This window comes from Bifidobacterium sp. SO1, assembly GCF_018555335.1.
Classification (GTDB): domain Bacteria; phylum Actinomycetota; class Actinomycetes; order Actinomycetales; family Bifidobacteriaceae; genus Bifidobacterium; species Bifidobacterium simiiventris.
In genome coordinates, this window is record NZ_JAFEJR010000006.1 from 57672 (window position 1) to 115342 (window position 57671).

General features: G+C 64.0%; 33 protein-coding genes (2 of these 33 cut by a window edge). 5 read left to right on the plus strand and 28 right to left on the minus strand.

Translation table 11 applies throughout. From position 1 onward, the window contains the following. The 4 genes from JS541_RS06710 to JS541_RS06725 all read right to left on the minus strand — a co-directional run. Positions 1 to 391: the 5' end (the start) of an MFS transporter gene (locus JS541_RS06710; RefSeq protein WP_338023609.1), read on the minus strand. 905 nt of this gene lie to the left of the window's left edge; only the first 391 of its 1296 coding nucleotides appear in the window; the start codon lies at positions 389 to 391; its stop codon lies off the left edge, out of view. After that, positions 388 to 1038, minus strand: a complete 651-nt coding sequence (locus JS541_RS06715; protein WP_236036884.1) for a GNAT family N-acetyltransferase — start codon at positions 1036 to 1038, stop codon at positions 388 to 390. Before JS541_RS06715 ends, JS541_RS06710 begins: the two co-directional genes overlap by 4 nt. A 146-nt stretch (positions 1039 to 1184) precedes the next feature. Continuing rightward, positions 1185 to 5384: an ATP-dependent DNA helicase gene (locus JS541_RS06720; RefSeq protein ID WP_214373690.1), complete on the minus strand. Its 4200-nt coding sequence runs from the start codon at positions 5382 to 5384 to the stop codon at positions 1185 to 1187. Then, positions 5381 to 9493 carry a PD-(D/E)XK nuclease family protein gene (locus JS541_RS06725; protein ID WP_214373691.1) on the minus strand — a complete coding sequence of 1371 codons (4113 nt, stop codon included), beginning with the start codon at positions 9491 to 9493 and terminating at the stop codon, positions 5381 to 5383. Before JS541_RS06725 ends, JS541_RS06720 begins: the two co-directional genes overlap by 4 nt. 357 nt (positions 9494 to 9850) lie before the next feature. Between JS541_RS06725 and JS541_RS06730 the strand changes: the two genes are divergently transcribed. The 4 genes from JS541_RS06730 (at position 9851) to JS541_RS06745 (ending at position 22052) form a co-directional block, all read left to right on the plus strand. Beyond that, positions 9851 to 11083 carry a serine/threonine-protein kinase gene (locus JS541_RS06730; RefSeq protein ID WP_214373692.1) on the plus strand — a complete coding sequence of 411 codons (1233 nt, stop codon included), beginning with the start codon at positions 9851 to 9853 and terminating at the stop codon, positions 11081 to 11083. Beyond that, positions 11080 to 17994, plus strand: coding sequence for an AAA family ATPase (locus JS541_RS06735; RefSeq protein WP_214373693.1), 6915 nt, complete (start codon positions 11080 to 11082; stop codon positions 17992 to 17994). The genes JS541_RS06730 and JS541_RS06735 overlap by 4 nt, the downstream gene beginning before the upstream one ends. 336 nt (positions 17995 to 18330) lie before the next feature. Then, positions 18331 to 19443: a DUF58 domain-containing protein gene (locus JS541_RS06740; RefSeq protein ID WP_214373694.1), complete on the plus strand. Its 1113-nt coding sequence runs from the start codon at positions 18331 to 18333 to the stop codon at positions 19441 to 19443. Beyond that, positions 19440 to 22052, plus strand: coding sequence for a transglutaminase-like domain-containing protein (locus JS541_RS06745; RefSeq protein ID WP_214373695.1), 2613 nt, complete (start codon positions 19440 to 19442; stop codon positions 22050 to 22052). The genes JS541_RS06740 and JS541_RS06745 overlap by 4 nt, the downstream gene beginning before the upstream one ends. Before the next feature lie 107 nt (positions 22053 to 22159). Here JS541_RS06745 and JS541_RS06750 read toward each other — a convergent pair whose 3' ends face one another. The 14 genes from JS541_RS06750 to JS541_RS06815 all read right to left on the minus strand — a co-directional run bounded on the left by JS541_RS06750 (position 22160) and on the right by JS541_RS06815 (position 43483). Continuing rightward, positions 22160 to 26170 (minus strand): DNA-directed RNA polymerase subunit beta', encoded by a 4011-nt coding sequence (locus tag JS541_RS06750; protein WP_214373696.1) that lies wholly within the window; start codon positions 26168 to 26170, stop codon positions 22160 to 22162. A 168-nt stretch (positions 26171 to 26338) separates the two neighbouring features. After that, complete coding sequence (rpoB, locus tag JS541_RS06755; protein ID WP_214373753.1) at positions 26339 to 29869, minus strand: DNA-directed RNA polymerase subunit beta; 3531 nt, start codon at positions 29867 to 29869, stop codon at positions 26339 to 26341. Positions 29870 to 30255: 386 nt separating this feature from the next. Next, on the minus strand, positions 30256 to 31158 hold the full coding sequence (gene rfbA, locus JS541_RS06760; protein ID WP_214373697.1) for a glucose-1-phosphate thymidylyltransferase RfbA: 903 nt from the start codon (positions 31156 to 31158) through the stop codon (positions 30256 to 30258). Positions 31159 to 31168: 10 nt separating this feature from the next. Next, a complete protein-coding gene (locus JS541_RS06765) occupies positions 31169 to 32617 on the minus strand; it encodes a bifunctional dTDP-4-dehydrorhamnose 3,5-epimerase family protein/NAD(P)-dependent oxidoreductase (protein WP_214373698.1) in 1449 nt (482 codons plus the stop codon). Positions 32618 to 32720: 103 nt separating this feature from the next. Continuing rightward, positions 32721 to 33743, minus strand: coding sequence for a dTDP-glucose 4,6-dehydratase (rfbB, locus tag JS541_RS06770; protein ID WP_214373699.1), 1023 nt, complete (start codon positions 33741 to 33743; stop codon positions 32721 to 32723). 176 nt (positions 33744 to 33919) lie between these two features. Beyond that, complete coding sequence (locus JS541_RS06775) at positions 33920 to 34579, minus strand: hypothetical protein (RefSeq protein ID WP_214373700.1); 660 nt, start codon at positions 34577 to 34579, stop codon at positions 33920 to 33922. A 144-nt stretch (positions 34580 to 34723) separates the two neighbouring features. Next, positions 34724 to 35623 (minus strand): A/G-specific adenine glycosylase, encoded by a 900-nt coding sequence (locus tag JS541_RS06780; RefSeq protein WP_214373701.1) that lies wholly within the window; start codon positions 35621 to 35623, stop codon positions 34724 to 34726. A 33-nt stretch (positions 35624 to 35656) separates the two neighbouring features. After that, the gene (locus JS541_RS06785) at positions 35657 to 36307 is read right to left on the minus strand and encodes a tRNA (cytidine(34)-2'-O)-methyltransferase (RefSeq protein ID WP_214373702.1); all 651 of its coding nucleotides are present in this window, start codon (positions 36305 to 36307) and stop codon (positions 35657 to 35659) included. Between the two features lie 105 nt (positions 36308 to 36412). Next, complete coding sequence (locus tag JS541_RS06790; RefSeq protein ID WP_214373703.1) at positions 36413 to 37777, minus strand: PFL family protein; 1365 nt, start codon at positions 37775 to 37777, stop codon at positions 36413 to 36415. 32 nt (positions 37778 to 37809) lie between these two features. Next, the gene (locus JS541_RS06795; protein ID WP_214373704.1) at positions 37810 to 38082 is read right to left on the minus strand and encodes an ACT domain-containing protein; all 273 of its coding nucleotides are present in this window, start codon (positions 38080 to 38082) and stop codon (positions 37810 to 37812) included. A 139-nt stretch (positions 38083 to 38221) separates the two neighbouring features. Further along, positions 38222 to 39700: an MFS transporter gene (locus JS541_RS06800; protein ID WP_338023614.1), complete on the minus strand. Its 1479-nt coding sequence runs from the start codon at positions 39698 to 39700 to the stop codon at positions 38222 to 38224. Positions 39701 to 40131: 431 nt separating this feature from the next. Further along, positions 40132 to 41382: a galactokinase gene (gene galK / locus JS541_RS06805; RefSeq protein ID WP_214373705.1), complete on the minus strand. Its 1251-nt coding sequence runs from the start codon at positions 41380 to 41382 to the stop codon at positions 40132 to 40134. A 41-nt stretch (positions 41383 to 41423) separates the two neighbouring features. Further along, complete coding sequence (galT, locus tag JS541_RS06810) at positions 41424 to 42674, minus strand: galactose-1-phosphate uridylyltransferase (protein ID WP_214373706.1); 1251 nt, start codon at positions 42672 to 42674, stop codon at positions 41424 to 41426. A gap of 5 nt (positions 42675 to 42679) precedes the next feature. Continuing rightward, positions 42680 to 43483, minus strand: a complete 804-nt coding sequence (locus JS541_RS06815; protein ID WP_214373707.1) for a DeoR/GlpR family DNA-binding transcription regulator — start codon at positions 43481 to 43483, stop codon at positions 42680 to 42682. Between the two features lie 157 nt (positions 43484 to 43640). Between JS541_RS06815 and JS541_RS06820 the strand changes: the two genes are divergently transcribed. After that, complete coding sequence (locus JS541_RS06820; RefSeq protein ID WP_214373708.1) at positions 43641 to 44789, plus strand: quinone-dependent dihydroorotate dehydrogenase; 1149 nt, start codon at positions 43641 to 43643, stop codon at positions 44787 to 44789. A 163-nt stretch (positions 44790 to 44952) separates the two neighbouring features. Here JS541_RS06820 and JS541_RS06825 read toward each other — a convergent pair whose 3' ends face one another. From JS541_RS06825 to JS541_RS06870, 10 genes are all read right to left on the minus strand, one after another. Further along, positions 44953 to 46086, minus strand: coding sequence for an NADH:flavin oxidoreductase/NADH oxidase (locus JS541_RS06825; RefSeq protein WP_236036886.1), 1134 nt, complete (start codon positions 46084 to 46086; stop codon positions 44953 to 44955). Between the two features lie 122 nt (positions 46087 to 46208). After that, the gene (locus JS541_RS06830) at positions 46209 to 48569 is read right to left on the minus strand and encodes a transglycosylase domain-containing protein (protein ID WP_214373710.1); all 2361 of its coding nucleotides are present in this window, start codon (positions 48567 to 48569) and stop codon (positions 46209 to 46211) included. Between the two features lie 123 nt (positions 48570 to 48692). Then, entirely contained in the window at positions 48693 to 49412 is a 720-nt protein-coding gene (locus JS541_RS06835) for a Crp/Fnr family transcriptional regulator (protein WP_214373755.1), read from the minus strand. Positions 49413 to 49537: 125 nt separating this feature from the next. After that, on the minus strand, positions 49538 to 50698 hold the full coding sequence (locus JS541_RS06840; protein WP_214373711.1) for a lipoate--protein ligase family protein: 1161 nt from the start codon (positions 50696 to 50698) through the stop codon (positions 49538 to 49540). Between the two features lie 60 nt (positions 50699 to 50758). Next, positions 50759 to 51790: a 3-isopropylmalate dehydrogenase gene (locus tag JS541_RS06845; protein ID WP_214373712.1), complete on the minus strand. Its 1032-nt coding sequence runs from the start codon at positions 51788 to 51790 to the stop codon at positions 50759 to 50761. 66 nt (positions 51791 to 51856) lie between these two features. After that, a complete protein-coding gene (locus JS541_RS06850) occupies positions 51857 to 54418 on the minus strand; it encodes a S9 family peptidase (RefSeq protein ID WP_214373713.1) in 2562 nt (853 codons plus the stop codon). Positions 54419 to 54480: 62 nt separating this feature from the next. Continuing rightward, positions 54481 to 55653, minus strand: a complete 1173-nt coding sequence (locus JS541_RS06855) for a phosphatase domain-containing protein (RefSeq protein ID WP_214373756.1) — start codon at positions 55651 to 55653, stop codon at positions 54481 to 54483. A gap of 159 nt (positions 55654 to 55812) precedes the next feature. Beyond that, entirely contained in the window at positions 55813 to 56223 is a 411-nt protein-coding gene (gene gcvH / locus JS541_RS06860; protein WP_214373714.1) for a glycine cleavage system protein GcvH, read from the minus strand. A 99-nt stretch (positions 56224 to 56322) separates the two neighbouring features. Then, positions 56323 to 57318: an NAD(P)H-dependent glycerol-3-phosphate dehydrogenase gene (locus JS541_RS06865; RefSeq protein ID WP_214373715.1), complete on the minus strand. Its 996-nt coding sequence runs from the start codon at positions 57316 to 57318 to the stop codon at positions 56323 to 56325. Between the two features lie 172 nt (positions 57319 to 57490). After that, a protein-coding gene (locus tag JS541_RS06870) for a lysophospholipid acyltransferase family protein (protein WP_214373716.1) crosses the window boundary here: on the minus strand, positions 57491 to 57671 show its end. Its footprint extends 713 nt past the window's final position; 181 of the gene's 894 nt are visible here — the last part of the coding sequence; the start codon falls outside the window, past its right edge; its stop codon occupies positions 57491 to 57493.

Genomic DNA, 57671 nt, shown 5'->3' on the forward strand with positions numbered 1-57671 from the left:
CGAACGAGAACTGGGTGAATCCCATGACGACGGCCAGCGCGAACAGGACGGGGATCGGCACGCGGCCCAGCGCGGCGAACGCGAAGCCGAGCATGGCGATCACCTGGATGCTCAGCGCCACCGAGCCGACCTTGCGCTGGCCGAACCGGTCGAACATGCGCGCGTAGAACGGGGTGACGACGGCCACCGCGAGAATGTACGCGGCGCTCATCGACCCGGCGACCGTCCAGTTGTCGTACAGGTGGTTGAGCGCGAGCACGATGCCGAGGCTCATCATGGAGATCGGCAGTCTCGCGACGGCGCCGCACACGCAAAACGCCTTGGTTCCGGGGATGCGAAACAGCTTCGCATACGGCGATTGCGCGACTTTCGTTCCGACTGTCGAGGTCACGCGTTCACCTCCCCCGCGTAGATGAAGATGTCGTCCATGTCGTCGCCGTATTGCGGGTGGTCGGCCGCACGCCACGAGACCAGACAATCCAGTCCCTTGTGGGCGTAGAAGCTCACGTCGCAACTGGAGTCGGTGTGCAGGTAATAGCGGCTTACGCCCGATGCCGCGAAACGGCTCATGGCATCGCGCCACAGCGTACCGCCGACGCCGTGGCCACGGGCCGCGCCGGATACCAGGAACAGCTCGATCTCGGCCTGCGTCGTCTCGTTGACGTGGACCTCATCTTCCAGATCGGTTTCCAGAGCATGCCATTGCAGGGTCTCCCGCAGCGCATCCGCGCCATGCGGATCCTGTTCCAGCCAACGATCCACGGCGGCAAGCTCCCGCCCGGCTTCGGGGAACATGACCGGCATGCCGGCGATGCGGGAGATCAGCACGCCCATGAACCTGCCGTCTTGTTCGGCGATGGTCGCATGTGTGGCCGGTTCCAGATAGTGCATTACGAAATGGCGTGACAGTTCCATGGAGGCCGGGGTGCCGGCCGCACTGGACCAGTCGCCCCACGTGTTGTCGAATTCGCGGACGATGGCGTCACGGTCATCCCAGACCATGCGCCGGTAGATGACGGTTGCGTTCGTCGCAGCCATGTGATTCCTGCTCCTTATATTGTTGCTGCTGTCCTGCACGTGTGCCCGCCCACACATGCCGGCCAAGGGTCGCAGCATTCCTCCGTTCACGACGCTCGCGGTGCGTTTTTCTCCCGCGGGCAACACGCGACGTTCTCGTCGCGGCGTCAGTCGTTGTCGGATTGTTCCGGAATGCCGGAGCTCAACTCGGCAAGGATCTCCTGTTCAGTTTTCGCGCGGGCGTGAAGCTCGCGCCGTCCCTCATCGGGCTCACTCAGATAGTAGAGGGTGGCGTCGATACTGTCCAGCGGAAGGTTTTCTATCCGCGCCAGCAGCAGCCGATACCAGTCGAGCTGGATGAGTTTCGTGTCGATGTCGTCCGGTCTGACCGGCCTGGAACCGGTTTTCCAGTCGACGATCGTGAACCGTTTCGTCGTATCCGTCTCGTCGAGTCCTCCGTGGAACACCGCGTCGAGCTTGCCGTTGACGATGCCGCCTCCCAGTTGCGGTATGGACACGACGATCTGCCGTTCGGCATAGGCCGGGCTGCGCCGCGCCCATGTCGAGTCTGCGAGACGGCGTTCCCAGACGGCCAGATGGCGTTCCTTGGCACTGGTGCCGGACTCGTTTCGCATCGCCGTTTCCCGTTCCGCCAGTTCCTCAAGCATGAGATCGCGTGATGGCGGAGCCGGTGTCGTCGCGAAGACGGTGTCGCCCGCGGTATCGGATTGCGATCCGATGGAGGCATCATCGATTGCGTTCTCGCCGTCATCGTATGCGGTGGTGAACTGCTCCGCCCACGCGTGGAACAGGGTTCCCGCTTCGGCGGCCGGGGACGCGACGCGGGGAACGGGCCGGATAATGCCACGCCACAGGCCGCTCATCTGTTTCTTGCCCAGATGCCCGGCTCTCGTCTGCAGCGCGGTGACCGATTGGCGGCTCTGCGCCAGCAGATGTGCGGCCTGCAGACGCACCCGCTCGTCCAGTTCGGCGTCATTCTCATATGCATGTGGCATGAGATCGGGGTCCGCGACCAACATTGCCGCTCGCGACAGCAAAGTGCCGCCGCGAGCGGCAAGAAGTTCGTCGTTTACGCCCGAACCGGTTTCCATGTTTCGGCGAGCCCGGTCCTTATCCAGCGCCTCTTCCAATTCCCCGACGCCGGAGCGCAATCGCGCCAACGTCTCATCCGACAGGGACGCCGGCCATGGCAGGGCGACAGCATCGGCATGTGCTTCGAGAGGCGCGGACCATGCCCGTTCCACAACCTCCCGTTCGTATGCGGCGGCATGCTCACCGACAAAGAATCCGTCGGGCCTGGCCGCTCCGATCGAATCCAGCGTCGCTTCGGCAAGCGTCGCTTCGGCTTGCCGACGGCCCGCGGATGACTCCGAAGCGTCTTCGCCACCGTCCGGCTCTGTTGCCGACGGCGATGCGGGTGCGACAGGCACCAGATCGTCATGATGACACAGCGAATCGCGTACCTCGTTCCAGAACAGCGACGGTCCGACGGCGGTCGGCTTGCGACCGTCCCGTTCGAACAGCGGCCTGGGATCGCGGCCCGGCTCACCGTATCGGCTATAGGTAAGCAACGCATCGCTTTTGGACCGGGTCAACGCCACATAGGCGAGCCGGCGCTCGTCGGCGAGCAACCGCCGGCCGTATTCCTCGGACTGGGTCAGATACCAGCCGTCCGGGTCTGTTTCATCCATGCCGTCGCCGATGTCGGCGCCGCGCATGTCACCGTAGATTTCGTCGTCGATCACCACGACGTCGTCTAGCATGCGCAGCGCCTCGCTCGGGCTGGCGCTCGGGTCCGCGTCATGTGGGAAGCGCGGCAAGATTCCGGCATCCACCCTCACCGGCACCGGCACGGCCGATTCGTCATCCAGCCATGTCGATACGCCGGTGTGGTACTCAGGCGGCCTCCAGCGTCCGGTCGTCGGAGAGCATCCACCGGGATGATCGTCGTCTTCGCTGATGCGCAAACCGCTTTTGCTGCTCGGGAAAGCGTTCGCGGCCATGCCCACCACGGCCACCGCATCCCATTCCAAACCTTTGGCCTGATGGATCGTCATCAGCACCACGTCGGCCGGCGTATCCGGCACCGTCGTCTGCTCCTCCTCGACCTGTTTGAGCGAGTCGATCCATGCGATGAATCCTCTCAGGGTCGGGTTTTGGCCTTCGAGGATCTCCTGCGTATAGGTGTTCACCAGCGAGATGATCGAGTCCACGCCGGAGCGGGCGGCGGCCATGCTGATCGGCTTGTCCGGCTGTGCGATCGTCTGGGCGACGATCATGTCGATGTCGAGGTTCAGGGCCTGCACCGCGGTTTCGATCACCTCGTTCAACGGGTGGTTGGCGACGGCCTGCACCTGTCTGAGCATGGTGCCGGCGCGGCTGATGGCCGCTGCAGCCTTATTATCGATGGCGTCATCCTGACCTAACAGATCGTCAAGATCGCCGCGCAGCAGCAGATCGATCAGGAACACCGCGTGGGGCACACGGTCGCGGTACTCGCGCACGATGTCGGTCTGCCGACGCCGGTCCACCGCGGTATCCGACGCCTCCGCCTCGATCAGTCCGGCTTCGATCAATGCACGGTACCGGTACTGTGTGTCCAGCCGATCCGCCAACGACGCCAATGCGGTCAGATCCTCGGCGCCAAGACCGAAGCGCGGCGTGGCAAGCAGCCGCATCATCGCCCCGGCATCGGTGTGGTCGGCCACCGCGTGCAGGAGCGCCATCAGATCCTGCATGTCGGGACGTTCCAGCAAGGCGGAATGGCCGACGACCAGCGTCGTCAGCCCCGCCTGCTCCAATCCTTGAGCAAATGCCGCCATACGGGTTTTACCTCGAAACAGCACAGCCACATGAGGATGCATATCCTGCGTGTCGGCAGGCTTGCCGTCCTTGTCGGTAAACGCATAGTTCCTGACCGCTTGACGTACGAACCGAGCCACCGCATCGACCTCTTGCCCAAACGTGTCGAATCCCAGCACGCCGATCGTGCCTGTGGATGCGTCGTTCACCGGGGAGAGTTCGGCCACGTCGACTTCGTGCATCATCGAACTGCTGGCGCGCTTCGCCGGCAACCGCAGGGGAAGCGTTAGGTTGTTGGCCGCTTCGAGCACGATGCGTGGATTGCGTCGCGTCACGCTCAACGGATACGGCTGCGTGTCCGTCGGCATGTCGAAATCCTGCTGGAACATGCGGAACGCGCCCGGGCTGGCTCCACGCCACGCGTAGATCGATTGGAACGGGTCACCGACCGCGCTCACGCAGGATGAGACGCCGGCCATTGCGCTACTCGCCTGCCGGACGGCGGACAGGGGCTCCGCAAACGCCCCGTCCGCCGTTGTTTTCTCTCCGGTCTCAGATTCGGTTCCGGATGCCGTATCCGCATGGAACAGCGCGGCGAGCAGCATGGCCTGCGTGGTGGACGTGTCCTGATATTCGTCCAGCAACACATGCGTATACCTGCGCCTGTATCGTGCCGCAATCGACGGGAACCGTGACACCAGCTGGTATGCGGCGACCGTGAAATCGCTGAATTCCGCCATGTTCTGGCGGCGTTTCTCCTGCTCGTACTCCTCCACCAAGCCGAGCAGGGCCTCGCGCCGGCGCACGACCTCGCGCAGGGCGCCGCACCGCCACACGCACAGGTTCTCCAGATCAGCGCGGTAGGTTTCGAGTTTGGCGAGATACTTGGCGTCCTTCCCCTTCTTTCCTGGTTTGGGCGCTTTGGGTTTGGGCATGTCCTGCGGCACCGGCCGCGTGCCGATTGCCTCGCCCAACTGCCGCAGGAAGTCCTGATCCCATGCACGGATGCGCTCGATCGCCTCATCCACCGTGGCGATGTCGCCGCCGATCATCGCGTTGCCGATCGCATGCGACAGGTCAAGCACCTTGCCCACAACGGCATTGAACGAGCCGAAATCGTAGGTGAGCAGCATGTCCTGATGCCGGTCGATCACCACGGTGGCCAGGCTGATTGCGCCGGCGTCGCTCAACGGCTGCGTATCCCGGTCGAATCCGACCAGCAGACCGTATTGGCGCACGATCGATTGGAAGAAGGCGTCGTACGTCATCACTTCCGGCTTGAGAAACATGACTCCCGGATGTGAGGTTCCGCCTGAGGCCCCGACTTCCGCCGACACTCGCGCCAGCAGTTCGGAAGCAGCCTTGCGGGTGAAGGTCAGGCCGAGGATGCGTTCGGGCGACACGCCCTGTTCGATCAGCGTGGTGATGCGGCGTGTCATGGTGTAGGTCTTGCCGCTGCCCGCACCGGCGACCACCAGCACGTTCTCGTTCACGGGGGCATGGATGATCCGCGATTGTTCGGCGCTATCGGTGAATCGACTCATGACTGCCTCGTTTCAAAAACGGTGTCGATCTGTCCGGCGCATGCCGGGCACACCGACTTCAGACGGCAACGCTTGATATGGGAGGGCTGCGGCCGCGCTTCCAGAACCGTGGACCGGCTGGCGGCCGCGGCATAGAACACGCGGGCGATCATGGTCAGCGACCATACCGCCTGGGTGCCGCGCAGTTCAAGGAACGATCTCCACGCCGGCTCCCGGACTCCCTCCGGCGGCTCCAACGGCAGCTCGGGGATATCCATGACCACCGATGGTTTCTGGTAATGATATCGACCCGCGAACACGCCGGCATTAAGCGACCTGCCCCGGAACAATGCCGGCTGGTACAGGCTTTCCTGACCGTAGCTCTTGGCCGGCGCGTCGTTGGACATCACATGGAACAGCACGCTCTGCGCGACGTACGGCGAGCCATCGTGGCCGGCGTCTTCCGATGCGTGGCCTTCCGGGAACGCGAGGCCCAGCTGGTAGCACACCAACTGCAGATCGTTGAATATCGCCTTGACCGGGGGCACCGATCCGGTCTTGTAGTCGATCAACCGTATCTGTTCGCCGCCGTCCGGCAACGTACGGTGTTCGAGACGGTCGATACGACCGGTCAGCCGAATCGTCATGGCCTCGTCCATTGCCTCGGGCCAACCGCCGATCAGAGATCCCATGATGGTCATGAGTTCGCCCGAGGTGACCGGCGACACCCCGTCGATGGCGTTGTAGGCGGCCACGATATCGGACAGCGAGAACCGTGCGGAGAAGGAACGCTCGCATTCGGCGGATGTCAGGGTGCCGACCTCGATGGTGCCGACGTTGCCGGACGGATATTCCGCGGTATTCGAGGACACGAAGTATGCGGCGATGTTGTCGAGCACCGTGTGCGCGGAGGCGTCCTTGTGCAAGGCATCGTACCGGCTGACCGCATCCATGAAGGTGGACGGTGGTTCCGCCAGCTCGTGATAGATGTCCATCATGCGCTCGGCCACGGCTTGCTGCCGCTGTTCGACCGCCAGATCGGGGAACGCCGACGGCAAGTCCAGCCCTTCCTCGCTGGCCCGTTGGGCGACGGCGTGGATCAGCGAGCCGAACGACGCTGAGACGCTGCCGGCCCGAGGCCCGGTGAACCGGCGGTCCATCAGCCAGCACACCGGGCAGGCCCAGATGCTGTCCACATCGGAAGGCGAGAGCACGACGACGGGCGGTTTGGCCGCGGTGGTGTCGGCCGCGGTCTCTTTGCCGTCGGCGTGACGGCCAGACGCGCCGTCATCGGCGTTCACGAACGGCCAGGTACGAGGATCGGCGGCGTCGACGTCATGTTCGGCGAGCAGCCGCAGCGTATCGATCGCATCCCGGTGTTCCGGGGAATGTTCCGGGCTGGTGACCAATGTCGTTCGCGCGGACGCCACGATTCCCCGCACGGTCGCGTCCAGACCGTGGAACCTATCGGTTTCGGCGATCGATGCGTATTCGCGCTGGTTGGGCTGGGCATCACGCTGCCGGTCGAATCGTTCCGGAAGGTAGCCGTACAGGAAATCGGATGGAACCAGATCGTCGTTGTATACGGCGCTGACGGACACCTGCCGGATCGCGCGGGTCAAGGCGACCAGCAGGCTTTTCTGTTCCGACGCCAGCACGGCGGCCAGCCCCGGGTCAGACTGTGCTCCCGCATCGTTGTCGATATGCCCGAACAGCATCATGTCGGCCAGATCCTCGCCGCCGAACATGGTGTTGCGCGCGGCGAGATTCGGCCATACGCCTTGCTGCAACGCCGGCATCCACACCAACTGCCAGTATCGGCCGGCCGCCCCGGCCGGAGTGGTGAGCGTGACGGCCTGGTCGACCGGTGCGACCTTGGCCAGAGAATCCGCCTCGATGCGCATCTGCCGAATCCTGTCGAGAAAATCACGCCAGTCGCCGGCGGCGGCACCGGCAGCGTAATCGAACAGGCGCATCGCCGTGTCCAAGCGATCGTTGGCGCTTCGCCCGGCATCGGTGTTGTCCAGCGATTCACGCTGCCATCGTGCGGCGACGCCACATGCATCCCAAGCCAGAGCCAAAGCATATTGGGGTTCGTGCGACGGCAGCTCGCGCAATCCTGATGCCACCCGTTGCACCAGATTCCACAGGTGAGCAAACGCCTTGGCATGCGGGTCTCCTCCGCATACCGACTGGATGGATGCGAGCACGGCATCGGCATCGCTGAATTCCAGCATCAGGTACAACGCATCCACGCCGAACGGCAAGTCGTTTCCGGCGAGCGCATGATCGTCCACCAGCGAATCGTCGTAGGTTGTCTGCTGGGACTCCTGTGCCTCCATCACGCCGTTGCGCAGCGCGTCCCATTGCGCGACCAGCAAGCGCAACGGTGTCTGCCGCTCGTCCGTCGGGCCGGCATCATCATCGAGTACTCCCGACAATGCTCCGAGGGATCCCATTGCGGCTTCCACGCCGGCCAGTCGTGCCGGGCGTCCTTCACGGTTACGTTCGACGCCGATGCCGATCAGGGGGCTGCCCATCAGCGTGGCGACGCGGGAGCGGACGAACGCGGCCGTTTGCGGCAGGCTCATCGTCATGTCGTCCAGTGACCGATTGTGCAGGTCGGCCAGCTCGAGTAGCGAGAACAGTCCTTGGACGAACGGCTCGTCCTTGAGCGGCCTGGTCACCGACGAGTATCGCACGGGGACTCCGTCCCGGCGCAACCGTTCGCCGAAACGCCGTATGGTGGCGTTGTCGTGCGCGATCACCGCCATGTCGTTCCATGCCTGACCGTCATGCAGATGCGCCCGCTTGATATGCCAGACAATATCGTCGAGTTCCTCGCTTTCGCTGCGGTACATCGCCGTGACGATGCTGCCGTCGAGCGGCATGGCATCCGCGTCATCCAATGGTTCGACGGGCAGGCTTCCCGCCAGTTGTGGCAGTTTGCCAGGCCGGGACGGCAAGGGCATATCGTCGTCCACGGCGGAATGAATGGACAGCGACACCCGTGATTCGACCAGTTCCTTATAGGAGACGGTCGCGGCTGAACCGTCGTTTCGCACGGGCTCGATGCGCAGCGTCCTCGCTCCGAGCAGCTGACGTGCCTGGGCAAACAGGTATTCAGGATAGGAGCCTCTGAACGTCTGCACCGATTCATCGGGATTGCCCACCAAGACCAGATTCGTTCCACGCTCATGGAGCGTACGCAGGAAACCGAACCCGGCCAGAGTGAGATCCTGAACGTCGTCGATCACCATGAGGCGAGGCAGCCCGGCCGCCGCAATCGTGCCCGTGGCGGCCGCGCCTTCCACCAGCAGACGCGACGAATCGAGTCTGTATTCGTGCGGGTACGCCTCTTCGACCATCTGCCGGTATTGTCGTCTCAGCGCGAAGGCAAGTCGCCATTGCAACCGAAGCCGCTCGATATGGGGCGACCAGTCCCCCAGCGCATCCAGGATGCTGGCTTCAGCCGATTCCGTGACGCCCAGTTCGTTCATGCGCGAGATCATGTCGCGCAATTGCATGACGAACGCGTCCCCGACGCCCCGGCCGGCACCCGACGTCTCATCGTCCGCATCCGTATCATTGCCCGTCCGCCGTTTGCCGGCACTGCCGAACATCACGTTCGACCAGTCGTCGGCACCGAAATAGTCCCGCAGCAGCAGACATGTGCCACATAGTTCTCCGGCCGCCACGTGGTTTCGGTGCGTTTCGGTCACCTGTTTGAGCAGGGCATCCTGCTCCGCGCCGTTGAGCAGTCTCGGCAACGCACTGCCTGCGCGTTTGCGCACCGCTGAGATGAGTCGGAACGCGACCGCCGACAGTGTGGTGACCGGCCGGGCCTGACGGGACGATCCGAGACGGCGGATCGCCTGGTCGCTGAGCAGATCCGCCGCGTGGCGGTCGGAGACCGTCATCACCGCTGACCCGTCATCGTAGAGCAGTCCTCGAACCAGCACATCGAACGCGAACGACGTTTTGCCGCTCGACGGCGGGCCGGCCACCAGCAGAACCTCCCCGCGTTTGCCCTTCAGCAGGTCAAGGGCGTCGTCCACCGTCACGACCGCATCGTCGCGTCGCGTGCCGTCGTGCAGCACATAGCGAAGTTCAGGCTCGTTCCCGTTCATGTCATCAGGGTAAGGAAGCCCCTCCCCGGTGTTCGGGCAGACGATGCGATCAGCCCTTGCGTCGCGGGAGAACCGTCGTCGTGTCGCGGTCCCCGTCCCGGCGGCGACACGCCGGGGAGAATATTCCCCATGCTCGGCCGCCTCGGCGGACAGAATTCCCCGATGGGCGAAAAGCCCGGTTTTCCGCCGTTTGTCAAGATCGGAACATGACAGTTATCCACATTTTCATGAACACAATTTCTCCATAACCCACTGTTTTCAACGATATCGAAGCGTTCGACCACATAGGTCGAAAATCGCCGCCCGAACGATGGCGATCGGATACGCTCGCCTTCACATGCCGAAGGAGGTGAACCGATGGACACGACGACGATCCCACCCGAACAGCCGCATGCGCGTTCCGTCCAGCCGGAATTGGGCACCGCCCGGCGCCGTGAAGGTCGAAGCGCCCCGAATGGGCGGATGTCGATACCGGGATGCGTCTTCGTGCAGAAGATCGGTTCCGGAGCCGCCTCCGACGTGTACCGGTACCGTCATATCGCCACACGACGCGATTTCGCGGTGAAGATGTCCCGCAAGCCTCTCTCAGGCGAGGATCGCGACCGACTGCATGGGGAGATGCGGGCGTTGCGTGCGCTGTCATCGCATCCGGCGGTGCTGACAATTCACGACGCGTTCGTCACCCCGGACGGCTACGGGTGCCTCGTGCTGGATTATGCCGCGAACGGGTCATGCCGGAATCTGGTCGGCGACAGGTCCATGACCTGCGAGCGGACGCTCGATCTAGGCATCAGGATGGCCGGCGCACTGCATGCGGCGCACCGTCTGGGCATCGTACACCGCGATGTCAAGCCTTCCAACATCCTGATCGACGAGCACGGACTGCCCGTGCTGGCCGATTTCGGCATATGCGCCGACCTGTATTGTCCGGGATCCGTCACCGGCCATTCACCGCTGTGGTCCGCCCCGGAAGTGATGGATGGAAGCACCGGCGGCAACGACCTGTCGGATGTGTATTCGCTGGGAGCGACGCTATTCGCTCTTTTCACTGGCATGTCACCCCATATGTTGGCGCGGGATTCGTCGCATGGCGGATGCGACGAGCGGGAAACGGCCTTCATCGTGCAGACCGGCCTGGCCGCGGCCGGCATCCAGTCGAACGCTGCCGAGATCGGCAGGATGCTGTGCAAGGCTCTTGCGCCTTGCCCCGATGACCGATACGGCTCGATGCTCGAGTTCGAACGCGCGCTGCAACGCATACGACGACCGTATCGGCCTACACGTGACGTCAATGAGCCCGAACCAAAGTTTTCGGGTCATCCGGGCACCGTGGCACGACGCCGCCGCGCCGAATCGTCCCGGCGTATGTCGTCCGCCGCCGTGCTCGTCATGGCCGTGCTGTTGATCACGTTGACGTCATGGAAAGGAACCGACCGGTTCCGTTACGGCGAGGTCACCGACGTCAACCCGTCAGGCACCGTCAACGACGGTGTCGGGGACGGTCTTACGCCGGACGGCGCTCCGGCGGACTCGTTCATCCGCACCACCACGGCATGGCGATGCGACGTCAACAGAAAGGTTCCGTCATGACATCCGCGCATCATCCCCGTCGCGGGCGGCCGACGTCTGCATATCGCATCACCGCGGCGATCGCGTTGTCGCTGCTCGTCGCCATCGTCATCGCGGCCGTCTGTTTCCTGTCGGTCACCCGCCAGCGAGCGCACCTGCACGACGGCACGGTGTGGGTCACCTCTGCCAAGGAACGGAAGGCGGCACGGTTCAATGTGCGTATCGGACAGGTCGATTCGACGGTTTCCGCCGTTTCGACGCGATTCGATGTCGCGCAGCACGATGATTCCACGCTGCTGTTCGAGAACGGGACGCTCACCGTCCTTCGCGCATCCACCGTCCGGCCGCACGGGCGAACCGACGTGTCTTCTGATGCCGATGTGCTGCTGTCGGGCGCGACGATGGCCGTGGTCGACAGAACGAACGGCAATGTGCGCATCGGATCGGTATCGGAACCAGACACCGTGTCTTTGTCTGGTCAGGAACCGCATATGCGGCTCGGCGACGGAGGCCGGGCGGTGATCTCCGGAGACGGCATGGTATACGGGTACCGTCCTCGCGATGGCATGGTGCTCGTATCGGATGACACGGGAACCGTGCGACGGTCAGGGTCGCTCAGTGGCGGCCAACCGCTGGTCATCGACGATTTCACCGTGATAGGCGATGTTCCCGTGGCATCCGTAGGCGGCACGCTCTATTGGCCGTCGGGCTCGGCCGATACCGGCTCGTCGGATCGGCTGATCCTGCAGTCGCCCGACCCGGAACATGTTCAGAGCGGTTGGGTCGCCGCTTCGGATAGCGGCGGACTGTATACCGTCAAGCTCGGTCATGGCGATGTCTCACCGACCGCTTTGCCGACCGGAGGAGACGGCCCCGCGACGCGACCGGCGGCGGTGGACGGCTGCGTGTATGCCGCATGGAGTCAGGCGGCACGCAATTATCGCAGACTATGCCATTACGGGGAACCTTCCGCGGACGACGAAGACTTCCTCACCTTGCAGACGGTGTCCCGGACTTCCGATCTTCGGTTTCGGGTCAACCATCATATGGTGCTGCTCAACGATGCCGTGCGGGGGACGCTGTGGGATCCGGCCTCGGGAACCCAAACCATCGACGTGTCGTGGGACGCACCGTCGCGCGGCGAATCCGAAGGTTCCCCCGACACGCAATCGGCTGAACCTTCGCGGTCTCGAGAATACGCCGAATCCTGTTCGGGAGAGTCCGAAACGGTGCGGGCCGTGGACGACCGCATCGGCGCCAGGGCGGGAACCTCCCGCACGCTCGATGTGCTGCGCAACGACGAGCATACCGGCTGCGCGGTGCTGCGCATCGATTCGTTCACGGCGCCAGACGACACGGCCGCGTCAATCAGCAGCGTGCATGACGGAACCTATCTGCGGCTGGATGCCACGGATGTCGATCTACAGGGCCAGGACCGCGTCAGCATACGCTTTTCGTATACCGTCGACGACGGTTTCGGGCACACCTCCCGCGCGAATGTCATCGTGGAGCTGGTCTCGATGCGGGTCAACCGCCCGCCGGTCCATGATGGGGCAACAGCCGAGCATGACGTTGAGCAAGGCGGCGTCATCCGCATGAACGCATTGGAATCGTTCGATGATCCTGATGGAGATCCGTTGATCCTGCTGTCCGCGGCCGTGGCCGGAGCCGACGGCGCGGACGAGGATCTCGGTTCCGTGTCTGTCCGAGCCGATGGATTGGTCGAATTGTCGGCGGGAACGGCGGCTGAAGGACGGGTCTGCGTGGAGACGGTCATATACGACGGTACCGATACCGTCGAAGGACGACTATATGTTTCCATCCATCCGGCCGGCGCATTGCCGGCGGCGACCATACCGGCACTGGTCACCGTCGTTCCCGGCTCCCCAACCGATATCGAGGTAACCCCGTACATGCGGGGATTTTCACGGCATGAGGCGAAGGTGGCCTCGGCGAGTTCCATGGATGAGACGGCTTCCGTCACGCATGATGGCGAGCGCACGATCACGGTTCTGGCGCATGAGTCCGGCACCCATTACGTGACGTATGACGTGGAGCAGGGTTCCCGGCAGACGCAGGGACTGCTCCGCGTCGAAGCCACGGGCGTGGACGTAAGCCCGGAAGCGCCGATCACCGCCGATGATGTGGCGTTGCTTGACGCCGACGGCACCGCCGTCGTGGAACCGTTGGGCAATGACCGGGATCCGTCCGGAGGCGTGCCCGGCCTTGCCGGACTGGGGACGGCACCATCCGGTTGCGAGGCGGCGGCGGTCAGAACACGCGTGTATCTGACGTGCCGCGTCATGCCGCAGGCCCCGGTCTCGCTGCGGTATTTGGCGCAGAACGGCAACGGCGACTCCTCGGGCACGATAGTGGTCTATCCGGCGGCCGATTCTGGCGACGGCGTATTGTCCGCATCGGATATCACCCTGCGTGTAAGGACTGGCGGGATCGTGTCGGAGAATCTGCTCGATCATGTCACCTATACGTTGGGAGCCACCGTCACGCCGGATCATAATCTCGTCTATGACGAATCATCATTCGATGGCCTCATATTCGTCTCCGGCACGACCGTGAGGTATCAGGCCGGATCGGATCCGGGCGTCTTCGAGGCACGGTACACCGTTCACGATGACGCCTCCAATACGGCGAGCGGGACGATACGCGTTCATGTCCACGCCCGACAGGCCGAAAGCAAGTCCGATCCGGAACCGAAACCGCTGCACGCCCAGGCATTCGCAGGTCAGACCGTCCGCATCGATGTTCCGCTGAACGGCATCGACGAGGACGGTGACGACGTCATGCTGCTCGGTCTGGGGTCCGAACATCCGCGACTGGGACGGATCATCGCGGTCGGCGCGAATCATCTGGAGTACGAGGCATATGCGGATTCCCACGGGACCGACACGTTCACGTACGCCGTCGAGGACTGGTCCGGCAGACGGGTGCAGGCCGATGTGAACATCGCCGTGGTCAGCGCGCAGCGACAGACATCGATCATGGCCCGCAACGATACGGTTACGTTGCGGCCGAACACCCGGGCCAGCATACAGGTGACGACCAATGACCTGTCGACGGACGGCACATCGTTCGCGCTGGACGATGCGGTCGAAGGCCAGCGACTGTTTGATGTCACGGCCGACGAAAACACGATTTCGTTCACCACGGGCGACGAGGCCGGCACCGGGTATGTGATCTACACGATCGTCGACGGAGCCGGACTGTCCAGCAGCGCGACATTGACCGTGCATGTCGATCCGCAGGCAGGCATCGAGCCGCCGACGGCATATGACTATCGCGTGCCGCCGTCGGATACCGTCGACAGAAGATCCATCGACGTGGACGTGTCCGAATGGATCGGCAATCCTTCCGGGACACCGGACGAGTTGAACGTCGACGTACATGTCTCGGCGCGGGACTCCGCACGGCGTAAGGCCGGAACGCGAAGCGTCATCGAGATCGATCTGACTGACGAGGCGAGGGCGGTGCCGTACACGGTGACTAACACGACATACGGCATCACGTCCACGGCGTTCCTGCATGTGCCCGCCTATGGCGTATTCCAGCCTACGCTCAGGCCTAAGGCGCCGGAACTGATCGTGGACTCGAACCAGACACTGACCATTCGCGTCGACGAGCATGTGCGAGTGGGCGCCGGCAAAACCGCGCGGATAGTGGACGGCTCGGTGAGCGCGACGAAAGCCAGGAGCGCCGATCCGGATTCCGACGGGCAGACGCTTCGGTTCGTGCCCGAACGGGATTACTCAGGGCCGGCCTCGGTCACGTTCACCGTCGAGGACACCGGTAGGAGTCTCGTAGCCGAGAATCGACGCGACAAAACCGCGAGATCGTCTTCCATCGTCAATTCCGCAGTGCTGACCTTGTCGATCACGGTGACTTCGTCACGGTCGGCTCCGCCAGTATTCTCCTCGCCCACGCTCGACGTGATCGCCGGAGAACAGGCGAAGACGATCGATCTGACGGTTTTGACGCTTTTCCCGTCGGGAACCGATCAGGCGTCGCGGAGCCGTTGCATCTATTCCAGCGAACCGGATTCATCCGGCGCGTTGAACGCCGTCACCACGCCGGCCGGCCTGATGAACATCGCCGCCTTACGTGACGCGAAGCCGGGCACCACCGCCATTGCCGTCACCGTTTCCTGCGGCCAGCACACCATCAAAGGTACGGCAACCGTGCGGATCGCATCCTCTTCCCGACCGTTGGCAAAGATCGCGAACCACGATATCAGGCTCCGCGCCGGGTCCCGCGAGGTCGTTGACATTGTCAAGGATGCATACAATCCGTTTCCCGATACGGCACTGTCCGTGGTGGAATGCCGCACCGATGACGCCGGAATCATCAGCGTGAACTGGTGCAAGGACGACACCGGCCTGTCCATCGCCGCCGCATCGGACGCAGGAGCGAAAACCGGCGTCGTCCATGTATCCGTACAGGACGCCACCGGCGATCCCGAACGTCAGGTGCAGGCCCGCATCACAGTGACCGTCGTCGACCGTCCGGCAGCGCCGCTGATGCTGCCGATCGACGACCAGCCGAGCAACGCCACCGTGGAACTGTCCTGGGTCGCAGGGCGATCCAACGGCAGTCCGATCAGTGAATATCTCGTGGAGTGGGAAGGCGGGGCACGGTCCTGTCAGGCGACCACCTGCCGCATCGATGGCCTGAGGAACGGGCAACGATACTCATTCACGGTCAAGGCACGCAACGAAGTTGGCTGGTCGGATCGATCGGCCGCCGTCATCGGCTTGCCGGATGCGGTACCGTCACAGCCCGCCGACGTCACTGTCGAAGCGCGGTATCACGGTGCGACCGTGCGATGGCGAATGCCGTCCTACGACGGGAGCCGCCCGCACCGGTACACCGTCATGCTGTCCGATTCGGCCGGACTGTATTTCAATACCCAGGTCGTGGAAGACACGCAGGCCTCGTTCGATATTGCCGATGACTCGATTACCGACGGAGCCACATTTCAGGCCATGGTCGTGGCGCATAACCGTGCCGGCACCGGTCCGGTTGGCTCATCAAGCGGGAACGCCCGGCCCTGGGGAGACCCCGCGACGCCGACGATGACCATGCGGCAGGAACGCGACTCGATCGCGGTGGCGGTGACACCCGGCAACCAGCGCAATGCAGGATGTGCACGGATCGAACTCACCGGCGGCATCACCCAGACGCTGCCGTGCGACAAGCCGACGGGAACATTCCCCATCCCAGGTGGGGAACAACATCGCGACGACGGTTCGGCCACGGATGACAACGATGACGCCGAACACGATTCCGTCCACGACGGCTCCACGCGCGAAAACGCCGATGACACCGGTTCCGAAGGAAACAACGAACGAACAGCCATCACAGTATCGGCAACGATGCATCCCTCACAGCCACATGCCAGATCGGTGTCCGTGTCCGGCACGATCACCATCGAGCGAGACGCGGATACCGGCACCGGCCGTACGCCACAAGCCAGTGATATCGACAGGCGTTCCGAGCCGACACGAATGGGAACAGACGCAGCCGCGCATCGGATCAGACAGGAAGGAGCAACAATGAAACCCATCCCCACTACCGGCACCGGCGACGACACCATCGTGTCGAATCCGATGTCGCCGGTCGTGCTCTCCATGCCGGACGAGACGCGGATCACCGACGACCTCACGAGGCTTTCACCGACGCATGCACCGCCACATCCCGGTACGACGGCGTCGTCCGGTGCAAGGTCGACCGGCATGGCGCGGCTCCCCGTCGATCCATGTGACGCGACGGTGCATCGTACGTATGAAGAACCGTTGCAGGCCGTCTCGGCAATCCCGCAGCTTCACGCCACTTCCAGACCGATGCTTGCCGAGACGACGCAGGCCGCATCGCAGCGATCCGGGCTTCCGGGTAACGGGGCATTACGTGCCACGCCGTCACAGGCCGAAGAGGAACAAGACGCCGACATCGCCGATATGACCTCCGAGGATGCGGCCCTTCACCTGCAACAAGGATTCCACGCCCTGTGTAACAGCATCGGCATGGCGATCATCGGCAAAACGTCAACGATACGACTGTGCGTCACCGCCCTGCTCGCCGAAGGCCATGTGCTCATAGAGGACGATCCCGGAACCGGAAAAACCCAACTGGCGCAAGGCATCGCCAAAGCCATCGACGTGCCATGCCAACGTATCCAGTTCACATCCGACCTCATGCCGTCCGACGTCATCGGCACCGTCGTGTTCGATCGGGACCGGTCATCCTTCGGATTCCGCCCAGGCCCAGTATTCGCCCCCATAGTGCTGGCGGACGAAATCAACCGGGCACCGCCGAAAACACAGTCGGCACTGCTGGAGGTCATGGAGGAGCATCATGTCACCGTTGACGGCACCGTATACGCGGTGCCGCAGCCATTCATAGTGATCGCCACGCGCAATCCCGGCGACCAGCTGGGCACCTATCCCCTGCCCGATGCGCAGCTCGACCGGTTCCTCATCAGAACCACGATCGGCCATCCCGGCCATGAGGCGAGTATGGGCATCGTACGACAGGCGGATAAACGCATCCGATCCTCACTGGTACGACCTGTCATGGATGGGCGGCGCGTCCTCGCCATGCAGCGCATGGCACAAGCCATCCACGTGGCCGATGACGTGCTCGACTATACGGTACGCATCGTCGAACATCTCAGAAGATCCGACATGACGGCGCGGGGACCATCGATACGCGGGGCACTCGCCTTGATCCGGTGCGCACGCGTGTGGGCCGCAGCTGACGGACGACCATATGTGATCCCCGACGACGTCAAAACGCTGGCACCTGATGTGCTGTCGCACCGATTCCAGCTGCGGAGCGACGCGGTGCTGGATGGTCATGACGCCCGTGATGCCGTTGCGCTCGCCTTGAACGACGTGCCGGTTCCCCACGGCGAACGCTGAAGGCGGGAAAGCAAGGAGGTCACGATGGACGGGACACGAGAGACGGCAACGACGCGACGAGGGATCGGCAAGCCCGGGCTGTCCGCCGCCGGGCACATCATCGTGTGCTCGGCGCTCGGGTGCATGGCGACCGGCGCCATGGCACGATGGAAGGAGCTTCTGGTACTTGGCATCATGCTTGCCTCGTTGCCGATATGGACGATATCGGCAACATTGCGGCGGCATCGTCTTCAAGCGGTCATCGGCACCACGGCCCATCGTGCCGTCGCCGGCCATGATGTCGAGATACGCGTCGTCGTCACCAATCCGGCACGAATCCGAATCGGCCGCAGCAGAATGATCCTGCCGATCGCCGTCCGCCAATCGGCAGGGGAACAATTCGACGGCGAACCATCCTGTCGAAAAGACCGTCCATCGCAATATGCGCTAACGCCGTCATTGCGCGAAGCACTCGCCATACCCGTGTTGCCCGCGGGGTCGGTCACGCGCCGCAACGGCATGATACGAGGCTGCCCCCGAGGCATGCTGCACCTCGGGCCCGCATTCATGCCGGACGATGATCCATTTGGCCTGCTCGTCCGCCGCAGAACGGTATCGAACGGCATATGCATTCCCGTACATCCCGTCACGGTCGCCATCACCCTGCCGGTATGGGAAGCCGCCCGTGAACCGGACGGAACGCCGTCAGGAATATCGGCCTGTGACGGCGATGATTTCCATGCGCTGCGCGAATACAGGTCCGACGATGACATGCGCGGTATCCATTGGCCGAGCACGGCGAAAACAGGCATGCTGATAGTTCGTCAATATGCTGCCGAATGCCGCGCCGGCGGTGTGGTATCGATCGATACCACACCGGGAGGATACCGGGATACCGATGAATTCGAGCTTGCCGTATCGGTCTTCGCGTCCATTGGCAAAGCGTATTTGGATGCGGGCCGGCCGCTGATCGCGAGAACGGGCACGGCGACGTTCATGCCGGAATCGGCGGTCGCATTGCTCGATGCATGTTGCGGCATCGTCTTGGCCGAACATTATGCCGTACAGGACGGCCGCCGTCAGCGGCCCGGCAGGCATCGCGCCGGGAACGGCAACAGAGCCGGCGACGACGGGCGTACACCGGGCGGCGTCCATCCCGGTGCCGTCACGGACACGATCCGGCCCTCCCCTTATATGGCTCGAACCGTTTCCGATGAGTTCCGAACCACCGAGCATGAGATGCGGATCATGGCTCGCGCGGAAGTCTGGTATCACGTCGTCGGATCGCATTCTCCGTTCGACGGGCACGGAACCGGATTGGAGGAATCCTGGCGCATGGATGGTCGCCGACGAGTGACGATACAGGTCGATCACAAGGCTCAGGCATCATTGCGGTGCGAGGAAGCCTCGACGATGCTGCGGATCGGCGATCTGGCCGATCTGCCTCGCCTGTTGGAGGTGATGTCATGAACGTGTGCGACCGCTCCTCGTTACAGGCGTCGTGGCCGAAACATATGCGATTGGCGCGTGCATCCTGTTTCCCGCTCACGGTCGCCGTGCTGACGCTGGTATCGGCGTCGAATCTGATCGATGTATACGGATCGGTCGGGATATGGGCGATGGCTTCGATCCCTTCTACGTTGCTCGGGCTCGTGGCATCGTCGCTCTGGCGTTCCGCACACTGCGAGACCGGCCATGTCGGGACGCATACGGCCGGTGCTCACACGTCCTCCCGTTTCCGGAATCACCCGTGGGTCGGGCTGGCCGTACTGGTCGCCGCGCAATTGATCATCGGTCCTCTGCTGGCCGTGGCCAGTGAGGATGTCCGGGCGACGCCATCGTTCACGTCGCTGGTCTTCTCGCTGGTCGATGGATGGAAAGGAGCGTTCGGGTCGTTTTCCTACATCATTTCGGTGACGCCGCCGACCGGCACCTCTGGTGGGAGTCTGCTGGTCGTCTGGACGATGTGTCTGTGGACTTCGCTGGCATTGGGCGTATACCGTCATACGGCGACGCCAGACTGCAGGCATGCCACGCATTGGCTCATGCTTGGCGCGATCATCATCGTCCTGCTGCCGCTGACGGTCGGAGCACTGCTGGGCACCGCATCAGTCCGGTGGCGCGTCGCGACAGGCCTGACCATCTTCTACCTGTTGCTGCCACTCTTGAAACATCATGCACGAGCGGGAACGGGAGCGCATGACAACAAGAACCGATTCGTCATGCAATGGGATGATGACATCACGGCAACCAACCATTCCCGTGCCGGCCAATCATGGCGTCACGGCATGATCCGACGACCGGTGGCGATGCTGCTCGCATGCAGCGTGTTGGCCGCAATCGCCGGGGCTCACGTTCCCGAACCGCGTCTGACGCTGCGTGACCATTATGATCCGCCGATCAGTCTGCGTGACTATGCCAGTCCGCTCAGCGGCATGCGGGCGTACATCGCCCGGCACCGGGATGACGTGATGCTGACGGCGAAGGGTCTGCCGCCCGGAACCGCGGTACGTATCGCGACGATGGATATGTTCGATGGCAATGTCTGGAATCTGTCCGACTCATATGACGGAGCCTCACACAGCGAGTACCTGCGTATGCCTCCCGTGTCAACCGGGACCGGCGTCGATGCTCGCGAAACCCCGACGGACAGCGTACCATTCACCGCCACCTTCGTCGTCGGCGCCACATTCGGCGACGTATGGCTGCCAACGGCCGGAGCGGTACACGGCATCACCGTGATGAACGATGCTGTCGTGGCGCGACGCCGTGTCCAATCCGAATCGGACACGGCTGGAGACGGACCAGTGCTATACAACGCAAAGACCGGAGCCGCGTTGCTGCCGACCGGTCTGCGCCCCGGTCTGATCTACCGGCAGACCGGGGTGCTCGCCGTAGAGCCGGAGACACAGGCCATTGCGAAGGCGTCTGCCGCGCAAGACGGCACGCCGGGTCTCGCCGAGATCCCGCAATCGGTGGAACAGCTGGCGTCCCGGACGGTGCAATCGCATAACGCCGACGGTCAAGCGGCACAGGCATTGGCGCGTATACTGCAGCAAGGCTGGTTTTCCCATGGCACAGAGGACGAATACCCATCATCACCTGGGCATGGCAGCAAACGGCTGGACGAACTGGCATCCGCTGATCTCATGGTCGGCGACGACGAACAATATGCCTCCCTCATGGCGGTGATGGCACGATGGATCGGTCTTCCATCACGTGTGGTGCTGGGCTTTCTTCCCAAGGACGCCGATGGCATGATCGACAAGTCCCGCACCACGACGGGCGATGACGGGACGACCATCGTACGATTCACCGGCAACGATATCGCCGCATGGGTCGAAATCAAGCTGACGAATCTGGGATGGGTGATGTTTCGACCGTCCCCAAAGGAATCACGGGTCGCAGACCGCACGATGATTGCGGCGCAACGATACCGGCCCGTCAATCGCCGGCCCTCGATGCCGCTCGGAGATCCGCCACGGGACGAGATCATTCCCCAAGGCAGCTCATCGGTATTGGGCGGCACCGACGCCAGCCGGGACAAGCCCTCCGCTTCCACCCGCTCCCGTCTCGATATGGTCGTCTCGGGCATGGCGCTGTATGGCAGCCCGATATGGCTGTTGTCGCTGTGGAGTCTGGCCTTGTTCGGCGTCACCATGCTGATGTTCGCCATCATTCGCATCCGGGGCTCTCCCCGTCAACGTGTGCTCGCCGGATGGCTCGCCATCCGCGTGCAGGCGGTGCGCTGCGGGCTGCCGCGGCATCGGCTGGACGGATCACTGACAAGAACGGAGCAGGTTCGGGCGATGGCCGATCATTTCCATGGCGATGCCGCGCTCATCTCCGAACTGGAAGCTCTGGCCCGTCGAACGGATCATCTCGTGTTCGCAGGCCGCCGTGTCGAGCATCGTCAGGCATCCGAATACTGGCAGATGGCGATGAAGGCACGCCGTCGTATACGTTCGGCCAGTTCTCGTCGCCGACGGATGCTGGCCGTCATGTCGATACGCGGATTGCCCGACCTGTGTATGGCCGCATGCCGCTGTATTCCACGGCGCCGGCCGTATAAACACTGATGCGGTTCCCTATGCCGGGAACCGGCACGGGGAACCGCATCAGAAACAGGCTCGAACGCCGTCGGAGCCGTCAGGGCACGCCGATCATTCGGCACGCCCTGTCACGATCACTCGAAATCGCCCTGACCACCCTGATCGTCAAGGTAGTCGTCCGGGTTGAAGTCGTCGCCGAGCTTGAGATCGCCGAAGTCGATGTTCGCGAAGTCCACATCGGACAGGTCGGCATCGGAGAAGTCGGTATCCGCGTCGGCACCGCTGCTCAAACCGAAGTTCGGGTAGATGGTGTCGCGGATCGCCTTGTCGGGCTCGACCACGGCGTTGCGGTAACGGGCAAGACCCGTACCGGCCGGGATGAGCTTACCGATGATGACGTTCTCCTTGAGACCCTTGAGATCGTCGACCTTCTGGCTCAGAGCGGCTTCGGTGAGCACGCGCGTCGTCTCCTGGAAGGAGGCGGCGGACAGCCACGAGTCGGTGGCCAGCGAGGCCTTGGTGATGCCCATGAGCTCCGGACGGCCGGCGGCGGGCTTGCCGCCGTTCTTCACGGCATTCATGTTCGCTTCCTTGAAGCGGGCCTGATCGACCAGCTCGCCCGGCAGCAGCGCGGTGTCACCGGAGTCGATGACGGTGATGCGGCGCAGCATCTGGCGGACGATGACCTCGATGTGCTTGTCGTGGATATCGACGCCCTGCGAACGGTACACGGTGTGCACTTCGTTCACGATGTTCACCTGGGCAGCGCGCGGGCCGAGGATGCGCAGGATCTTCTTCGGATCCACGGAACCTTCGGTCAGCTGGGTGCCGGCCTCGACGTGCTGACCGTCCTTGACCAGGAGCGGAGCGCGACGGGTCACGGTGTAGACGATCGGCTCGACGGTCTGGTCGTCCGGGGTCAGCGTCATCTGGTAGACGTGATCGGCTTCCACATCGGTCTTGATCACACCCGGGAACTCGGCGATCGGCGCCTCGCCCTTCGGGGTACGGGCTTCGAAAAGCTCGGTGACACGGGGAAGACCCTGGGTGATATCGGAAGCCGCCGCGACACCGCCGGAGTGGAAGGAACGCAGCGTCAGCTGGGTACCAGGCTCGCCGATGGACTGGGCCGCGACGATGCCGACGGCCTCGCCGACGTCCACCAGCTTGTTGGTGGCCAGCGACCAGCCGTAGCACTTCGCGCACACACCGCGCTTGGACTCGCAGGTCAGCACGGAACGGGCCTTGACCTCTTCGACGCCGTGAGCCACGAGATCCTTGAGCACGTCCATGCTCAGCGCGTCGCCGCGCTTGTACAGCACGGTCGTGCCGTCAGCCGGATCCACCACGTCGGCGGAGAGCAGACGGGAGTACGGGCCACCGTCGGCGGCCTTGACGAGCGTGAGGTTGCCGTCCGCGTCGCGATCGGCGATCTGCATTGGCAGGCCCTTCTTGGTGCCGCAGTCCTCCTCGCGCACGATCACGTCCTGGGAGACGTCGACCAGACGACGGGTCAGGTAGCCCGACTCGGCGGTACGCAGTGCGGTATCGGCCAGGCCCTTACGCGCGCCGTGCTCGGAGATGAAGTACTCCAGGACGGACAGGCCCTGACGGTAGTTCGACTCGACCGGTCGCGGAATGACCTCGCCCTTCGGGTTGTTCACGAGGCCTCGGATGCCCGCGATCTGGTTGATCTGGGTCATGTTGCCTCGTGCACCGGACTGGACGATGATGGCCAGGTTGTTGCGCGGGTCGAAGTGCTTGACGACCGCGTCCGACACCTTTTCGGTGCACTTGGTCCACTCGTCGATGATCGCCTGACGACGCTCCTCCTCCGTGAAGAAGCCGAGGTCGTACTGCTGGTTGATCTTGTTGACCTGTGCCTCGGACTCGGCGACGAGCGCCTCGCGCTCCGGCGGCTCGGTGACGTCGGAGAACGCGAAGGTCACGCCGGACCACGGCGCACGGGTGAAGCCGAGATCCTTGAGCGCGTCCAGCGTGACGGCCACCTGGGCGGTCGAATAGCGGGTCGCGATGTCATCGACGATACGGGACAGGACCTTCTTCGGGGCCTGCTCGTTGACGAACGGATAGTCGGTCGGCAGCGTCTCGTTGAACAGCAGTCGGCCCATCGACGTGGCGAACAGCACGGTGCCGTCGGAGAAGCGCTCCTCACGGACGACGGCCGGGCTGCCCGGCTCCGGATCGACGACCTCGACCTCGCCCGGCTCCCAGCCGGTCGGCAGGACGAAGTCCTTCGGCAGACGCACGAGCACCTTGGCCTGCATGTCGATCTCGTGCAGGTCGAGCGCCATCTGCATCTCGGCGATGGACGAGAACACGCGGCCCTGGCCCTTCGCGCCGTCGAGCACGGTGGACAGCCAGTACAGGCCGAGGATCATGTCCTGGGACGGCATGGTCACGGTGTGGCCGTCGGCCGGCTTCAAAATGTTATCGGACGCGAGCATGAGCGAACGGGCCTCGGCCTGCGCCTCCGCGCTCAGCGGAAGGTGCACAGCCATCTGGTCGCCGTCGAAGTCGGCGTTGAACGCGGCGCAGGCGAGCGGCGGCAGGTGGATGGCCTTGCCCTCGACGAGGATCGGCTCGAACGCCTGGATGCCCAGACGGTGCAGCGTAGGCGCACGGTTGAGGAGCACCGGATGCTCGGAGATGACCTCCTCGAGCACGCCCCACACCTCGGTGTCGCCACGGTCGACCATGCGCTTGGCGCTCTTCATGTTCTGCGCGTAGTTCATGTCCACGAGACGCTTGATGACGAACGGCTTGAACAGCTCGAGCGCCATCGGCTTCGGCAGACCGCACTGGTGCATGCGCAGCGACGGGCCGATGACGATCACGGAACGGCCCGAGTAGTCGACGCGCTTACCGAGCAGGTTCTGACGGAAGCGGCCCTGCTTGCCCTTGAGCATGTCCGAAAGCGACTTGAGCGGACGGTTGGACGCGCCGGTGACCGGACGGCCGCGGCGGCCGTTGTCGAACAGCGAGTCGACGGCCTCCTGGAGCATGCGCTTCTCGTTGTTGAGCATGATCTCGGGGGCGCCGAGCTCGATCAGTCGCTTGAGTCGGTTGTTGCGGTTGATCACGCGGCGGTACAGGTCGTTGAGGTCGGAGGTCGCGAAACGGCCGCCGTCGAGCTGAACCATCGGGCGCAGATCCGGCGGGATGACCGGGATCACGTCGAGCACCATGGCCTCGGGCTTGTTCTCGGTGGTCAGGAACGCGTTGATGACCTTCAGACGCTTCAAGGCGCGGGCCTTGCGCTGGCCGGAGCCGGTGTCGATCTCCTCGCGCAGCTGCTTGGACGCGGCCTCGAGGTCGAAGTCCTGCAGGCGCTTCTTGATGGCCTCGGCACCCATGCAGCCCTCGAAGTAATCGCCGTAGCGATCCTCCATCTCACGCCACAGGTCCACGTCACCTTCCATGTCGCCGGCCTTCAGGTTCTTGAAGCGGTCGAACACGGCGTTCAAGCGCTGGATCTGGTCGTCGTAGCGCTGACGGATGGCCGCCATGTCGCGCTCGGCGCCGTTGCGCAGCTTCGCCTTGTTGGCGCCGGTGGCCTCGCCGGCGTCCTCGAGCTCGTGCAGATCGGCCTCGACCTTCTTGGCACGCTCCTCGATCTCGTTGTCGCGACGCTTGGCGAGGTGGCTGATCTCGGTGTCGAACTCGTCCTGCAGGTCGGGCAGATCCTGATGGCGCTGCTCCTCGTCGACCTTGGTGACCATATACGCGGCGAAGTAGATGACCTTCTCGAGGTCCTTCGGCGCGATGTCGAGCAGGTAGCCCAGTCGGGACGGCACACCCTTGAAGAACCAGATGTGCGTCACCGGGGCGGCCAGCTCGATGTGGCCCATGCGCTCGCGGCGCACACGGGACTTGGTGACCTCCACGCCGCATCGCTCGCACACGATGCCCTTGAAGCGCACGCGCTTGTACTTGCCGCAGGCGCACTCCCAGTCGCGGGTCGGGCCGAAGATCTGCTCGCCGAACAGACCGTCCTTCTCGGGCTTGAGGGTACGGTAGTTGATCGTTTCGGGCTTCTTGACCTCGCCGTGGCTCCAGCCGCGGATGTCGTCGGCGGTGGCCAGGCCGATCCTCATTTTGTCAAATGCGTTGACGTCCAGCACTCTATTGTCCTGTCTGTAAATCTATCGATTACTTGTACGATATGGCGTTCGCGCGAGGGCGGATTCGCCGACTCACGCGATGCGCGTTGGGGACGGTCGCCGACCGGAACCCGTGGATGCCCCGCTCGGAGGCATCCACGGAACACGACCGGCCGGCAACCTATCGGATCACTGGTATTCCGGCTCTTCGGCCTTCTGGTCTTCCTTCGCGGCCGCGTCGGGACGCGCGCCGATGTTGAAGCCCAGATCGTCGCTGGCGGAGGCCGGGTCGTCGTCCTCGTCCTTCATGTCGATGGCCACGCCCTCGGCGTTCAAAACCTCGACGTTCAGCGACAGGGACTGCATTTCCTTGAGCAGCACCTTGAACGACTCGGGGATGCCCGCCGGCGGCAGGTTATCGCCCTTGACGATCGCGCCGTAGACGCGCACGCGGCCGTCCACGTCATCGGACTTGGTGGTCATCATCTCGTGCAGCGTGTAGGCGGCGCCGTAGGCCTCAAGGGCCCACACCTCCATCTCGCCGAAGCGCTGGCCGCCGAACTGGGCCTTACCGCCCAGCGGCTGCTGCGTGATCATCGAGTACGGACCGGTGGAACGCGCGTGGATCTTGTCGTCGACCAGGTGGTGGAGCTTCAACATGTACATGTAGCCCACGGAGATCGGCTTGCCGAAACGTTCGCCGGTGCGGCCGTCGAACAGCCACGCCTTGCCGTCCTCGCCGACCATCTGGTCGCCGTCGCGGTTCGGCAGCGTCGACTTCATGAGGCCCTTGATGACCTCCGGCTTGACGCCGTCGAACACCGGGGTGGCGATCGGCGTGCACGGGTCGCCCTTTTCGGCACCGGCCGGCACGTACTTCTTCCATTCGGCCTCGAGATCCGGGTCAAGCGAGATGTCCCAGCCGGAGTGCGCGATCCAGCCGAGGTGCAGTTCGAGCACCTGGCCGAGGTTCATTCGAGACGGCACGCCCAGCGGGTTCAACATGATGTCGACCGGAGTACCGTCCGCGAGGAACGGCATGTCCTCTTCCGGCAGGATGCGCGAGATGCAGCCCTTGTTGCCGTGACGGCCGGACATCTTGTCGCCGACGGTGATCTTGCGGTGCTGCGCGATGTACACGCGGATCATCTGGTTGACGCCGTTCGGCAGCTCGTCGCCATCCTCCTCGGCATCCTCGCGGGTGATCTCCTTGACCGCGATCACGGTGCCGGTCTCGCCGTGCGGCACGCGCAGCGAGGTGTCGCGCACCTCGCGGGACTTCTCGCCGAAGATCGCGCGCAGCAGGCGCTCCTCCGGGGTCAGTTCGGTCTCGCCCTTCGGCGTGACCTTGCCGACGAGGATATCGCCGGCCTCGACCTCGGCGCCGATGCGGATGATGCCGCGCTCGTCGAGGTTCGCGACCGCGTCCTCGCCCACGTTCGGCAGGTCGCGGGTGATCTCCTCGGCGCCCAGCTTGGTTTCGCGGGCGTCGATCTCGTACTCCTCGATGTGGATGGAGGAGAGCGTGTCGTCCTGCACGAGACGCTGCGAGATGATCACGGCGTCCTCGTAGTTGTAGCCGTTCCACGGCATGAACGCAACCAGCAGGTTCTTGCCGAGCGCGATCTCGCCCTTCTCGATCGCCGGGCCGTCGGCCAGGACGGTGCCGGCCTCGACGCGCTCGCCACTCTTGATGATCGGACGCTGGTTGTAGCAGGTGGTCTGGTTGGAACGCTGGAACTTGGCCAGCTTGTAGCTGGACTGCGTGCCGTCGTCGTTCATCACGCGGATCAGGTCGGCGGACACGTAGGTCACGACGCCCGGCTTGTCGGCGATGATCACATCGCCGGAATCGTACGCGACGCGCCATTCCGAACCAGTGCCCACGAGCGGGCGCTCGGACTCGACCAGCGGGACGGCCTGACGCTGCATGTTGGTACCCATCAGCGCTCGGTGGCCCTCGTCGTGCTCGAGGAACGGGATCAGCGAGGCGCCGATCGAGACCATCTGGCGCGGCGAGACGTCCATGTAGTCGACGGAGCTCACCGGAACGTCGACCGCCTCCTCCTCATCGGCTCGGGCGAGGGCCATGTCGGTCGCGAACTTGCCGTTCTTGTCGAGCTTCTGGTTGACCTGCGCGATCACGTGATCGTTTTCCTGATCGGCGGTCATGTACTCGACCTCGTTGGTCACCTGGCCGTCGATGACCTTGCGGTACGGGGTCTCGATGAAACCGAACGGGTTGACGCGGCCGAAGGTCGCCAGCGAGCCGATCAGACCGATGTTCGGGCCTTCAGGGGACTCGATCGGGCACATACGGCCGAAGTGGGACGGGTGCACGTCTCGCACTTCCATGGACGCGCGGTCGCGCGACAGGCCGCCGGGGCCGAGGGCCGACAGACGGCGCTTGTTGGTCACGCCGGCCAGCGGGTTGTTCTGATCCATGAACTGCGACAGCTGGGAGGTGCCGAAGAACTCCTTGATGGTCGCGTTGACCGGACGGATGTTGATCAGCGACTGCGGGGTGATCGCCTCGGCGTCCTGCGTGGTCATGCGCTCGCGCACGACGCGCTCCATGCGCGACAGGCCGGTACGCAGCTGGTTCTGGATCAGCTCGCCGACCTGACGGATGCGGCGGTTGCCGAAGTGGTCGATATCGTCGGTCTCGACGCGCAGGTCGACGTCCTGCCCCTTGCGCTTGCCCGGGAAGGTCGCCTCACCGGCGTGCAGCGTCACCAGGTACTTGATGGTGGCGATGATGTCCTCGCGCTTGAGCGAACGGTCGTTGATCTCGTGCTCGAGGCCGAGCTTGCGGTCGATCTTGTAGCGGCCGACGCGAGCCAGATCGTAACGCTTGGTGTTGAAGTAGAAGGAGTCGAGCAGGTTGCGGCCGGCCTCCGGGGTGGCGGTGTCGGACGGGCGGATCTTGCGGTAGAGGTCGGTCAGGGCCTCGTCCTGCGTGTCGACGGTCTCCTTGTCGAGTGCGTCGAGGACCAGCGGGTAGCCTTCGAACGCGTCACGGATCTCCTGCTTGGTCATGCCGATGGCCATGAGGAAGACGATCGCGGACTGCTTGCGCTTGCGGTCGACGCGCACGCCGAGCACGTCGCGCTTGTCGATCTCAAACTCGAGCCACGCGCCGCGCGACGGGATGATCTTCGCGCCGAAGACGTCCTTGCCGGACGCACGGTCGGTGGAACGGTCGAAGTAGACGCCCGGGGAGCGCACGAGCTGGGAGACGATGACTCGCTCGGTGCCGCCGATGATGAAGGTGCCGTGCGGGGTCTGCAACGGGAAGTCGCCCATGAAGACGGTCTGAGACTTGATCTCGCCGGTGTCGCCGTTCTCGAACTCGGCGTTCACGTACAGCGGCGCGGAGTAGGTGTAGTCCTTCTCCTTGCACTCCTGCACGGTGTGGCGCGGCTCCTCGAAGTACGGATCCGAGAAGGTCAGGCTCATGGTCTGGGCGAAGTTCTCGATCGGGGAGATCTCGTTGAAGACCTCATCGAGGCCGGACATGTGCGGCACGGTGTTGGTGCCGTTCTTCTCGTCCTCTTCGACGCGCTTCTTCCAGCGCTCCGAGCCGATCAGCCAGTCGAAGCTGTCGGTCTGCACGCCCAGCAGGTAGGGCACATCGATGGGCTCGCGGATGGAGCCGAAGTTCACACGGTCCGACGCCTTGTGCACGTCAATGTCGTGCTGGTCGGCGCGTGCGATCATGGTAGTGGTATTCGTCGTAGACTCAGTAGCCAATGGACGTTCCTTATCGCTCGCTTGTTCGTTCGATACTCGTTCTGTGTTCCCCGACAAGCGCCGCCCAGGCCGCCATATGCCTGAAACTGCGGGCGCTCCGTCTTTGTCAGCATGCCCGCAATATGACATGCATATACGCAAATTTCAGATGATAGCACAATACATAGAAAAACGCAATATTTTCGGCGGGTGCCGATCAACCATTCCGCATGCAACCAGGGCAGCGGCCCGACGGCTCGGCAGACGGCGATTCCGCATGAAAAAACCGCGTTCCGGGGACCGGACCTGGGCGATATGACCCAGACCGGTGCCCGAAAGCGCGGTTCACGCACAGGCGACGGATGCCCGTCAGATCAGTACTGGTTGGGGATGAGCACCAGCTTGCCCTCGGCCACATCCTTGAGATGCTTGCCGTAGGGGCTCTTGCCGTAACGTTCGGCGGACTCGAGCAGCTCGTCCTTGCTGATCCAACCGTTCTCGAACGCGATCTCCTCGACCACGGCGATCGGCAGTCCCTGCGCGCGCTGCACGGTGCGCACGAACTCGCCCGCCTCATACAGCGAATCCATCGTACCGGTGTCCAGCCACGCGTAGCCGCGACCGAGCGTACGCACGTTGAGCGCGCCGGCCTGAAGGTACAGCTTGTTCAGATCGGTGATCTCCAGCTCGCCACGGGCGGACGGACGCACCTGCTTGGCGAAGTCGACCACACGCTCGTCATAGAAGTACAGGCCGGTCACCGCGTAGTTCGACTTCGGCACGGCCGGCTTCTCCTCGATCGAGACGGCCTTCTTATGCTCGTCGAACTCGACCACGCCGTAGCGTTCCGGATCGTCCACGTAATAGCCGAACACGCTCGCGCCCTCGCCGTTCTCGGCCTTGGCGACCGCCTTGCGCAGCGTGGTTCCCAGACCGTTGCCGTAGAAGATGTTGTCGCCGAGCACAAGCGCGCACGGCTCGCCGCCGATGAACTCCTCGCCCAGCAGGAACGCCTGCGCGAGGCCGTCCGGACTCGGCTGCACCTTGTAGCTGAAGTGCACGCCGTAATGGCTGCCGTCGCCGAGCAGACGCTCGAAGTTCGGCAGATCCTTCGGCGTGGAGATGATCAGGATGTCGCGGATGCCGGCAAGCATGAGCACGCTGAGCGGATAATAGATCATCGGCTTGTCGTACACCGGCAGCAGCTGCTTCGACGTGACGGTGGTCAGCGGGTACAGGCGCGTGCCCGATCCTCCTGCGAGAATGATGCCCTTCATCGTAGGCTCCTTACTTGTCGAGTTCCTTGGCGACGTAGGCGGAGAGCGACTCCTCCCAGTCGGCGGGCGTGTACCCGGCCTGTTCGATCTTCGTCAGATCGAGCGCGGAATGCGTCGGGCGCGGGCTGACCGGACTCTTCGCGTTCGCGAAATACTCGGCCGTGGAGATCGGCTTGACCTTGTCGCCGTTGCCGTTCGTCTGCTCGAACACGGCCGCCGCGATCTCGGCCCAGTTCTTGACGGCGCCGGAACCGGTCAGGTTGTACGTGCCGTACGGCGCGTGCGAGTCGAGCAGGTGGAAGATCGCCTCAGCCATGTCCTTGGTGAACGTGAGGCGGCCAAACTGGTCGTCGACCACGGTCACCTGGTTCAGCTGGTCGGACGGGTCGGCGACGCGGTTCGACAGCATCATCATGGTCTTGACGAAGTTGTGGCCCTCGCCGATCACCCAGCTCGAGCGCAGGATGTAGTGTTCCGGCGCGTTTGCCACGGCGATGTCGCCGGCGGCCTTGGTCTGGCCGTACACGCCGAGCGGCGCGAAGTCCTCGCTCTCCGTGTGTTCTTCGGCGGTGCCGTCGAACACGTAATCGGAGCTCACGTGCACGAGCGTGATGTGGTGGTCCTTGGCGACGCGTGCCAGCAGCGCCGGCCCCTGGGCGTTCGCCTTCCACGCGATCGGACGGCCTTCCACGGTCTCGGCCTTGTCCACGGCCGTATATGCACCCGCGTTGATGATCGTGCCGTACAGCGACCAGTCGTACTTGTCGTACGCTGCCGGATCGGAGAAGTCGAACTCGTCGATGTCGGTGTACTCGAAGCCCTGCAGATCGTGCGCCTCGGCGTACGCGCGGATCGCGTGGCCGAGCTGGCCGTTGCAGCCCGTGACCAGCGTACGCTTCGGGGCCATCGGCTTGGCGTCCTTGAGCATCGGATGATGCAGGTCGGCCTCACTACGTTCGGATTCGGACAGCGGGATCGGCCACTGGATGTTCAGCTCGGGATCCTCAAGGTTCACGAACGTGTACGTCTTCTTCTGTTCGAGCGACCAGTGCGCGTTCACCAGATACGTGTAGACCGTGCCGTCCTCGAGCGCCTGGAAGCTGTTGCCCACGCCGCGCGGCACGTAGATCGCCTTCGACGGGTCGAGGCGCGTGGTGAACACCTGGCCGAAGCTCTCGCCCGGGCGCAGGTCCACCCACGCGCCGAAGATCTCGCCGGCCGCGATCGAAATGTACTTGTCCCACGGTTCGGCGTGGATGCCGCGGGTCACGCCCTTGGTCGCGTTGAAGCTGATGTTGTTCTGCACCGGGCCGAAATCGGGCAGTCCCAGCGCGGTCATCTTCGCGCGCTGCCAGTTCTCCTTGAACCAGCCGCGGTTGTCGCCGTGCACCGGCAGATCGAACACCAGCAGTCCCGGGATGTTCGTCTTGGTGACCTTCAGTTCCTTTTCAAAATCCATGTTTCCTGTCCTTCTATGGTTGCCGCCGCGCGATGCGCGCACAAGATTTGAGGGAGAGAACGCCCGGACATCTTTCTCCGGTTTTCCCTCCCTCAACGTTAGATCACTGGCCCTGCGCCTTGTACTTGGCCTCGGTCGCGGCCTTGGCCGGCTCCCACCAGGCACGGTTGGCGATGTACCAGGCGATCGTCTGCTCGAGGCCCTTCTGGAAGTCCGTGTGCACCGGCTTCCAGCCGAGTTCGGTCTGCAGCTTGGTCGAGTCGATCGCATAGCGGCGGTCGTGGCCGGGGCGATCCTTCACCCAGTCGAAGTCGTCGGGATCCTTGCCCATGACGGTGAGGATGTCGCGCAGCACGGTCAGGTTGTTGCGTTCGCCGTTCGCGCCGATCAGATACGTCTCGCCCAGACGGCCCTTGGTCAGGATCGTCCACACGGCCGAGCTGTGGTCCTCGGTGTGGATCCAGTCGCGTACGTTCGAGCCGTTGCCGTACAGCTTCGGCTTCAAACCGTCGAGGATGTTCGTGATCTGGCGGGGGATGAACTTCTCGACGTGCTGGTACGGACCGTAGTTGTTCGAGCAGTTCGAGATCGTCATGCGGATGCCGAACGTGCGGTGCCACGCGCGCACCAGCAGGTCGGAGCTGGCCTTCGTGGAGCTGTACGGGGAGGACGGGTGGTACGGGGTCTCCTCGGTGAACTTCGCCGGATCGTCGAGCGCGAGGTCGCCGTAGACCTCGTCGGTGCTCACGTGATGGTAACGCACGTCGTACTTGCGGCAGGCTTCGAGCAGACGGAACGTGCCTTCCACGTTGGTCTTCAAGAACGGCTCGGGGTTGGCGATCGAGTTGTCGTTGTGCGACTCGGCCGCGTAATGCACGATCGCGTCGTGGCCCGGGACGATCTTGTCAAGCAGCTCGGCGTCGCAGATATTGCCATGCACGAAATCGACGCGGTCGCCGAGAATGGACTTGATGTTCTCGAGATTGCCCGCGTAGGTCAGGGCGTCAAGCACCGTGATGTGCACGTCAGGATGGTTGTTGTAGACGTAGTGAACGAAATTCGAACCGATGAAGCCGCAGCCGCCGGTCACGATGATGTTGTGGGGAGTAAACACTTCTTCAGCCATGTGCCCCATCATAGCGGCGTGCGCGTACCGTGGCATCCCGCAAACGGCGCGGCCCGCAACGCATCCGGTCTTCAAACCGCAACAAATGGGGGGGACACGCCGTCCCGTAGCGTCGTTCCCCATGCTGGAACAAGTGAGATCAGGCCCGATTCCACCTGTTCGGCATAGGGCGCAAGCTACTGCACCAGGATCGTCACCGGATCGCTGACGACTTCGGGCTGATCCTTGAGGCTGAGCCGGGCCGTGTAGGTGCCGGCGTTGACGCGCGGCAACGTGCCGTCGTCCGCGCATGACGTGCCGGTCGAGTTCGCGTTCCAGGTGATCTGCTGCTGGTCCGCGTCGCCCTTGCTCATCAGCAGCATGCGCGGATCGGCGGGGCAGACATCGGACCGCCAGATCGTCTGATTGCCCGACGAGATCGTCAGCACGCGGTTCGCATCGGATCCGTCCACAAGGCAGCCGACCTTGCTGGATCCGGTATAGGTGATCGTCGCGGTGAAGTTCAGCGAACCACCGACCGGCACACTTTGCGCGGCCGGTGTCAGGGTCAGGCTCACCGTGCCCTTCGCGCAATCCTTGATGCCGCTGGATTTCGGCGGATCCGGCACCGCGCCGCGCGAGATCGCGTAGATCTCGTCATGGTTGATCGCGGCGCCGATCGCGCCGATGCCGCGCACGAGGCTGTACCCGCAGAAGCCGATCAGTGCGATCGTAATCATCAATGCCAGCACGGCGACGATGCGACGGCGTCGATAGATCGCCTGCTGTTTCCTGCTGAGCTTACGTTTGCGCGGTGTGCGCTGTCCGATAGGCCGCCCCGACTTCCGCTGTACCATAGTCCCTCAGTCTATACCACGCCTCTAGTGCGATCGGACGGCAATGCATACGCTGTCATCGGCATATCCGGCCATCGCCGCCGCGCGATTCCGCACCGCCGATCATCGTCGGCAGATCATCATCACCCGACCATCATCCGACCGTTACCGTGGCAGCCGCACGCCGCCGTCCGGCAGTATCTCGATCAATCCGTCGTCATCCAGCGACGCGATGCACTTGTCGAGCTGGATATGGTCGTCCCACAACGTTTCGATCCGCGTTCGCGGCAGCACACGTTCGCTGTCCGGCAATCCGCGCAACGCGTCCAGCACCAGTCCGCGCACCTGCCGATCGGTGCCGGCGAACCGTTGCCGCGGCCGCGTGCGCCGCTCCCCCAGACCGGGCCGGTCGGCCGCAAGGAACGCACAATCGCCTCGCACCGGGCAGTCGTCGCACAACGGGTTCTTCGCAGTGCATACGGTTGCGCCGAGTTCCATCACCGACTGGTTCCACGTCACCGACCGGGCGGCGTCCTCTGGCAGCACACGGTTCGCCAGCTCGCGGTCGGCCGGCTTCGCGGAACCACCCAGCGACTCCACGCCAAGGAACACACGCGACAGCACGCGCCGGATGTTCGTGTCGATCACCGCGATGCGCTCGCCGAACGCGAAACTCAGCACCGCCGACGCCGTATAGTCGCCGATGCCGGGCAGGCCCGTCAGCTCGTCGTAGGTACGCGGCAGCTCGTCGGCGTATCGGTCACGCACCGCACGGGCGCACTCCTGAAGCCGCAACGCGCGACGCGGATAGCCGAGCCGCCCCCACGCGGTGATCACCTCCGCGGTCGTCGCGTCCGCGAGCGCCGCCGCATCCGGCCATGCCTGCATCCAGACTTCCCAGTACGGCACGACGCGACTCATCTGCGTCTGCTGGCTCATGACCTCGGAGACGAGCACGCCCCACGGCGTCGCGCGGCCGAACCGCCACGGCAGGTCGCGCGCGTTCACGTCCCACCATGCGGCAAGCTTGCGGCGGACGGATTCGTTACGTTGAAGATCGTTCATACGATGCGGAATCGTTGACCAGTTGCCGACTGTTTATCTACCGCCGGCAAAATTGAGCTGACGCCAGGCCTCGTAGATGGCAATGGATGCACAGTTGGTGAGGTTGAGCGAACGCAGGGACGGACGCATCGGCAGACGGACCTGTTCGGCGACGTGCGGGCCGGCCATGATGTCCATCGGGTCGGGGATGTCGCCCGGTTCGGGGCCGAACAGCAGGATGTCGGTCGGCTTGTATTCGACTTCGGTGTACAGCTTCGTGGCGTGCGCGGTGAACGCGATGATGCGCGAGTTCGGCATGGATTCGACGAGATTGTCGAAGTTCGGGTGCAGCACGACATGCGCCATGTCGTGATAGTCGAGTCCGGCGCGGCGCAGCTTCGTGTCGCGCAGATTGAAGCCGAGTGGCTCGACCAGGTGCAGGATGGTGCCGGTCACCGCGCACAGGCGGATCGCGGAACCGGTGTTGCCGGGGATGCGCGGGCTGTAGTAGCACAGGTGCGGGGTCGCGGTTTCGGCCTTGGCGGCGTCCTCGGCGGACAGCATCGCATCGACCACGGAGATCGGGTTGCCGTGCGCGTCGGTCACGAGCTCGTCCGGCCCGTAGTTCGACTTGCGGTAGCCGTATTCGAACATCTTCTCGACCTTGGCCTCGGGGCTCTGCTGCGCTTCCGACTGTTCCGTCATCGTCCTCACCTCTTATATTTCGTGCACACTGTACGCAATCCGACACCCGAGCATAAAACAGCCCCTGCCCGAATCGAATCCAGTGCAGGGGCAGCGACGCAGGCGTCAGTTCTTGAAGCTGTGGATCGGGGCGGGGATGCGGCCGCCGCGGGTCACGAATGCCTCGCACGAGGTGTTGTTGACCGGCATGATCGGCGCGTAGCCCATGAGGCCGCCGAAGTTGGCCATCTCGCCCACGCCCTTGCCGTACACCGGGATGACGCGCACGGCGGTAGTCTTCTGGTTGACCATGCCGATGGCCGCCTCGTCGGCGATCAAGCCGGAGATCGTGGCCGCGGTCGTGTCGCCGGGGATGGCGATCATGTCGAGGCCGACCGAGCACACGCAGGTCATCGCCTCGAGCTTTTCGAGCGTCAGGCATCCGGAGGCCGCCGCGTCGATCATGTTCTTGTCTTCGGAGACGGGGATGAACGCGCCGGACAGGCCGCCGACATACGAGGACGCCATGATGCCACCCTTCTTCACCTGGTCGTTGAGCATCGCCAGCGCCGCGGTGGTGCCGGGCGCGCCGACCTGTTCGAGGCCGATCTTCTCAAGCACTTCGCCGACCGAATCGCCCACGGCCGGGGTCGGAGCCAAAGACAGATCGATGATGCCGAACGGCACGCCGAGTCGCCGCGACGCCTCCTGCGCGACCAGCTGGCCCACTCGCGTGATCTTGAACGCGGTGCGCTTGATCGTCTCGCACAGGAACTCGAAATCGCGTCCCTTCGCGGCGTCCAGCGCCCGCGAGACGACGCCCGGCCCGGACACGCCCACGTTGATGACCGCGTCGCCTTCGGTCACGCCGTGGAAGCCGCCGGCCATGAACGGATTGTCGTCGGGCACGTTGCAGAACGCAACGAATTTCACGCAGCCGTACGAGTCGTTGTCGCGCGTGTTGTACGCGATGTCCTTGATGACGCGGCCGAGCAGTTCGACGGCGTTCATGTCGATGCCGGTCTTCGTGGAGCCGACGTTGACGGACGAGCAGACGATGTCGGTTTCGGTCAGGGCCTGCGGCAGCGATTCGATGAGCAGCCGCTCGGCCGGGGTCATGGCCTTGCTCACGAGCGCCGAGTAGCCGCCGATGAGGTCGACGCCGACCTCCTTGGCCGCGCGGTCGAGCGCGTGCGCGATCTTCACGAAGTCGACGGAGGTCTTGCACGAGCTGGCGCCGACGAGCGAGATCGGGGTGACGGTGATGCGCTTGTTGACGATCGGGATGCCATAGTCCTGTTCGATGGCCTGGCCGGTGGCGACGAGGTCCTTGGCATAGGTGGTGATCTTACGGTAGATGTTGTCGCAGGTCTCGTCGACGGTGTCGGCCGCGCAGTCGAGCAGCGAGATGCCCATCGTGATGGTGCGCACGTCGAGTTTTTCCTGCTCGATCATCTGGTTGGTCTCGTGGACCTCCATGATATTCAGCATGGTTGCGTTCCTTTCGGTTCGGTCCGGCGAGACTAGATGCGGTGCATCTTGGTGAAGATCTCCTCGCGCTGGCAGCGGATGCGCACGCCGATGTCGTCGCCGAGATCCTCGAGGTTGCCGACCATCGCGCTGAATTCCTTGTCGGAGTTCGCGTAGTCGACGATCATCATCATGTTGAAGAAGCCGTCGATGATGGTCTGGGAGATGTCGAGCACGTTGACGTTGTGCTGGGACAGGTAGGTGCAGACGCGTGCGATGATGCCGACGGTGTCCTTGCCGACGACGGTGATGATGGCCTTGTTCATGGCGCTCCCTGATTGGTGGATGATCGAAAAATCGGTTTCGGGCATACGGAAAGCATACGGAAAACGGGTGCTCCCCAGTATAGGGGAACACCCGTTACGAAACATGGTTCATCTCACTGAACCGTCCGAGGAACCGGCGTCACGCGGCTAGTTTCTCGACCTCGACCTGCACCGGTACGAGCTTCGGTTCCTCGTGATGCTCCTTGAGCAGAAAAGAGCACGCCAGCACGATCACCACGAGCACCATGCCGAACAGGTAGCCGTAGCGCGAGCCGTCCACGAAGCCCTGGGCAGGGTTCATGCCGCCGGCGGCCGTGTAGTTCGCCTGGCCGAGGCCGAGCAGGCAGGTGGCCACGGCCGTGGCGATCGCGCCGCACACCTGCTGCATGGTGTTCATGATCGTGCTGCCGTCGGCCGCCATGCGTCCCGGCAGCGACTTGAGCGCCGCGGACTGCGCGGACTGCTGGATGAACGGGATGCCGACCATGACGATGATGTGCGCAGCGAGGAACAGCGCGACCGGTGTGGAGACACCGATCATGAAGAACAGCGCACCGCCGATGACGGTCAGCGCCGAGCCGACCCAGACGAGACGCTTCGCGCCGTAACGGTCGAACATGCGGCCGGCGGCGAGCGTGCACAGCGCGTTGATCACGCCGCCGGGCAGCATGAGCAGACCGGCGACGGTGGAGCTCAGGCCCATGCCGCGCTGCAGTTCCTGCGGCACGAGGTACATGAACGCGAGCGTGCAGGAGAACGAGCAGCTGATCATGATGGCCGGCGTGCGGAACGCGGCGACGCCCAGCGCGTGCAGGTCGAGCAACGGGTCGGCGATGGTGAGCTGGCGGCGGGCGTAGAACGCGAGCACGATCACGCCGACGACGAGCAGCGCGATGACGGCCGGCGCGAAGCCCATGTCGCTGATGAGGCTTACGCCGGCGACGAGGCAGCCGAAGCCGATCGCCGAGGCGAGGATGGAGATCACGTCGACCTTCGGACGGGTGCGTTCGATCGGCGTGACGAAGAACAGCGCCGTGCATACGATCGCAACGACGGCGACAACGGCGAACAGCGCGAAGATCGCACGCCACGAGAACGCGCCGATGAGCGCGCCGGCGATGGTCGGGCCGATGACCGGCGCGAACATGATGACGAGACCCGCGACGCCGTTCGCCGCGCCGATCTTATGCAGCGGGAACACGCGCATGATCGCCGCGTACATGGTGGGCAGCGCGATGCCGGTGCTGACTCCCTGCATGATGCGGCCGGCCAACAGGATCGGGAACGTGGGGGCGATGGTGCATACGATCGCACCGATCAGGAAACATACCAGCGCGAACAGCACAAGCGTCTTGGCTTTAACCCACTTGAGCATGAAGCCCACGCACGGCAGCACCACGCCGATGGCGAGCATGTAGCCGACGACCATCCACTGCGCGGTGCCGGACGAGATGCCGAAGTCGGCCATCAGATCGGGCAGGGTGATATTCATCGACGTTTCCGACAGCATGCCCAGGAACACGCTGATGTACAGGCCGAGCATGACCTTGTGTGGATGATCGAAATGCTGGGGCGCGTCCGGCACGAACGCGTCGTCGGACAGTTGGTTCTTACGAATGGTTGTCTGGTTGACGGACAACGGAAATCCTCTTCTTCATATCGATGTCGCTGCCGTCGCGCGGCACCCGCCGGGACATGCGATCGCACGCCGTCGTTCCCGTGACGATTGCCGCGGGATCACGGTGTGCGACTTCATTGGCAGGCGCCGACCACCCCTAACGTCCGGGTCACGATCGGCAACAAAAAAATCGCATGCCATACGGCGGACAAAACACCATATGGCATGCGATTATTCAAGACGAGACGTGATCGTAATACGGTTTTCGATTTTTCGTAAGTACGCCCGGGCGTGTCGTGCTACGCTTCGCGGCTCGCGCTCGGCGCTGCGACGTCCTGCAATTACGGACGACCTACGGCCGACTCATCATCACCTCGACTCGCCTATCGGCTCGTCTCGGCCGTGGCTAATCGCAGTCCACCGGACTGCGATTACGCCTCACGCGACGCGCTCGGCGCCGCCACGGCAGCCAGAGCCCTCGGCGCGTGGAAGCCCTGCTTCTCGAACTCGTCGGCGATGGCCTGGGCGACCTCGTGGCTGCGGCCCTTGTCGACGAGCGCGATGATCGAGCCGCCGAAGCCGCCGCCGGTCATGCGCGCACCGTAGGCGCCGTTCTTGCGGGCGACCGCCACGGCCACGTCGAGCTCGGGCACGGTGACCTCGTAATCGGCGGCCAGCGAATCGTGCGAGGCGTTGAACAGGCGGCCCGCGGCCTCGATGTCGCCCTTGGCGAAGGCGTGCACGAAGGAGCGCACGCGCTCGATCTCGGTGACGACGTGGCGCACGCGCTTCTTCATCGTCTCGTCCGGCAGCGCATCGAGCGTCTCCTTGAGCGCCTGGAACGGGTCGTCGGCCTTGGCGATGCCGTCGGCGGTGACGCGCAGGTTGGCGACGCCGAGGATCTTCGCGGCCTGTTCGCAGGTGGCGCGGCGCTGGGCGTACTGGCCGTCGTTGAGCTGATGCGGGGCCTGCGTGTCGACCACGAGCAGTTCGAGGCCGTACTTGTCGAGGTCAAACTCCTGCTGGGAGACGTTCTCGAGCGGGGTGAGTTCCGGACGGCAGTCGAGCAGCAGCGCGTGGCCGGCGGTGCAGCGCATGGACGCGTTCTGGTCGAGGCCGCCGGTGGACGCGCCGGCCATCTCGTTCTCGGACTTGATCGCGGCGTTGATCAGCGTCACGCGGCCAGCGTCAGAGGAACCGTAGCCGAGCCCGTACACGTCGTCCAAGGCGAGCGCGGTCGAGCAGGTCATCGCGGCGGACGAGCTCAGGCCCGAACCGAGCGGCACGCAGGAGACGAACGCGGCGTCGAAGCCCTGCACCTTGTCGAAACCGGCCTCGCGCAGCGCCCACGCCACGCCGGTCGGGTAGGCGGCCCAGCCGTCCACGCCGCGCGCCTGCAGTTCGTACAGGTCGGCTTCGGCTACCTTGTCGGGAGCCACGTCGGACACGAGACGCACCTTGGTGTCGTCGCGCGGCGACAGCGCAATGAACGTGCGGTGCGGCAGCGCGATCGGCAGGCACAGGCCCGCGTTGTAGTCGGTGTGCTCGCCGATCAGGTTGACGCGGCCCGGAGCGGCCCAGACGCCTTCCGGCTTGACACCGTAGGTCTTGGTGAACAGTGCGGTGGCCTGCTCGACGCCGGCCTCGTGGGAAATCGGTTCGATGAATTCAACAGCGGTCATTGGTGTTTCTTTCTGTATTGGCGATCCGTATATGCGATCGATCAGTCGGCGATGTCCACGTCGCCCAGCTCATGGAAGCGCTTGGCGATGAGTTCCGGCGTGGTGTCGGAGATCCAGGCGGCCATGCCGGATTCGGAGCCGGCGAGGTACTTGATCTTGTTGGCGGCGCGGCGGAACGAGAAGAACTGCAGGTTCAGGCGGTAGTTCTCGCGGCGCGGGTCGTGGATCGGGGCCTGGTGCCATGCGGCGATGTACGGCAGGTCCATGCCCTTGCCGTCGCCCTTGTCGAAGAACGCGTTGCCGCGCTTCAGGAGGTGCGAGTACATCGAGGCGAGATCCCAGCGCTCCTGGTCGTTGAGCTGGTCGATGGTGAGCACGTCGCGCACCGGGGCGACGTGCACCTCGAGAGGCCAACGGGCCGCGGCCGGCACGTACGCGACCCAGCTGTGGTTGCGCATGATGATGCGTTCGCCCGCTTCGATCTCGGCGTTCATGATGTCCTTGAGCAGGTTGCCGCCGGTCTTCTCGTGATACGCCTCGGTGTGCTTGAGCTCCTGCTCCAGCTTCGGCGCGATGAACGGGTAGCAGTAGACCTGGCCGTGCGGGTGGGCGAGCGAGACGCCGATCTCCTGGCCGTGGTTCTCGAACGGGAAGATCTGCTCGATGCCGTCCATCTTGGAGATCTCGGCGGTGCGGAACGCCCACGCCTCGACGACGGTGCGCAGGCGGGACACCGGCAGGTCGGCCGGCAGACCGTGCTCGTTCGGGTCGAAGCAGATGACCTCGCAGCGGCCGACGGCCATCTTCTTCTCCCACAGGGGGTTGCCGTCGACATAGGTCACGTCTTCGGAGCGGCCGGGCACGCGCACCATCGACGGGAAGCGGTTCTCGAACACGACGACGTTGTAGTCGGTGTCCGGCACCTCGCCGTCCTGGTACGGGTCGCCGGGCTTGCGGGCGGCCAGCGGATTGCCCTTGGCGGTGGCTCCCGGGCCGGCGGTGATCGGGCGGTTCATGCGTGCGGTCGCCATCGGGATCCAGTCGCCGGTCAGCGGGTCGCGGCGCATTTCGGGGGCCGCGTACGGCACTTCCTCGCCGGCGGCGTTCAGCTGGTTGGCGAAACGGTAGGCCAGATGACGCGGATCGTGCAGTTCGCGCATCTTCTTGCCGGACACGTACTCCGGATCGTCGTCGAGGTAGAAGAAGTCACGGCCGTCGGCCAGCGTGGTCGGCGTGATGCGGATGTGCTCCTTCGCGTATGCACCCGGTTCGTAGTTGGCAAAATCTGCCATGGGAATCACTCACTTTCCTCCGTTTGCTCGCTCTGGTGGGCCAGCACGAGCTCCTTTACCAATTCCTTGGTCTTGCTCGCCGAGTCCGGGTCGAGCCCGTCGTCGGTGATCACCGTATCCACCTGATCGAAGCGCGCGAACAACGACAGCGAGGTGCAGCTCCACTTGGTGTGATCGGTAAGAATGATGGTGCGATCGGCGATGTCCATCATCGCCATATCGGTGGCGGCTTCCAGCGAGTTGGGCATGAGGAAGCCACGCGGCAACGACACGGAGTGCGTGCCGAGGAACACGGTGTTGACGCGCAGCGACGCGACGACCTTGTCAGCGATCGGCCCGACGAGCGAGTTGGACCTGGTGATAACGCCACCGGTGACGATCACTTCGACGTCCTTCGATTCAAGGGCCTGTACGAGTTCGGCCACCGGAATCGAGTTGGTGAGGATCGTAATGCCGCTGGACTGCTGCGATTCGAGCAGATGCTGGGCGAAGACGTACGCCGTGGTGCCGCCGCCGATGGCGATCACGTCGCCGGGGGCCACGTATTTGACGGCCTCCTGCGCGATGGCGTCCTTCAGGCCGATGTCCATCTGCGACTTTACGGAGAACAGCGGCTCGCTCAACAACGTGCTGGTGGTCACGGCGCCGCCGTGGACGCGCTTCAACAATCCCTTGTCGGACAGTTCGGCGATGTCGCGGCGGATGGTCATGGCGGAAACGCCGAGTTCCTTGCTCAGCGCGGTGATGCGCACCGCACCGCGGGTGCGCAGCCTGCTCAGTATCAGATGTTGACGTTGTGAGGAAATCATTCGAACATTATCGCACACATAAGCTCACAAACCAAACCGAAATGAGCGTTTCGCACCACAACACGCCGACAATCACACAAATCGTTCATTCAAAACGCACAAAACAGCACGCCATCCATGATTCCTCTTCTCCCCCGCCGGTGCCACAATGGAACGCATGACCTATGTATCTGAAAGCTTCTGGCACGACGCCGTGAACAAAGCGACCACCGATCTATTCACCTTCGGCTACAAGCACGTCATCAAGCCGTACTTCGTGTTCAACCACACGCCCGACGTGGCGCACGACCAGATGATCGAGTTCTGCCGCATCACCAAGAACATCCCGCCGCTCATGTGGTTGCTCAACGAGATGCTCGACTACACCGACCCGATCCTCGAAACGAATGTGATGGGCATCGACTTCGCTAATCCGTTCGGCCTGTCCGCCGGCCTCGACAAGAACTGCGACATGCCGGTGCTCATGGACAACGTCGGTTTCGGATTCGAGACGGTCGGTTCGACCACCGCGCGGTATTGCCCGGGCAATCCGAAGCCGTGGTTCCACCGTCTGCCCGAGTACGATTCGATGATGGTGCACGTGGGACTTGCGAACGACGGTTCCGACAAGGTGATCGAGCGCGCGGAGAAGGCATGGACGAAGGCGAAGGACATGCAGATCTCCGTGTCGATCGCGCGCACGAACGACGACAAATGCGGCGATCTGGACGAGGGCATCGAAGACTACTGCATCTCGATGCGCCGCGCGGCCGGACGCACCACGATGGTCGAAGTGAACGTGTCCTGCCCGAACACGCACGCCGGCGAACCGTTCACCCAGACCCCTCAGGCGCTCGACCGCCTGTTCACCGCGCTTGACAAGATCGACCGCCCGCAGCCGACGCTCGTCAAGATGCCGCTCAACAAGAGCTGGGAGGAGTTCCGCGCCCTGCTCGACGTGCTGGCCGAGCATAACGTGCAGGGCGTGAGCCTTGCGAACCTGCAGAAGGATCGTACCGGCATGGAGATTCCGCGCGACTGGGAAGGAGGACTCTCCGGCGGCCCGACGTACCGCGCAAGCAATGCACTGGTGCGTCAGGTGTACCGCGAGTACGGCGACCGGTTCGCGATCGCCGGCATCGGTGGTGTGTTCACGCCCGAGCAGGCGTACGAGAAGATCCGCTGCGGCGCGAGTCTGGTGATGTTCATCTCCGCGCTCATGTACCGCGGCCCACAGCAGATCACCGTGTTGAAGCGCGGTCTGGCCGAGCTGCTGCGTCGCGATGGCTACGGCAGCGTCGCCGAAGCCATCGGCGCGGACGCGTGAGCCGATAGTCCGGTCTCATCGCCTCGGTCGTCGCGCTTATATGTCATTTCGACCGAGGTACAGCCGAGTCGAGAAATCTTTCATCTGGCAATACATCAGAAAGATTTCTCGACTCGGCTATTGCCTCGCTCGAAATGACATCATCATGTTCATGGATCGTTGCTCAGTACGCGCCGCGCACGTACTGCGGCTGATACGGCGCGTCCGCGACCGGCACGCCAAGCTTGGCGGCCGCACGCAACGGCCAGTACGGGTCGCGCAACGCCGCACGCCCGATCTCGACCGCATCCGCCTCGCCGCGCCCCACGATCTTCGCGGCCTGCTTCGGCTTGGTGATCAGCCCCACCGCCGTCACCGGCACGCCGGCGCGTTCGCGCACCTGCGTGGAGAACGGCACCTGATAGTTCGGCTTGACCGGAATCGTCACGTTCGGCACGATGCCGCCCGTCGACACGTCCGCCAGATCGACGCCGTGCTCCTTGAGTACCTTCGCGACCTCCACGGTCTGATCGAGATCCCAGCCGCCCGCGGCCCAATCGGTCGCGGAGATGCGTACGAGCAGCGGCATGTCGTCGGGGATCGTCGAACGGATCGCATCGGCCACCTCGACCAGCAGCCGCATGCGACCGGACAGATCGCCGCCGTACTCGTCCGTGCGCTCGTTGCTTAAAGGATCAAGGAACTGCGAGATCAGATAGCCATGCGCGGCATGGATCTCGATCGCCTGGAACCCGGCCGAGACCGCACGGGCCGCCGCGTCGCGGAACTGCGCGACGATGCCGTGGATCTCGTCCACGCTCAGCTCACGCGGCATCGCATAATGGCCGTAGGGAATCGGGCTGGGGGCCACGGTCTGCCAGCCGCCGTCCTCGAACGGGACGCTGTCGCCGGAGAATCCCACACCGAAGCAGCCGGTGGATCCCTTGCGTCCGGCGTGGTTGAGCTGCACGGCCATCACCGCGCCGGTCGCCTTCACGCCGTCGACGATCCAGCGCCACGCCTCGACCTGATCGTCGTTCCACAGGCCCACGTCGCACGGCGAGATGCGTCCTTCCGGCGCCACGGCCGTAGCCTCGGCGATGATCATGCCGAAGCCGCCCATGCCGCGCGACACATAATGCTGGTAATGGAACGTGGTTGGCTTGCCGTCGCGGGCCACGGCCGAGTACGTGTCCATCGGCGGCATCCAGATGCGGTTACGCACGGTCAGACCACGCAACGGCATCGGGGAAAACAGATCCGCGCCCTTCTTGTTCTTCTTCGTCTTCTTGGCGGACTTGCCGTCTTCATCGCTCATGTCGGTTCCTTTCCGAGCCACCCCTTTTGACGCCATTGTACGACGAACGCCCGTCGCTGGGACGGGCGTTCATGCATACTACGAGACCGGCAGCGGGCTACGTAGCCGGCCTGCCGAGACGGTCACTGGCCGCCGTTCGTGGTTCCGCCGTTGTTCTCGTTCGAGGCGTTGCCGTTATTGGTGGTGCCTTGCGTGTTCGAATTGGTCGAATTCGAATTGGTCGAGTTGTTCGTGCTCGTCCCGCTCGAACTGTTCGACCGCGTCGAGTTCGACAGGGTCGATCCCTGGATCGTGGTCACCCCGCCGCTCGAGGTCGTGTACTTGCTCGCGGCGTTGCCGTAGTCCTTACCGACGTCGACGCTCATGCCCTTCTTGTCGGCGTACGCGTCCATGAACGCCTTCCACGCCGGGGCTGCAATCGTGCCGCCGTCCCAGTAGCTGCGGTAGGTGCCGTTGATGGACACGTTCGCCACCTGGTTCTGGTAGGGGGCCTGCACGTCGCCCATGAGCACGAACGTGGCGATCTCGTTCGGGATGAAGCCGCCCGTGGCCATGTAGGTCGTTTCGTTCGTACCGGTCTTGGCGAACGTCTTGCGTCCGCTCGACAGTTTAGCGAACACGCCGGCGCCGTCGGAGCGGACCGTGCCCTGGTTCATCGCATAGGCGACGGTCTGCGCAATGTCCTTGTCGATGGCCTGATGACAGTTGGCCTTCGGCACGGCGATCTCCTCGCCGTTCTTGCGCGTGACCTTGGTCATGGCGATCGGCGTGCATTCGACGCCATCCGCGGCCAACGTCGCGTACATGTTCGCCATCGTCAACGGGGAGACGTTGACGGTACCGATCATCATGGACGGCACATAGATCTTGGTGGTCTTGTCGATCGTCTCCAGCGTGGACGCGTCATGGTAGCCGACCGCGGTGTACGCGTCGGCCACACGGCACAGGCCAAGCACGGCGCCCATCGACGCCTGCGTGGTGTTGTGCGATCGCACCAGACCGTTGAGCGGGCTTTCCGGGTTCACGTTGCCGCCGTCCGCGTTCGTGACCTCCCAGGCCGAACCGATGCCCGAATACTGCTGCGAGCTGCCGTTGTAGTTGTCGCACATGAACTCGCTGACCGGGTAGACCGTGCTCGTCTGCAGGTTCTCGTTGATCGAGCGCCCGGCCTGCAGCCAAGCGACCATGTTGAACGGCTTGATCGACGAACCGACCGGGAAGCCGGCGCCGCCGCCGTCGACCTGATCGACCATATAGTTCATGGATGTCTTCGTCTGGTCGTCGCTCGTATCGCCCACGGCGTAGTAGCGGTTGATGCCGAAACCGAGCACCTCTCCAGTACCGGGCTTGACCGACGCCATCATGATCTCGAATCCGGTCGGATCGGTCGGCGGAATCGTGGCGCGGGCGGTGTCCATGAGCAGCTTGCTCGCGTCCACGTCCAAGGTCGTCACGATCGTCAGACCGCCTTCCTTGAGCAGCGCCTCACGGTCGGCCTGCGTTTTGCCGAACTCCTCGGAGTTGAGGATGCGGTGGGTCACGTAGTCGCAGAAAAACGCGTAGTCTCCGGCGTTCACGCAGCCGGAGGTCATCGGATGGATGCTGAGCGTGTCCGCGATCGGCGTGTTCTTCGCCGTCTCGTACTCGCTCTTGTCCTTGATGAATCCCTGCTCCCACATCAGGTCGAGCACGATGTTGCGCTGTTTCTGCGCCTCCTTCTGGTTCTGCTCGATCGACGGGTCGTAGTTCTCCGGGTTCTTCGTGATGGCCGCGATCGTGGCCGACTGCACGAGGTTCAGATCCTTGGCGGAGACGCCGAAGTAATACTGAGCCGCGGTCTCGACGCCGTAGAGTCGGTTCGAACCGAACTGCGCGATGTTGAGGTAGCCCTGCAGGATCTCGAGCTTGGAGTATTTCTTCTCCATCTGCACGGCGATGAGCATCTCGCGGATCTTGCGCGCGTACGTGTCCTCGGAGGCGTGGTACTGGGAGATCGGGTCGTTGTTGCTTTCGGCCGTGGTGATAAGCACGTTCTTGACGTACTGCTGGGTCAGCGACGAGCCGCCCTGGTTAGTGTCCTTGAGATAGTTCGTGACGAACGCGCGCAGCACACCCTGCACGTCGACGCCGGAATGCTCGAAGAATCGACGGTCCTCACGCGCGACGACGGCCTGACGCATGTAGAGCGAGACATCCTTGATCGGCACGACGATGCGGTTGTCCTCATAGAACTGGGCGATCTGCGTGGTGCCGTCCTTCGCGTACATCGTGGACTTCTGCGGCAGGCTGGTCACGTCGAAGTCGATGCCCTCCACCTGCAGCGACGGCACGATGGCCTGCACCATGCGGTTGGCCGCGAACACGCCGGGAATGAGCAGCACACTGCCGGCGACGCCACCCGCCACGCACAGCGACAGATAGGCCAACACCAGTGCAAGCACACGCGAGATTGTCAGAGGATTCTTCTTGGGCATGCTGCTCATTCTAAAGGGGCGGGTATACCGGCCCCGGCCCCGCCCACCGGCGTGCCGGGCGATCGTCACAAAACCCGCAACATCATGAGAGTTGCTGAATATTCGCTGGATCCGCGCGCTTCCCGACGGCCGTCAGCGCCGCGAACGCCGGATCAACATGCCGGGCTGGTAGATGATCACCGACCGTCCGCGCCGCGCGATCCAGCCGCGGTTCGAGAAATCGGTGAGCGCTTTGTTCACGGTCTCGCGCGAGGAGCCGACCAGCTGGGCCATCTCCTCCTGCGTCAGGTCATGCGGCACGAGCAGCCCTTCCTCGACCGGCTCCCCGAAACGGCTGCCGAGGTTAACGAGCGTCTTGGCGATCCGGGCCGGCACGTCCATGAATACGAGGTCGCTGATGCGTTCGTTGTTCTCGCGCATGCGCCTTGCCAGCACCTGCAGCATGTTCACGGCGACGCGCGGGTATTTGCCGAGCCAGTCGAACAACGCGTCATGTTCCAGCCACACCACGCGGGTGCCGCTCGTCATCGCCACCGCCGAGGCCGTGCGCGGACCGCCGTCCGGGTCGAACACCGGGATCTCGCCGAGGATCTCGCCGCGTGCGTGGATCGACAGCAGCTGCACGCGGTCGTCCGACGATGTGCGGATCAGCTTGACCTTGCCCGATTCCAATATGTACATGCGATGATCGGTGTCGCCTTCGTGGAAGATGCATTCGCCTTTGTCGTACCGGGCCTCCATCAGGTACGGCAGCAGTTCCTCGGCCTGTTCGGACGATACTTGGGAGAACAGGGCGGTGTGCAGCAGGGTGTTGCCCTGATCAGGCATCTCGTTGGGGCTTTTCACGCTTATCGCACCATCCTTTGCTTACCTCGCCGTACCACTGTCATTCGCGCATACCACCGCATCGCGGTCGGCGCCGACCGGTCGCGACTGTTCATATTGTAATCGGTCGCCCCCGGTTCGTCTCCCCGCGTTCACGAACAATATGTCGTACGCAGGTACGCGATCATGCGGCGAACGATCTCGTCGCGCGGCATTCCGGTCTGCGAGCGCAGCGGATCGACGCGTTTGCGGGCCGATCTGACGGCCTTGTCGGAGAGTTTTTCGGCGGACGTGTTGAGGATGCGGCCCATGTGGTCCGCGTCGATGTCGTAGGCGAGCGTGACGTGGTGCAGAAGAGAGCCGGGACCTGCCGCATGGCCGTCCGCGGCCGGTTTGGCGGGAAACCTGCGTTGGGCCGCGCCGCCGATCTTGCCTGCCGGAGCGCCGGTTGCCGGATCGGTTGCGGCGATGTCGTTGACGCCGGAAAACGTGGCACGCACTCCGATGGCGTGCAGCGATTCGATCAGCCAGTGATCGCACAGTCGATATGATTCCTCGATACCGATGCCGGCGACGAACGACAGTGGTACGTACAGCGAGTAGGTGATCGTGTTGCCGGGTTCGATGAACATCGCGCCGCCGCCGGTGCAGCGTCGTACGACGGCGAATCCGTCGCGTGCGGCGACGTCCTCATGTACCTCGTCCGGAATGGACTGGTAGCGGCCGACGACCACGGCCGGCGAGGCCCATTCCCAGAATCGGATGGTCGCGGGGCGCTCTCCGGATGCGACCTCGCGCGCCCATTGTTCGTCGATGGTCATCTGTTCGGCCGGCCCACGCGGTATGTCGTGGATCACCACCGGTCGCAGTGCAGCCCAGCGCCGCTCGATCTCCGGAGCGAGCGTCTCCCCTCTTATATTGTCGTGTCGAGCGATCGCTTCCCCATTACTGTCAGGCCGAGCGAGACGCAGCCGAGTCGAGCAATCTTCCACACCCATCGCCGAGCTACCGCCCGTCGCCCGCATAAATGCCGTGTCGATCGCCGCCGCATCGGTGCCGACCAACCGCACGCCCGTCGCCGTTTCGTACCGTTCGATCACCGATTCCACTGCTTCGCCGTTCATCAGCGCGCGTTCGATCGCGTCGATCAGCTCCCGCGCCGCCGCATCGTCGCCATCGACGAAAAAATCGCCATCCAACCGGCAGCCGACCACATTCCGTCCGGCAGCATCCCCGACCCTGCCGTCGACCGTCACGCGTACGGCGACCAGTTTGCCGCCCGGCGTCTTGCATTCGCCTCGCAATATTCCCATGCGGCAATAATAAAGCCCCGCCGTTGCCGGCAGGGCTTTACATGCGTATTCACGAATCCGTCAGATGCGGGCGAGAATGTCCTCGCCGACCTGATCGGTGGTGCGCTGGGTGGAACCGAGTTCCTCGATGTCGGCCTCGACGGCGGCGTGGATCTTCTTGGCCGCATCGTCGAAGCCGAGGTGTTCGAGCAGCATGGCGGCGGACAGGATCGCGGCGGTCGGGTTCGCGATGCCCTTGCCGGCGATGTCCGGGGCGGAACCGTGGATCGGCTCGAACATGGACGGGTATTCGTTGGACGCGTTGATGCAGCCGGACGCCGAGTAGCCGACACCGCCGACGACCGCGCCGGCCTCGTCGGTGAGGATGTCGCCGAAGAGGTTGTCGGTGAGGATCACGTCGAAGCGGGACGGGTCGGAGACGAGGTAGATGGTGGCCGCGTCGATGTGCGAGTAGTCGTGGGTGACCTCGGGGTATTCCTCGCCGACCTTGTCTACGATGCGCTGCCACATGTCGCCGGCGTTGACGAGCACGTTCTTCTTGTGCACGAGCGTGATGTGCTTGCGGCGCTTCATGGCCAGTTCGAAGGCGTAACGCACGACGCGTTCGACGCCGTACGCGGTGTTGATGGACACCTCGGTGGCGACCTCCTGCGGGGTGCCGCGGCGGACCGCGCCGCCCGCACCGCAGTACAGGCCTTCGGTACCCTCGCGCACGACGACGAAGTCGATGTCGCCCGGGTTGGCGAGCGGCGAGGTGACGCCCTTGTACAGCTTGGACGGACGCAGGTTCACGTACTGGTCGAGCGCGAAACGGAGTTTCAGGAGCAGGCCGCGCTCGAGGATGCCGGCCTTGATGCGCGGGTCGCCGACCGCGCCGAGGAGGATCGCGTCGGTCTTCTTGATGCGTTCCAGCTCGTCGTCGGGCAGGATCGCGCCGTCGCGCAGATAGCGTTCCGCGCCGAGATCGAAGGGTTCGTAGGTGAAGTCGGCCACGCCTTCGGCGGCCTTCTCGAGGGCCTTCTGCGCCCACGGGGTGACTTCCTTGCCGATGCCGTCGCCGGGGATCACGGCGATTGTGTATGTCTTGCTCATAGCACGCGAGACTACACGCGCGCCCACAGGCCGGCCGCGAACCGCTCAGCCTGTGGACACACGAGCTCAGTGCAGGATGCTCATCACGCTCAGGCACCACGCGTTCTCGTAGGAGACCTCCTCCCACTGCTTGTAGCGGCCCGTGGTGCCGCCGTGCCCGGCCTCGACCTCGATCTTGACGATCGCGTCCACGCCGGCCGCCTGCAATCGTGCCACCCATTTGAGCGGTTCGACGACCAGCACGCGCGTGTCGTTCATCGACGTGGTCACGAACAGCTTCGGGAACACCGGCTTCCCGTCCGCATCGCGCCGCCACGACACCGCGCCGCCCGAGTCCGGCGCGTTCTCGTACGGCGTGTACGACTTCATATACCGGTACACGTCCGCGTCGTGCAACGGATCGCCCCACTCGTCCCATTCGGTCACTGTCAGCGGCAGCGACGGGTCGAGGATCGACGTGAGCGCGTCCACGAACGGCACGTCCGCCTCGATACCCGCATACCGGTCCGGCGCAAGGTTCGCCACTGCGCCCATCAGCAGGCCGCCCGCAGAACCGCCGTTCGCCACGGTGCGCCGCCGGTCGGCCAGTCCGGCCTCCTGCAGCGCGACGGTAGCGTCCACGAAATCCTCGAACGAATGCTTCTTGTTGAGCCGCCGCCCCTGTTCGTACCACGCGCGGCCCATCTCGCCGCCGCCACGGATGTGCGGCACCGCGTACAGCACGCCGCGGTCGAGCAGACTCAGCCTGGACACCGAGAATCCCGGATCGGAGCTGATCTCGTACGCGCCGTAGCCGATGATGAACATCGCCGATTGCGACACCGGAATATCGCGCCGCCACGCGAGCGACACCGGGATCTGCTCACCGTCGCGCGCGGTGATCCACACGCGACGCTCCATATAGTCGCGCGGATCGAAGTCGCCGAGCACAGTGGCACGTTTGAGCAGCCGGTCCTCGCCGCTCGCCGGGTCGATGTCGTGCAGTTCGCCGGGACGCGTGTAACTCGAGAACGAGTAGCGCATGCGCGGCGCATCGTACGAGGGATTGCCGGACGATCCGATCGAATACAGCCGTCGTGTCTCACCGGGCAGCAGATCGTCGGCCGCGCCATCCCACGTGTCGACCATCTGCGGCTCGCGTGAGCCGGTCAGATCAGCCGCGTCGTCACCGGACTCGTCGCCTGTCCCAGCCGACGCATCGCGATGCGGGTGCGGGCCGGCCGCATCGTCGCCGCTCATCGACGCTGCCGTTTCCAGGTCGTCGGCATCCAAATCGGCGTCCCAGTCCCCCTCCAACGCGGGCGGCGTCAGCTCGCGGAACGCCCACGGACGACCGGCGAGGAAATCGGCCGCGGCCCGTTCCTTCGTCATGATCGCCACGCGCGGCAGACCGTCCGTGCGGTAGGCCAGCGACACGAAATGCCGGTACATCGCGATGCCTTCGATCGCCAGCCCGTGCGTCCCCTGCAGCACGGCCGGATTGGCAGGATTGAAGTACGCTTCGCCGATACGCCGCACACTCGCGCCCGGCTCGAATCCATCGCCGCGCTCGCAGCCGTACGGCGAACCGACGGCCACGCGCACGCCCTCGCCGAGCCGGTACGGAGGCTTATGCGAACGCATATCGATCACGTCGATCTCGAAGTTCGGATTGGACGCGTTGTGGTAGACGATCGCGAGCGGAATGTCCTCGCCATGCTCGCCTGCGCCCTCGAAACAGGCGAAGCTGACATCGTATTCGATGTCGGCCTGCCGCGGAATGAACACCGAGAACTCGCCTTCGGGCGTGTCCATCGGCAGCATCCACACTTCGGTCGAGGTTTTGGAACCGGTGCCAATCACGATGTTGCGCTCGTCGAAGCTCATGCCCACGCCGACCCAGAACCGTTCGTCGTCCTCGCGGTAGACCTCCGCGTCCTGCTCGACCGGCGTGCCGACCTGATGCCGACGCACCGCATACGGCCGCCACGCATCATCCACCAGCACATAGAACACCCATTTGCCGTCCGGAGTCAGGCTCGCACCGCCGATACCCTCCAGCAGATCAGGCAGTTCCTCGCCGGTGTCGAGGTCGCGGATGCGGAAATCGTAGCGTTCGTCGCCGCTCGTGTCCACGCCGTACAGCATCCAGCGGCCGTCGCGGCTCAGTTCCAAGCCGCCAAGCCGGAAGAAATCATGGCCCTGCGATTCGCGGTTCGCGTCGAAGATGATCTGTTCGCCGGGCAACGATCCAGGTTCGCTCGACGCGTCGACCTGCGGCGGCTCCCAATCGTCCTCGCCGCGCACCGGCATGCGGCATTGCAGGCCGTACTGCTGCCCTTCGACGGTGCGCGCGAAATACCAGTAGCCGTTCATGCGCGTCGGCACCGACATGTCGGTCTGTTGGATGCGCGATTTGAGTTCGCCGAACAGCGTCGACCGCAGTCCCGCAAGCCCGGCCATGCGCGCGTCGCAGTACTGGTTCTGCGCGGCGACGTACTCGCGCACGTCGGGCGAGTCCTTGTCTCGCATCCATTCGTACGGGTCGGTGAACGTGTCGCCGTGGAACGTGCGCTCGTGCGGGATTCGTTTGGCTGCCGGGGGCTGCGGCATTGCGGCGGCTTCGGCAAACTGCTCTTCGTCGGTCATGATCGCCCATTGTAGTGACCGGCTCCAACAGGCCGACGCGAACCGACCGGCAGGCCGGACCGTCAGAGCGCGTGCTGCTTGAGATACGGCAGCATGGTCTTCATGAGGTTCGCACCGGTCGTGCCAGTGAACACAGGCACTTCGGTCACGGGCATCGGCTGGGTGGACGTGGTGCCCACCACCGACGAGAGCGGCGAGTATTCGCGCGGGGACAGCTGACGGATGCCGATCGCGATCACGCGCCCCGGGTAGCGACGCGTGATCGTTGCATACGTTGTCGGATCCTTCTGCCCGTCGTCGCCGATCAGGATGAACTTCATGTCCGGGAAGTCGGCCATGAGCTGTTCGGCGAATTCGAGCTTGTGCTGTGGGCCGGTCGGGATGAAGGTCTTGGGTCGCGGGTCGAGGTCGCGCAGCAGCAGCGGCCCCTCCGGGAAGCCGTGGTCGATGATGAAGTTGCGAATCGAGCTTTCGACGTTCCACGGCGAGGTGGACAGGTAGAAGAACGGCGCGTCCGGGTACAGGTCGGCGAGCTTGGTGAACAGCACGCTCATGCCCGGCACGGAGGCCTTCTTCTTCGGGTTGAGGAACAGCAGGTTGTACAGGGCCTTCCACAATGTGGGCGCCTGCGTGATCATGATGGTGTCATCCACGTCGGAGATGATGCCGATTTTGGCGCTCGCCGGGATCGTGAACAGGTTCGCGGACACCGGACGGCGGCGTTCGACCTGATAGGTGACGCGATGCACGCCCGGTTCGAGCCGATGTTCGGCCACGAGATCAAGATAGCCGCTGGTGTCGGAGATCGCGTATTCGCTGTTCGTGCCGCGCGCGCGGTCGAACCGGTCGTAGGTTTCGGATTGGCCGACCTGCACGGTTTCCAGAGGCATGTCGTCGATGGCGATACGTACTTGGCGATGTGGCGCAGGGATGGCGAGCATGCCACGGATGCCGCGCGTCAGTTCGCCGCTGCGGGCGTTGGCCGGCGCGTAGACCGTGCGGCAGATCAATCGCGAGTAGTTTTCGGTGCCGTATCCGACGTATGGTTCGATGTTCGGATACCATCCCCAGCCGGTGACGATCGGCGTGGAGAAACGCAGCCACGCACCGAACGTGCGCGTGATGGCACGGCGGGCGACGCGCACGAGGATCGGCTTGTTTTCGATGCGCTCGTGTTTTGATGCGGCGTCGAACGTCGTGACGACCTTACGCGCGGGAATCGGCACGGTTGCCATGTCGTCGGCGTCCGTGCCGCGCTCCGCGTCGTCGTTCGGGGCAAGCCCCGTCGCATGCTGCTGTATCCTGCTCATGCTTCCACTATACGCCGGCCATTATCCGAATTTTCTTTACAGAACCGTCACACAAGCTGAATGCGGACTCCGTCGCATGATCGGTCACGAACGGATGATCTTGGCGTACTCCTCGGCGGTGAGCAGATCAGGTTCGTCGTCGTCCAGTTCGATCTTGAGCAGCCATCCCTCACCGTACGGGTCGCCGGTGATGACGCTCGGATCGTCGGACGCCTCGCGGTTGACGTACCTGACGGTGCCGGAGACTGGGCTGACGAGCGGTTGGACGGCCTTGGACGACTCGAGTTCGACGATCTCGTCGCCGGATTCCACGCGGTCGCCCGGCTCGGGCAGGTCGACGAACACGAGTTCGCCCATCTGCTCGGCCGCGTACTCGGTGATGCCGATGATCGCCGGCGACGCGGATTCATCGACCCATGCGTGCTCTTCGGAATACGACAGATGATCAGGAATGTCGAGGTTCTCGGGGGTGTCGGTGTCGTTGACGTCGCTCATGGGCGTCTCCTTTCGTGGGATGGATGCGGGTTGTGGTGGATTATATGGGAGGTCGCGGCAAGTCCCGACGCCGAGACGGAGCGCGCCGCGACCGTGCGTTCACTCTTCGGTGATCTCGTCGCCGAACAGCAGGCCGAGCATCTCCTGGCAGGAGATGCCGTCCGCGAGCACGCGGCTCATCGCACAGGCCAGCGGCGTGGCTACGCCGAGCTCCTTGCCGAGCGCGACGACCGCGTCGGTGGTGGGCACGCCTTCGGCCACGCCGTTGCTGGCCTTGGTGGCCTCCTCGACGCTCAGTCCCTTGCCGAGGTTCGCACCGAACGTGTAGTTGCGGCTCAGCGGGGAGCCGCAGGTGGCGGTCATGTCACCCACGCCGGCGAGGCCAAAGAAGGTCTTGACGTCGGCGCCGGCGGCCTTGCCGAGGGCGGTCAGTTCCGCCAGTCCTCGGGTCTCGATCATCGCGGCGGTGTTCTCGCCGTAGCCGGCGCCGCGGGCCATGCCGACGGCGAGCGCGGTCACGTTCTTGAGCGAGCCGCACATTTCGAGGCCGATGACGTCGCGGGTGACGAACGCCTTGAAGTAGCTGTTGGTGCAGGCCTTGGCGACCTTGCGCGCGTTGTCGAGGTCGGCGCAGCCGACGACGGTGGCGGCCGGCTGGCGGTCGGCGACCTCCTTGCTCAGGTTCGGGCCGGAGACGGCGGCGAAGCGTTCGGCCGGCAGGTCGAGGGCCTCGCGCACGACTTCGTCCATGCGCTTGGAGGTGGTGCGTTCGATGCCCTTCATGAGGCTGACGACGATCGCGTCGGACGGGATGAGGTCCTTGAATTCGGCGAGCGCGACGCGGGCGAACTGCGCGGCGATGGCGACGACGACGATCTCGGCGTCCTTGACGGCTTCGGCGCGATCGCCGGTGGCGGTCATGTTGTCGGGCAGCTGCTCGACGGACGGCAGACGCACGCCGTTGTGATGATGGTCGCGGATGCCTTCGACGATCTCGGGCTCGATGGCCCACATGGTCACGTCGTTGCCCGCATCGGCCAGCACCTGCCCGAAGGCGGTGCCCCATGCGCCTGCGCCCAGTACCGTAATCTTCATACCGTGTTCTCCTTATATTTCATTCCTATAGATTCTTGGCCCCCTCAGTTGAGAGGGCTGTCAGCGTAGCTGACTGGGGGAGTGTCAACGCTTCGGAACGCCAAACTACCGACTACCCTTCAGCCGATCCACGGCCGACAGCTCCCCTGACAAGGGGAGCCGAGAAAGCGGTTCACCCCTTCACCCGGCTCATCGTCCGGTAGTCCCAGTACCCGTCGGGCGCGTCCTCGCCACGGATCTCGGCCATGATCTCGGTCATCCGCACGCGAATCCGCCGCGTCAGTTCGTCGGCGGCCGTTTGAGGCACACCATCAATTCCCTCGGCCCACGCATCGCTGTCTTCCAGCAGATCG

Bases quoted from the DNA above. Each gene is read 5' to 3' on its own strand.
- JS541_RS06715 (WP_236036884.1), bottom strand. From the start codon at position 1,038: ATGGCTGCGACGAACGCAACCGTCATCTACCGGCGCATGGTCTGGGAT.
- JS541_RS06720 (WP_214373690.1), bottom strand. From the start codon at position 5,384: ATGAGTCGATTCACCGATAGCGCCGAACAATCGCGGATCATCCATGCC.
- JS541_RS06725 (WP_214373691.1), bottom strand. From the start codon at position 9,493: ATGAACGGGAACGAGCCTGAACTTCGCTATGTGCTGCACGACGGCACG.
- JS541_RS06730 (WP_214373692.1), top strand. From the start codon at position 9,851: ATGGACACGACGACGATCCCACCCGAACAGCCGCATGCGCGTTCCGTC.
- JS541_RS06735 (WP_214373693.1), top strand. From the start codon at position 11,080: ATGACATCCGCGCATCATCCCCGTCGCGGGCGGCCGACGTCTGCATAT.
- JS541_RS06740 (WP_214373694.1), top strand. From the start codon at position 18,331: ATGATCCTGCCGATCGCCGTCCGCCAATCGGCAGGGGAACAATTCGAC.
- JS541_RS06745 (WP_214373695.1), top strand. From the start codon at position 19,440: ATGAACGTGTGCGACCGCTCCTCGTTACAGGCGTCGTGGCCGAAACAT.
- rpoB (WP_214373753.1), bottom strand. From the start codon at position 29,869: ATGATCGCACGCGCCGACCAGCACGACATTGACGTGCACAAGGCGTCG.
- rfbA (WP_214373697.1), bottom strand. From the start codon at position 31,158: ATGAAGGGCATCATTCTCGCAGGAGGATCGGGCACGCGCCTGTACCCG.
- JS541_RS06765 (WP_214373698.1), bottom strand. From the start codon at position 32,617: ATGGATTTTGAAAAGGAACTGAAGGTCACCAAGACGAACATCCCGGGA.
- rfbB (WP_214373699.1), bottom strand. From the start codon at position 33,743: ATGGCTGAAGAAGTGTTTACTCCCCACAACATCATCGTGACCGGCGGC.
- JS541_RS06775 (WP_214373700.1), bottom strand. From the start codon at position 34,579: ATGGTACAGCGGAAGTCGGGGCGGCCTATCGGACAGCGCACACCGCGC.
- JS541_RS06780 (WP_214373701.1), bottom strand. From the start codon at position 35,623: ATGAACGATCTTCAACGTAACGAATCCGTCCGCCGCAAGCTTGCCGCA.
- JS541_RS06785 (WP_214373702.1), bottom strand. From the start codon at position 36,307: ATGACGGAACAGTCGGAAGCGCAGCAGAGCCCCGAGGCCAAGGTCGAG.
- JS541_RS06790 (WP_214373703.1), bottom strand. From the start codon at position 37,777: ATGCTGAATATCATGGAGGTCCACGAGACCAACCAGATGATCGAGCAG.
- JS541_RS06795 (WP_214373704.1), bottom strand. From the start codon at position 38,082: ATGAACAAGGCCATCATCACCGTCGTCGGCAAGGACACCGTCGGCATC.
- galK (WP_214373705.1), bottom strand. From the start codon at position 41,382: ATGACCGCTGTTGAATTCATCGAACCGATTTCCCACGAGGCCGGCGTC.
- galT (WP_214373706.1), bottom strand. From the start codon at position 42,674: ATGGCAGATTTTGCCAACTACGAACCGGGTGCATACGCGAAGGAGCAC.
- JS541_RS06815 (WP_214373707.1), bottom strand. From the start codon at position 43,483: ATGATTTCCTCACAACGTCAACATCTGATACTGAGCAGGCTGCGCACC.
- JS541_RS06820 (WP_214373708.1), top strand. From the start codon at position 43,641: ATGACCTATGTATCTGAAAGCTTCTGGCACGACGCCGTGAACAAAGCG.
- JS541_RS06825 (WP_236036886.1), bottom strand. From the start codon at position 46,086: ATGAGCGATGAAGACGGCAAGTCCGCCAAGAAGACGAAGAAGAACAAG.
- JS541_RS06830 (WP_214373710.1), bottom strand. From the start codon at position 48,569: ATGAGCAGCATGCCCAAGAAGAATCCTCTGACAATCTCGCGTGTGCTT.
- JS541_RS06840 (WP_214373711.1), bottom strand. From the start codon at position 50,698: ATGGGAATATTGCGAGGCGAATGCAAGACGCCGGGCGGCAAACTGGTC.
- JS541_RS06845 (WP_214373712.1), bottom strand. From the start codon at position 51,790: ATGAGCAAGACATACACAATCGCCGTGATCCCCGGCGACGGCATCGGC.
- JS541_RS06850 (WP_214373713.1), bottom strand. From the start codon at position 54,418: ATGACCGACGAAGAGCAGTTTGCCGAAGCCGCCGCAATGCCGCAGCCC.
- JS541_RS06855 (WP_214373756.1), bottom strand. From the start codon at position 55,653: ATGGCAACCGTGCCGATTCCCGCGCGTAAGGTCGTCACGACGTTCGAC.
- gcvH (WP_214373714.1), bottom strand. From the start codon at position 56,223: ATGAGCGACGTCAACGACACCGACACCCCCGAGAACCTCGACATTCCT.
- JS541_RS06865 (WP_214373715.1), bottom strand. From the start codon at position 57,318: ATGAAGATTACGGTACTGGGCGCAGGCGCATGGGGCACCGCCTTCGGG.